The 56,758-nt window shown below is 73.8% G+C and carries 48 protein-coding genes and 1 riboswitch (2 of these 49 only partly in view); of the genes, 31 read left to right on the top strand and 17 right to left on the bottom strand.

The features are described from left to right. A protein-coding gene (locus ACFY3N_RS02925; protein ID WP_390814872.1) for an NlpC/P60 family protein crosses the window boundary here: on the bottom strand, window positions 1-584 show its beginning. It extends 604 nt beyond the left edge of the window; 584 of the gene's 1,188 nt are visible here — the first part of the coding sequence; its start codon is at window positions 582-584; its stop codon lies off the left edge, out of view. Window positions 585-1,037: 453 nt separating this feature from the next. Here ACFY3N_RS02925 and pcrA point away from each other — a divergent pair, with 453 nt between their 5' ends. Next, complete coding sequence (gene pcrA, locus ACFY3N_RS02920) at window positions 1,038-3,506, top strand: DNA helicase PcrA (RefSeq protein WP_390814871.1); 2,469 nt, start codon at window positions 1,038-1,040, stop codon at window positions 3,504-3,506. A 32-nt stretch (window positions 3,507-3,538) separates the two neighbouring features. Here pcrA and ACFY3N_RS02915 read toward each other — a convergent pair whose 3' ends face one another. Continuing rightward, window positions 3,539-5,011, bottom strand: a complete 1,473-nt coding sequence (locus tag ACFY3N_RS02915; protein WP_390815030.1) for a M23 family metallopeptidase — start codon at window positions 5,009-5,011, stop codon at window positions 3,539-3,541. A 353-nt stretch (window positions 5,012-5,364) separates the two neighbouring features. Next, window positions 5,365-6,231 carry an esterase/lipase family protein gene (locus ACFY3N_RS02910; protein ID WP_390814870.1) on the bottom strand — a complete coding sequence of 289 codons (867 nt, stop codon included), beginning with the start codon at window positions 6,229-6,231 and terminating at the stop codon, window positions 5,365-5,367. Between the two features lie 413 nt (window positions 6,232-6,644). Here ACFY3N_RS02910 and ACFY3N_RS02905 point away from each other — a divergent pair, with 413 nt between their 5' ends. Beyond that, complete coding sequence (locus ACFY3N_RS02905) at window positions 6,645-7,061, top strand: cobalamin B12-binding domain-containing protein (protein ID WP_390814869.1); 417 nt, start codon at window positions 6,645-6,647, stop codon at window positions 7,059-7,061. Between the two features lie 344 nt (window positions 7,062-7,405). Here ACFY3N_RS02905 and ACFY3N_RS02900 read toward each other — a convergent pair whose 3' ends face one another. Together ACFY3N_RS02900 and ACFY3N_RS02895 are read right to left on the bottom strand one after the other, a co-directional pair. Further along, entirely contained in the window at window positions 7,406-9,034 is a 1,629-nt protein-coding gene (locus tag ACFY3N_RS02900) for a DUF5691 domain-containing protein (protein WP_390814868.1), read from the bottom strand. A gap of 112 nt (window positions 9,035-9,146) precedes the next feature. Next, entirely contained in the window at window positions 9,147-10,499 is a 1,353-nt protein-coding gene (locus ACFY3N_RS02895) for an SWIM zinc finger family protein (protein ID WP_390814867.1), read from the bottom strand. Between the two features lie 132 nt (window positions 10,500-10,631). Between ACFY3N_RS02895 and ACFY3N_RS02890 the strand changes: the two genes are divergently transcribed. The 6 genes from ACFY3N_RS02890 (at window position 10,632) to sucD (ending at window position 19,286) form a co-directional block, all read left to right on the top strand. Continuing rightward, window positions 10,632-11,789 carry an AAA family ATPase gene (locus ACFY3N_RS02890; RefSeq protein WP_390814866.1) on the top strand — a complete coding sequence of 386 codons (1,158 nt, stop codon included), beginning with the start codon at window positions 10,632-10,634 and terminating at the stop codon, window positions 11,787-11,789. Further along, window positions 11,786-14,110 (top strand): DUF5682 family protein, encoded by a 2,325-nt coding sequence (locus ACFY3N_RS02885; RefSeq protein WP_390814865.1) that lies wholly within the window; start codon window positions 11,786-11,788, stop codon window positions 14,108-14,110. Before ACFY3N_RS02890 ends, ACFY3N_RS02885 begins: the two co-directional genes overlap by 4 nt. Before the next feature lie 149 nt (window positions 14,111-14,259). After that, entirely contained in the window at window positions 14,260-15,423 is a 1,164-nt protein-coding gene (locus tag ACFY3N_RS02880; protein WP_390814864.1) for a VWA domain-containing protein, read from the top strand. A 155-nt stretch (window positions 15,424-15,578) separates the two neighbouring features. Next, a complete protein-coding gene (locus ACFY3N_RS02875; RefSeq protein ID WP_390814863.1) occupies window positions 15,579-16,610 on the top strand; it encodes a hypothetical protein in 1,032 nt (343 codons plus the stop codon). Window positions 16,611-17,201: 591 nt separating this feature from the next. Beyond that, window positions 17,202-18,380, top strand: a complete 1,179-nt coding sequence (gene sucC, locus ACFY3N_RS02870; protein WP_390814862.1) for an ADP-forming succinate--CoA ligase subunit beta — start codon at window positions 17,202-17,204, stop codon at window positions 18,378-18,380. Between the two features lie 21 nt (window positions 18,381-18,401). Beyond that, the gene (gene sucD, locus ACFY3N_RS02865; protein WP_030871259.1) at window positions 18,402-19,286 is read left to right on the top strand and encodes a succinate--CoA ligase subunit alpha; all 885 of its coding nucleotides are present in this window, start codon (window positions 18,402-18,404) and stop codon (window positions 19,284-19,286) included. A gap of 91 nt (window positions 19,287-19,377) precedes the next feature. On the opposite strand, the gene ACFY3N_RS02860 is transcribed toward sucD, so the two are convergent. Next, window positions 19,378-20,538, bottom strand: coding sequence for a helix-turn-helix domain-containing protein (locus tag ACFY3N_RS02860; protein ID WP_390814861.1), 1,161 nt, complete (start codon window positions 20,536-20,538; stop codon window positions 19,378-19,380). A gap of 96 nt (window positions 20,539-20,634) precedes the next feature. On the opposite strand from ACFY3N_RS02860, the gene ACFY3N_RS02855 reads away from it, so the two are divergent. Further along, complete coding sequence (locus ACFY3N_RS02855; RefSeq protein WP_390814860.1) at window positions 20,635-22,179, top strand: DUF6350 family protein; 1,545 nt, start codon at window positions 20,635-20,637, stop codon at window positions 22,177-22,179. Window positions 22,180-22,188: 9 nt separating this feature from the next. On the opposite strand, the gene ACFY3N_RS02850 is transcribed toward ACFY3N_RS02855, so the two are convergent. After that, window positions 22,189-22,980 (bottom strand): hypothetical protein, encoded by a 792-nt coding sequence (locus tag ACFY3N_RS02850; RefSeq protein ID WP_390814859.1) that lies wholly within the window; start codon window positions 22,978-22,980, stop codon window positions 22,189-22,191. Between the two features lie 373 nt (window positions 22,981-23,353). Between ACFY3N_RS02850 and purN the strand changes: the two genes are divergently transcribed. Both purN and purH read left to right on the top strand, forming a co-directional pair. Then, window positions 23,354-23,992 carry a phosphoribosylglycinamide formyltransferase gene (gene purN, locus ACFY3N_RS02845; RefSeq protein ID WP_390814858.1) on the top strand — a complete coding sequence of 213 codons (639 nt, stop codon included), beginning with the start codon at window positions 23,354-23,356 and terminating at the stop codon, window positions 23,990-23,992. Then, window positions 23,989-25,575: a bifunctional phosphoribosylaminoimidazolecarboxamide formyltransferase/IMP cyclohydrolase gene (purH, locus tag ACFY3N_RS02840; protein ID WP_390814857.1), complete on the top strand. Its 1,587-nt coding sequence runs from the start codon at window positions 23,989-23,991 to the stop codon at window positions 25,573-25,575. The genes purN and purH overlap by 4 nt, the downstream gene beginning before the upstream one ends. Window positions 25,576-25,633: 58 nt before the next feature. Here the strand turns inward: purH and ACFY3N_RS02835 are convergent, their stop codons facing one another. Together ACFY3N_RS02835 and ACFY3N_RS02830 are read right to left on the bottom strand one after the other, a co-directional pair. Continuing rightward, window positions 25,634-26,374 (bottom strand): ALF repeat-containing protein, encoded by a 741-nt coding sequence (locus ACFY3N_RS02835; RefSeq protein WP_390814856.1) that lies wholly within the window; start codon window positions 26,372-26,374, stop codon window positions 25,634-25,636. Window positions 26,375-26,631: 257 nt separating this feature from the next. Then, entirely contained in the window at window positions 26,632-27,195 is a 564-nt protein-coding gene (locus tag ACFY3N_RS02830) for a hypothetical protein (RefSeq protein ID WP_390814855.1), read from the bottom strand. A gap of 282 nt (window positions 27,196-27,477) precedes the next feature. On the opposite strand from ACFY3N_RS02830, the gene ACFY3N_RS02825 reads away from it, so the two are divergent. The 7 genes from ACFY3N_RS02825 to ACFY3N_RS02795 all read left to right on the top strand — a co-directional run bounded on the left by ACFY3N_RS02825 (window position 27,478) and on the right by ACFY3N_RS02795 (window position 35,205). After that, window positions 27,478-28,332, top strand: a complete 855-nt coding sequence (locus ACFY3N_RS02825) for a bifunctional methylenetetrahydrofolate dehydrogenase/methenyltetrahydrofolate cyclohydrolase (protein WP_390814854.1) — start codon at window positions 27,478-27,480, stop codon at window positions 28,330-28,332. Then, window positions 28,322-28,813 carry a DUF3017 domain-containing protein gene (locus tag ACFY3N_RS02820; protein ID WP_390814853.1) on the top strand — a complete coding sequence of 164 codons (492 nt, stop codon included), beginning with the start codon at window positions 28,322-28,324 and terminating at the stop codon, window positions 28,811-28,813. The genes ACFY3N_RS02825 and ACFY3N_RS02820 overlap by 11 nt, the downstream gene beginning before the upstream one ends. 516 nt (window positions 28,814-29,329) lie before the next feature. Further along, window positions 29,330-30,493: a DUF2690 domain-containing protein gene (locus ACFY3N_RS02815; protein ID WP_390814852.1), complete on the top strand. Its 1,164-nt coding sequence runs from the start codon at window positions 29,330-29,332 to the stop codon at window positions 30,491-30,493. A gap of 467 nt (window positions 30,494-30,960) precedes the next feature. Further along, a complete protein-coding gene (locus ACFY3N_RS02810) occupies window positions 30,961-31,950 on the top strand; it encodes a malate dehydrogenase (RefSeq protein ID WP_390814851.1) in 990 nt (329 codons plus the stop codon). A gap of 180 nt (window positions 31,951-32,130) precedes the next feature. Beyond that, window positions 32,131-33,852: a hypothetical protein gene (locus tag ACFY3N_RS02805; RefSeq protein WP_390814850.1), complete on the top strand. Its 1,722-nt coding sequence runs from the start codon at window positions 32,131-32,133 to the stop codon at window positions 33,850-33,852. 2 nt (window positions 33,853-33,854) lie between these two features. Continuing rightward, entirely contained in the window at window positions 33,855-34,208 is a 354-nt protein-coding gene (locus tag ACFY3N_RS02800; protein ID WP_390814849.1) for a hypothetical protein, read from the top strand. Between the two features lie 10 nt (window positions 34,209-34,218). Continuing rightward, the gene (locus ACFY3N_RS02795; RefSeq protein WP_390814848.1) at window positions 34,219-35,205 is read left to right on the top strand and encodes a hypothetical protein; all 987 of its coding nucleotides are present in this window, start codon (window positions 34,219-34,221) and stop codon (window positions 35,203-35,205) included. 153 nt (window positions 35,206-35,358) lie between these two features. Here the strand turns inward: ACFY3N_RS02795 and ACFY3N_RS02790 are convergent, their stop codons facing one another. Then, window positions 35,359-35,811, bottom strand: coding sequence for a carboxymuconolactone decarboxylase family protein (locus ACFY3N_RS02790; protein WP_390814847.1), 453 nt, complete (start codon window positions 35,809-35,811; stop codon window positions 35,359-35,361). After that, entirely contained in the window at window positions 35,808-36,308 is a 501-nt protein-coding gene (locus ACFY3N_RS02785; RefSeq protein ID WP_390814846.1) for a carboxymuconolactone decarboxylase family protein, read from the bottom strand. Before ACFY3N_RS02785 ends, ACFY3N_RS02790 begins: the two co-directional genes overlap by 4 nt. Window positions 36,309-36,354: 46 nt before the next feature. Here ACFY3N_RS02785 and ACFY3N_RS02780 point away from each other — a divergent pair, with 46 nt between their 5' ends. The 6 genes from ACFY3N_RS02780 (at window position 36,355) to ACFY3N_RS02755 (ending at window position 43,212) form a co-directional block, all read left to right on the top strand. Continuing rightward, a complete protein-coding gene (locus ACFY3N_RS02780; RefSeq protein ID WP_390814845.1) occupies window positions 36,355-37,740 on the top strand; it encodes a PLP-dependent aminotransferase family protein in 1,386 nt (461 codons plus the stop codon). Window positions 37,741-37,896: 156 nt separating this feature from the next. Further along, complete coding sequence (locus ACFY3N_RS02775) at window positions 37,897-38,244, top strand: hypothetical protein (RefSeq protein ID WP_390814844.1); 348 nt, start codon at window positions 37,897-37,899, stop codon at window positions 38,242-38,244. Between the two features lie 7 nt (window positions 38,245-38,251). Further along, entirely contained in the window at window positions 38,252-39,436 is a 1,185-nt protein-coding gene (locus ACFY3N_RS02770; protein WP_390814843.1) for a glutathionylspermidine synthase family protein, read from the top strand. Window positions 39,437-39,595: 159 nt separating this feature from the next. Next, window positions 39,596-39,697: riboswitch (ZMP/ZTP riboswitch) on the top strand. Between the two features lie 31 nt (window positions 39,698-39,728). Next, window positions 39,729-41,183: a glycine hydroxymethyltransferase gene (locus ACFY3N_RS02765; protein ID WP_390814842.1), complete on the top strand. Its 1,455-nt coding sequence runs from the start codon at window positions 39,729-39,731 to the stop codon at window positions 41,181-41,183. A gap of 247 nt (window positions 41,184-41,430) precedes the next feature. After that, window positions 41,431-42,444, top strand: coding sequence for a tryptophan--tRNA ligase (gene trpS / locus ACFY3N_RS02760; protein WP_390814841.1), 1,014 nt, complete (start codon window positions 41,431-41,433; stop codon window positions 42,442-42,444). Window positions 42,445-42,633: 189 nt separating this feature from the next. After that, window positions 42,634-43,212 (top strand): 2'-5' RNA ligase family protein, encoded by a 579-nt coding sequence (locus ACFY3N_RS02755; protein ID WP_390814840.1) that lies wholly within the window; start codon window positions 42,634-42,636, stop codon window positions 43,210-43,212. A gap of 16 nt (window positions 43,213-43,228) precedes the next feature. On the opposite strand, the gene ACFY3N_RS02750 is transcribed toward ACFY3N_RS02755, so the two are convergent. Together ACFY3N_RS02750 and ACFY3N_RS02745 are read right to left on the bottom strand one after the other, a co-directional pair. After that, a complete protein-coding gene (locus ACFY3N_RS02750; RefSeq protein WP_390814839.1) occupies window positions 43,229-43,984 on the bottom strand; it encodes a decaprenylphospho-beta-D-erythro-pentofuranosid-2-ulose 2-reductase in 756 nt (251 codons plus the stop codon). Between the two features lie 19 nt (window positions 43,985-44,003). Beyond that, a complete protein-coding gene (locus ACFY3N_RS02745) occupies window positions 44,004-45,359 on the bottom strand; it encodes an FAD-binding protein (RefSeq protein WP_390814838.1) in 1,356 nt (451 codons plus the stop codon). A 134-nt stretch (window positions 45,360-45,493) separates the two neighbouring features. On the opposite strand from ACFY3N_RS02745, the gene ACFY3N_RS02740 reads away from it, so the two are divergent. The 3 genes from ACFY3N_RS02740 (at window position 45,494) to ACFY3N_RS02730 (ending at window position 47,964) form a co-directional block, all read left to right on the top strand. Then, entirely contained in the window at window positions 45,494-46,027 is a 534-nt protein-coding gene (locus ACFY3N_RS02740) for a phosphatase PAP2 family protein (RefSeq protein WP_390814837.1), read from the top strand. Further along, the gene (locus ACFY3N_RS02735) at window positions 46,024-46,959 is read left to right on the top strand and encodes a decaprenyl-phosphate phosphoribosyltransferase (protein ID WP_390814836.1); all 936 of its coding nucleotides are present in this window, start codon (window positions 46,024-46,026) and stop codon (window positions 46,957-46,959) included. The genes ACFY3N_RS02740 and ACFY3N_RS02735 overlap by 4 nt, the downstream gene beginning before the upstream one ends. An 87-nt stretch (window positions 46,960-47,046) precedes the next feature. After that, window positions 47,047-47,964: a YihY/virulence factor BrkB family protein gene (locus ACFY3N_RS02730; RefSeq protein WP_390814835.1), complete on the top strand. Its 918-nt coding sequence runs from the start codon at window positions 47,047-47,049 to the stop codon at window positions 47,962-47,964. Here ACFY3N_RS02730 and ACFY3N_RS02725 read toward each other — a convergent pair. Next, a complete protein-coding gene (locus tag ACFY3N_RS02725; protein ID WP_390814834.1) occupies window positions 47,912-49,201 on the bottom strand; it encodes a D-alanyl-D-alanine carboxypeptidase family protein in 1,290 nt (429 codons plus the stop codon). The two genes, ACFY3N_RS02730 and ACFY3N_RS02725, sit on opposite strands and share 53 nt — an antisense overlap. A gap of 172 nt (window positions 49,202-49,373) precedes the next feature. Here ACFY3N_RS02725 and ACFY3N_RS02720 point away from each other — a divergent pair, with 172 nt between their 5' ends. The 3 genes from ACFY3N_RS02720 to ACFY3N_RS02710 all read left to right on the top strand — a co-directional run bounded on the left by ACFY3N_RS02720 (window position 49,374) and on the right by ACFY3N_RS02710 (window position 51,315). Continuing rightward, window positions 49,374-49,622 (top strand): SCO4848 family membrane protein, encoded by a 249-nt coding sequence (locus tag ACFY3N_RS02720; protein WP_184818217.1) that lies wholly within the window; start codon window positions 49,374-49,376, stop codon window positions 49,620-49,622. 24 nt (window positions 49,623-49,646) lie between these two features. Then, window positions 49,647-50,954, top strand: a complete 1,308-nt coding sequence (locus ACFY3N_RS02715; RefSeq protein WP_390814833.1) for a metallophosphoesterase — start codon at window positions 49,647-49,649, stop codon at window positions 50,952-50,954. 154 nt (window positions 50,955-51,108) lie between these two features. Further along, window positions 51,109-51,315, top strand: coding sequence for a hypothetical protein (locus ACFY3N_RS02710; RefSeq protein ID WP_390814832.1), 207 nt, complete (start codon window positions 51,109-51,111; stop codon window positions 51,313-51,315). Window positions 51,316-51,322: 7 nt separating this feature from the next. Here the strand turns inward: ACFY3N_RS02710 and ACFY3N_RS02705 are convergent, their stop codons facing one another. Together ACFY3N_RS02705 and ACFY3N_RS02700 are read right to left on the bottom strand one after the other, a co-directional pair. Next, entirely contained in the window at window positions 51,323-52,849 is a 1,527-nt protein-coding gene (locus ACFY3N_RS02705; protein ID WP_390814831.1) for a sensor histidine kinase, read from the bottom strand. Continuing rightward, on the bottom strand, window positions 52,846-53,535 hold the full coding sequence (locus tag ACFY3N_RS02700; protein WP_390814830.1) for a response regulator transcription factor: 690 nt from the start codon (window positions 53,533-53,535) through the stop codon (window positions 52,846-52,848). The genes ACFY3N_RS02705 and ACFY3N_RS02700 overlap by 4 nt, the downstream gene beginning before the upstream one ends. Window positions 53,536-53,697: 162 nt before the next feature. On the opposite strand from ACFY3N_RS02700, the gene ACFY3N_RS02695 reads away from it, so the two are divergent. After that, entirely contained in the window at window positions 53,698-56,112 is a 2,415-nt protein-coding gene (locus ACFY3N_RS02695) for an MMPL family transporter (RefSeq protein ID WP_390815029.1), read from the top strand. Here ACFY3N_RS02695 and ACFY3N_RS02690 read toward each other — a convergent pair. Further along, window positions 56,105-56,758, bottom strand: partial view of a TetR/AcrR family transcriptional regulator gene (locus tag ACFY3N_RS02690; protein ID WP_390814829.1) — the 3' portion only. Its footprint extends 120 nt past the window's final position; the window shows 654 of its 774 coding nt (coding positions 121-774); its start codon lies beyond the right edge, outside the window; its stop codon occupies window positions 56,105-56,107. The two genes, ACFY3N_RS02695 and ACFY3N_RS02690, sit on opposite strands and share 8 nt — an antisense overlap.

The raw sequence follows: 56,758 nt of genomic DNA, 5'->3' as shown, positions 1-56,758 counted from the left end.
GTGAGCTTCTTCTGGACGGTGGCCTTGGCCGTCTTCAGGTCGCTCTGGGACTCGGTGAGCGTCTGGAGGCTCTCGGTGGCCTCCTGGCGCTTCCTCATCGTCTCGGACTGCTGGGTGACGTAGTCGTCGACCGCTTCCTTCTGGCGGCCGGTCATCCGGTCCATCAGCTGGGACCGGTCGAAGAAGTCCTGCGGGGTGTCCGCGAGCAGGAAGGTCGCGGTGTCGGGGACACCGGCGCCGGTCCGGTACTGGGCGGCGGCGAAGGAGCCCAGCTCCTCCCGCGCGTCGTTGAGCTTCTGGGTGCGCTCGGCCACGTCGTCGAGGAGGGTGTCGACCTGCTTGCGCTGCTTCGCGGTCTTCTCCTTGGCCGCGTTGTACTTCTCGGTCGCCGACTCCGCCTGGCGGTAGAGGTCGTCGACCTTCTTCTCGACCTCCTCCAGGCTCGGCCTGCCGTCGTCGGAGGGGGCGGCGCCCGCCGTCTGGGACAGCAGGGCCACGGAGGTCAGGGCGGCCGTGGCGAGGGCCGGGGTCCGTATGCCTGCCACGCGGGTGCCGGGGGTGCGCGACTTGCGGTGCGACGCCAAGGGAGGCGACTCCTTCCAGTGCTCCGCCTACCGGGTTAGCGGTGGGGGTCCCCCCAGGCCTTTCAGGCTCTGGGGGAGGGTTCGGGCGGGTGGTTCGGAAGGGTTGCCCTACGGCCGCTCCGCGGGGGAGCGGGCCGATTCACCCCAAGATTTCGGTGGGTCCCCGGCTCCGGCTGCCGCGATCGGCAGGGACGGACTCGGCGGAGGCCGCGCGGCCCGGCGGGGTTCGCCGGTGGGGGTCGCACGGCCCGCCCGCACCGTAGCCAACCGGTGTGGCCCCTGTGAAGGTTGATGGGTGATATGCCCGATACATTTTCGTGACCTTGCGTGCGGGGTCACCCAGGGTGAGGTGGCGGTTCTGGAGAGTGGGCGTCCTGTCCCGGCTGCCGGAAACCGGGGATGTTCCCGGGGTGGCCCCGGGTTGTCGGTGGAGCGCCCTAGACTCGGAGAGCGATGAGCAGCCTCTTTGACGACAGCTTCCTGGCAGACCTCCAGGCCCGGCGGGACCCCGCGGACGAGCCCCCGCCGCCGCCCGAGGACGAGTACGCACCGGAGCGGATCCCGGACGACCTGTTCGGCGGGAAGTTCGACCTGCCGCCGGAACGGGACACCCACTACCGCGACGGCGCCCCGCGCCCGGTGATCGACGCCGCCGCGCTCCTCGAGGGGCTGAACGACAACCAGCGCGCCGCCGTCGTGCACTCCGGCTCCCCGCTGCTCATCGTGGCCGGTGCCGGCTCCGGCAAGACCCGCGTGCTCACCCACCGCATCGCCCACCTGCTGGCCGAGCGGAACGTCCATCCGGGCCAGATCCTCGCGATCACCTTCACCAACAAGGCCGCGGGCGAGATGAAGGAGCGCGTCGAGCAGCTCGTCGGCCCCCGCGCGGGCGCCATGTGGGTCATGACGTTCCACAGCGCGTGCGTGCGCATCCTGCGCCGCGAGAGCAAGAAGCTCGGCTTCACGTCGTCGTTCTCGATCTACGACGCCGCCGACTCCAAGCGTCTGATGGCCCTGGTCTGCCGCGACCTGGACCTCGACCCCAAGCGCTTCCCGCCGAAGTCCTTCAGCGCCAAGATCAGCAACCTGAAGAACGAGCTGATCGACGAGGAGGACTTCGCCGCCCGGGCGGCCGACGGCTTCGAGAAGACCCTCGCCCAGGCCTACGCGCTCTACCAGTCCCGGCTGCGCGAGGCGAACGCGCTGGACTTCGACGACCTGATCATGACGACGGTCAACCTGCTCCGTGCCTTCCCGGACGTCGCCGAGCACTACCGCCGCCGCTTCCGGCACGTCATGGTCGACGAGTACCAGGACACCAACCACGCCCAGTACGCCCTGGTGCGTGAGCTCGTCGGCACCGCCGGCGCACCGTCCGGGGCCGAGGTCCCGCCCGCCGAGCTGTGCGTGGTGGGTGACGCCGACCAGTCGATCTACGCCTTCCGCGGCGCGACGATCCGCAACATCCTCCAGTTCGAGGAGGACTACCCGGACGCGACCACGATCCTGCTGGAGCAGAACTACCGCTCCACCCAGACCATCCTGAGCGCGGCCAACGCCGTCATCGAGCGCAACGAGTCCCGCCGCCCCAAGAACCTGTGGACCAAAGCCGGCACGGGCGCGCGGATCACCGGGTACGTCGCGGACACCGAGCACGACGAGGCCCAGTTCGTCGCCGACGAGATAGACCGCCTCACGGACGCGGGCGAGGCCAAGGCGGGCGACGTCGCGGTCTTCTACCGCACCAACGCCCAGTCCCGTGTCTTCGAGGAGATCTTCATCCGCGTCGGCCTGCCCTACAAGGTCGTCGGCGGGGTCCGCTTCTACGAGCGCAAGGAGGTCCGGGACGTCCTGGCCTACCTGCGGGTGCTCGCCAACCCCGAGGACTCGGTGCCGCTGCGCCGCATCCTCAACGTCCCCAAGCGGGGCATCGGCGACCGAGCGGAGGCGATGATCGACGCCCTCGCCCAGCGCGAGAGGATCAGCTTCCCGCAGGCGCTGAGGCGCGTCGACGAGGCGTACGGCATGGCCGCGCGGTCGACGAACGCCGTGAAGCGGTTCAACACGCTCATGGAGGACCTCCGCACGGTCGTCGAGTCCGGCGCGGGCCCGGCCACCGTCCTGGAGGCGATCCTCGAACGCACCGGCTACCTGGCCGAGTTGCAGGCCTCCACCGACCCGCAGGACGAGACCCGGATCGAGAACCTCCAGGAACTCGCCGCCGTCGCGCTGGAGTTCGAGCAGGAGCGCGGCGAGGGCGAGTCGGTCGCGCTCTCCGACTTCCTGGAGCAGGTCGCCCTGGTCGCCGACTCCGACCAGATCCCCGACGAGGACGAGGACGGCTCCGGCGTCATCACGCTGATGACCCTGCACACCGCCAAGGGCCTGGAGTTCCCGGTCGTCTTCCTCACCGGCATGGAGGACGGCGTCTTCCCGCACATGCGCGCCCTCGGCCAGACCAAGGAGCTGGAGGAGGAGCGGCGCCTGGCGTACGTCGGCATCACGCGCGCGCGTGAGCGGCTGTACCTGACCCGCTCGACGCTGCGCAGCGCGTGGGGCCAGCCGTCCTACAATCCGCCCTCGCGCTTCCTGGAGGAGATCCCGGCCGCCCACCTGGAGTGGCGGCGGACGGGGGCGAGCGCGCCCGTGTCGTCCGGTCCGGCGTCGGGAGTGGCGGCCTCGCTGTCGTCGTCCCGTTCCCGTTCGTCGGCGTCGGGCGCCTCCGGCTTCGCCACCCGGCGGACCGCGGAGAAGTCCGTGGTGTCGCTGGCGGTCGGGGACCGGGTCACCCACGACCAGTTCGGCCTCGGCACGGTGGTCGCGGTGAAGGGCACGGGCGCGAACGCGGAGGCGACGGTCGACTTCGGGGACACCAAGCCCAAGCGGCTGCTGCTGCGGTACGCGCCGGTGGAGAAGCTGTAGCCGGGCGTTGAGACCCGTCGGGGGGACGGCCCCTACGACGGGTCGAGGCCGTGGCTGCGGAACCAGGCGAGCGGGTCGATCGCCGAGCCGCCGCCCGGGCGCACCTCGAAGTGCAGGTGCGGACCGGTCGAGTTGCCGGAGTCCCCGGAGAAGGCGATCGGGTCACCGGCCTTCACGGTCGTGCCGGAGGCGACCTGGTAGCTGGAGAGGTGGCAGTACCACGTCTCCGTGCCGTCCTTCGCCGTCACGATCATCATGTTGCCGTAGGCGGAGTTGAACTGGGTGCGCACCGTGCCGTCGGTCGCGGCCATCACCGTCGCGCCGTACAGGACGGGGAAGTCGATGCCGGTGTGGACGGACATCCAGTTGATGCCGGACTGGCCGTAGTAGGCGCTGAGGCCGTGCTGTGCGACCGGGAGCGCGAACTTCGGCCGCAGCCGCTCCTTGCGGGCCGCCTCCTCCGCGGCCGCCCTGCGCTCGGCCGCCTGCTGCGCCTTGAGGTCGATGCGCTCCTGGGTGCGGCTGGCCCGGTCGGCGAAGTCGTCGGCGCCGGCGGCGAGGCTCTCCAACTGGGTGTCCAGCTTGAGGTTGGCGGCGGACGGTTTCACCGGCTGGACGTCCGCCGCGGTCGTCGCCGTCTCCTGGCCGCCGTCGTCGGTCAGATCGCCGACCGAGGCCGCGGCGATGCCGGCGACGCCCATCACGCACGCCGAGGGCACGGCCACCGTCAGCAGCGCGGAGCGCTTGGCGGGCGTACGGCGGCGGGAACGGGACCCGGCGCGCGAGGCCGCGCGCGGCACCGGGGCGGGAACGATCTCCTCCTGGTCCTCGAGCAGGTGCACCGCGGGCAGCTCACCGGTGTCGGCCGGCCCGTCGGCGGCGGGAGCCCCGTGGGGCTCCTGGTCGAACGACTCGGCCTGGTGCTCGTAGGACTCGGCCTGCGGCTCGTGGGTCTCGGAGGCGGGCGCCGGGGCGGTGGTGTCGCCGCCGTCGGAGTTCCACTGCGTGGCGTCGTAGACGCCGCTGTCGAAGGTCTGCGTGCCCCAGTCCCACTGCTGGGTCCGGTCGGCGGGGTTCCCGGACTGATCGGGCTGGAGCCACTCACCGGAGTCCCACGCTCCGCCGGTCTCAGGGGAGGTGGCCTGCGGCGGGATCACCGTGATCGGGTGGTGGCCGGTGGTCCAGGCGGTCGCGTCGTGGCCGCCGGTGTCGTACGCGGACGGGTACGGGGCCGCGTACGTGTCGTACTGCCCGGTGTCGTGACCGTCTGCGGGCCAGTGCCCGGTCTCGTACGCGCCCGTGTCGTGGCCGCTGCCCGGGAGGTCGCCGAAGAGGGGGTCGGTGGCGAAGGCTCCGGTGGTGTGGCCGCCGGTCCCGAAGTGGGTGGCGGCAAAACCTGTGGCGTCGTACTCGCCGTACGTGGTGAAGTCGCCGTACTGGGCTTCCTGGGTGCCGTACGACGCGTAGGGCGCCGAAGCGGCATCGGAAGCCGGAGCCGGGTCCATGGTCCCCGACGGGTGACGGTCGTTCACCAACTTCTCTTTCGCCTCGACAACAGGGGCTGCCAGAGCAGTGCGGCGACTGTACCCGGCGGTACGCGGGCACGACAATCTTCCGCAGGTTTCGTGCGCGCAGGAAACGGGCAATCGGTTGTCTTTTGGCGGACGACGGGCGCGGTCTTGGCTTTTTGTTCGAGGTTTGTTCGAGATGGTGGAGGGATCGGCGGCGTAAGCGGGCCGCCTCGGACCGTTGTTGTTCGGATTGCTGTCGAGGGGGCACGCGGTTCCGGTTGTCCCGTGATGCCGGTGCCGGGCGTGTCGCGCCCCCTCCGCGGCGGCGGCCGGGGCCGGGTCGGCCGTCAGGCCACCGTCAGGCCCTCCGGGCGGCCGGTGGACGGCTCCCCGGGCTGCGCCGTGTCCAGGGCCTGCCGTATGCGGGTCGCCACGGCCGGGTGCACGGGCAGGGCGAGGTGGCCCACGCCGCTCACCCGTACGTTCACCGCGGTCAGGTCGGGGTGCTCGACGCACGCCGACTCCAGCGGGTCCATGATGTGGTCGAGGTCGCTCCAGAAGGCGACGAAGCGCGTACGGCAGCCCGACGCGGGCTGGGCGAGCTCCTCGAGCACCGGCGAGCCGGGGCGCATCTGGCGCACGATGGGATGCGCGTTGGCCAGCGGCGCGACGCGGGTGCCGGAGTGCGGGGTGCCCAGCGTGACGAGCGTCCGCACGCGGCTGTCACCGCCCAGCCGCTGCACGTAGTACCGCGCGATGAGCCCGCCGAGGCTGTGCCCGACCACATCGACCCGGTGGCTGCCCGTACGTTCGCACACCTGCTCTATGTGTCGGCCGAGCAACTCGGCCGCGATGCGGATGTCGCAGGTCAGCGGCGAGTAGTTGAGCGACTCGATCTGCTGCCTGCCGTGCTGGGCGAGGCTGCGGCGCAGCAGGACGAAGACCGACCGGTTGTCGATGAAGCCGTGCAGCAGCACCACCGGGGGCTTGGCCTCCGCCGGCAGCTGCGCGGCACCGGCCAGGCCGGGCAGGGCGGGGCGCGCGTCCCGGCGCTCCTGGACGATGCCCGCGGGATAGAGCAGGAGGTGGCCCGCCAGGATCGCCAGCTCCAGGGCGGTCGCCTTCAGCAGGGTCAGGGAGAGATCCGCCAGCCGGGCCGGCAGAAGACGCCGGCAGAGCGGCAGGAAGGGAAGAGCTGCCTCGGTGACCTTCATGGCCGACCTCCTGTCGGCACGCGGGAGGACGGCCCTGTCCCCCGTGTGCCCTCGTGGGAAATCGCTACGAGAGCGGTCGACGGTGCGCGCGGGTGAGGGGTGGAGGGGGCGCGATGGTACGGCGACCTCGGTACGAATCCCTTGTGCGCATGTTCCCACCGATGCCCGAGTGGTGCACGGGCACGCGGTGCGCGGGGCTCGGCACCCGGGAACGCTGCGCGATGAACGTGTCCCTCCGTGTGATTTGCCCCTCCCCGCGCACCGTGAAACTGCCGGTTGCGGGATGCTGGAGATAACGTTCGTTCACTTCCCCGGCCGGTTCGGGCCGGGGTGCCCGGGCGATGTGCGCGGCATGACGGATGTGTGCGGTACTTGTCGGTACGGATGGATGTAGTCGCTTCATGGAGGCAGTGATGGGTGTGGCAGCCGGTCCGATCCGCGTGGTGGTGGCCAAGCCGGGGCTCGACGGCCACGATCGCGGGGCCAAGGTGATCGCGCGGGCGCTGCGCGACGCCGGTATGGAGGTGATCTACACCGGGCTTCACCAGACCCCCGAGCAGATCGTCGACACCGCGATCCAGGAGGACGCCGACGCGATCGGTCTGTCCATCCTCTCCGGGGCGCACAACACGCTCTTCGCGGCCGTCATCGAGCTGCTCGAACAGCGGGACGCGGCGGACATCCTGGTCTTCGGCGGCGGGATCATCCCCGAGGCGGACATCCCTCCGCTGAAGGAGAAGGGCGTCGCGGAGATCTTCACCCCGGGTGCGACCACGGCGTCCATCGTGGAGTGGGTGCGGGCGAACGTGCGGCAGCCGGCGGAGGCGTAGGCCGCGTCGGTGGCGCCGCGTGCGCTGCGCTCGGACCGGGATCCCGCATCCGAGACCCCCGGGCCGGCGCGGCCCGGCGCCGCACGCCCCGTGCGGGTGCGGACCGGGGGCGGGTTGCGCGGCCCGGCGCTTGCGGGGTGCCTCCCCCGGTCTCGGCTCCTCCCCCACTCCCGACTTCGCTCCAGCAGGGGGACCCTCACCGCCCACCATTCCCCGGTCCCGGCTTCGCTCGAGCGGGGGGATCCCCATGACCGGGGGGACCCCCGTCGCCCCTGGGGGCACCTCCCAGGCCCTTGAGGCACTGGGGGAGGCACGACCGCCCGCGGAGACGTGACCGGGGTCGGTCAGGGGGCGGCCGGCGTCAGTTCGGCCAGCATGGCCGCGCGCAGGCGCAGGGTGGTGACCAGGCGCTGGAAGGCCTCCGACCAGTAGCCGCCGGCTCCGGGCGACGCGTTCTCCGGCTCGTCCGGTACGGCCAGGAGCGCGTCGAGGCGGCCGGCCTCGGACGGGTCGAGACAGCGTTCGGCCAGGCCCATGACTCCGCTGAAACTCCATGGATAACTCCCTGCGTCACGCGCGATGTTGAGCGCGTCGACCACCGCCCGCCCGACCGGCGCCGCCCAGGGCACGGCACATACCCCGAGCAGCTGGAATGCTTCGGACAGACCGTGCGTCTCGATGAACCCGGCCACCCACTCGGCCCGTTCGGCGGCGTCCAGGGTGCCGAGCAGCTTGGCGCGTTCGGCCAGGGACACCGCCCCCGGGCCGCCCGCCTCCGGCGCGGAGGGCTCCGACAGCAGCGCCCGGGACCACGCCGCGTCGCGCTGCCGTACCGCCGCCCGGCACCAGGCCGCGTGCAGTTCGCCCTGCCAGTCGTCCGCCACCGGCAGTGCCACGATCTCCCGCGGCGTACGCCCGCCGAGCCGCCGCGACCAGCCGTCCAGAGGGGCCGCCTCCACCAACTGGCCGAGCCACCAAGACCGTTCGCCCCGGCCCGCCGGGGCCCTGGCCACCACGCCGTCGCGTTCCATGCCCGCGTCGCACTCGTGCGGCGCCTCGACGATGATCGTCGGGGTGTCCCGCGTACGGTCGACGGCCACACACGCCCCGGCCCGGACCGCCATGCGCCGCGCCAGCGCGGAGCCGGGCAGCGCCGACAGCAGCTCCGCCGCCGTCGCCCGTACGTTGCGGCTGCGGTCGGCCAGGGCCTGCTCCAGGAACGGCTCGTCGTCCGGGCCGAGTCCGGTGCGCAGCGAGTCCAGGAACATCAGGCGGTCCTCCGCCCGCTCCGTCGCCCAGCTCGCCGCGAGGAGCTCCCGCGCGGTGGCCGGCTCGCGGGAGCGGAGGGCGGTGAGGAGGGCGATCCGTTCGGCGAAGAGGCCCTCCTGCCAGAGCTGCCGTATGCCCTGCGTGTCCTGGAGGCGGGGCGCGGACGTGCCCCCGCCCGGTGTGGAACGCAGGGCGAACCGCCAGTCCGGGTTGAACCGGGCCAGCCACAGGGCGCGCGGCCCCGCGAACCGCAGCGCCGCCGGACGCAGGTCGGTCCGTCCCCGGGCGGCGTCGAGCAGGGCGGGCAGCGCGGCCGGGGGCGGCGCGAAACCACGGGCGTTCGCCGCCGCCAGCCACTGGGGCAGCAACTCCATGAGGTCCGGGGCCGTGCCCCGGCGGCCACCGCCGGGGGTGCCGGGACGGTCGGCGAGCAGCATGGTGAGCCGGCGCGCGGCGGCGGACGGCAGCGGGGGGCGCGGGTCCTCGGGGGCGGGCCGCGGACGCTCCGCGGCCCGCGCCGGCCGCAGCCCGGCGCGTCGCCGCACGGTCGCCACGGCCGCCGCGTCCAGCAGGGCCGACGGCGCGTCCGGCCCGGACGCGGAGCCCGCCGGTGTGCGCCGGTCCGTGCCCAGCAGGGCCGTGGTCACCAGCTCCTCCCAGGAGTCCGGGAGAGAGGCGCCCACGGCGGTGGTCGTCCTGCTCATGAGCTTCCTTTCCGACGGGCGTCCCGGCACGGTCGAAGACTCACACGCACCGAGTGTCCAGTGATGTCCGAAAGATTCCCGGGAAGGGCGGGAACGGGGCCGAGCGCGCTGCTCAGCACAGCGGAACCGCCTCACCGGGCCCCTCCGGCCATGCCGCCAATGGAGTGAATCCCTGGTGGCCGCACTCGCCGAAGACCCTGACCGGGGCGCCACCCGACAGGGCGACCAGACGCCACAGACCGGGGCGGGACCGCGCGGCCGCGGTGAGCGGCAGGGCCGCGTCCTCGTCGGCGTCGGCCAGCTGCCAGCCGTCATCGGCCGGAGCCGGTATCACCCGGTCCAGCGTCACCGGGACCGAGTCCAGCCAGGGGTCGTCGCGCAGCGCCTCGCCGTAGCGGGCGGCCGCCCGGGCCGTCGTGGTCCCCGGCGGCCGTGCGTCCGTCGGCGCGGGCGACGCGAACCGCTCGACCAGGGCCATCCGCGGCTGCCCCGTACCCGGATGGGCCGACAGCTCCGCGTCGAGGGCCAGCCCGACCGGCAGCGCGAGCTCCGGGGCACGGCCCGCCGCACCGTGGGAGAGGAGCAGCGCCGTGCGCCCCGAGTCCGTGCCGTACAGCCAGATGCGGCGGGTCGTCAGACGACTGTCCGCCGTGTCGTACTGGGCGAGGACCAGCCAGCGGTCCCGTATCGGCGGGCCGTCCGCCGGCGCGGGCAGGCCGATGCGGGAACGGACCGTCGCGGCCAGCCCCTCCGGCAGCCGCTCCCGGCGCAGCCAGCCCCGGCCGAGGAGGTGGAGCAGTGCGCACTCCTCCAGCAGCCGCACCGGCCGGCCCGGCCCGGTGCCCGCGAGCACCTCCAGCTCCCGCACCCGGGCGGCCAGCCCCGGCGCCTGGGCGTCGACCATGCGGGCCGCGGTCTCCTCCCACAGCCCGTCCCCCGACTGCTCGGCCGCCGCCAGGCCGCCGCGGAACAGGTCCGCCAGGCGCTGCTCCAGCTCCACCGCGCCCGCGGTCACCCGCTCGGCCCGGCGCTCCGCCCTGCGCCGCGCCGCCTCCGGGTCGGCGGAACCCGAGGAGTGCGAGGCGCCCGCGGCCCGTCCCTCCTCCGCGCGCGTGCGCCGGCCCGCGATCCACTGCTCGGCCCACTCCGGTGCCTCTCCCCGCGGCACCGCCCCGTCCCCGCCCGACCAGAGCAGCAGCAGACCGAGCGCGTGCTCGCACGGGAACCCACGGCTCGGGCAACTGCACCGGTACGCGGGCCCGGAGGCGTCCGCGACGTCGACGACCGTCCGGTACGGAGTGCTCCCACCGCCCTCGCACAGACCCCACACCGTCCCCTCGTCCGAACTGCCGGTCCCGGACCACGGGCCGGCCGCGCCGAGTTCGCTCCCCGCCGTGCGTGACGCGGGGTCGGGCGCCAGTGCCAGCACCCGGTCCGCGGTCCAGCGCACCCCCTGCTGAGTCATGCCACCGAAACTAGATCCCGGCACTGACAATCGCCCTTGCCGAGATCGTTCGTGCAGGTCAGAGCGATTGTCAGTGGCGTGGTGCACGGTTGGTGCCAGATCCGAACCGGCCGAGCTGGAGGGGACCCAGCCATGACTGTGCCCGTTGGACCGACGCCCGTCGACCCGATGCGGAACAGCTCCGCGCCCGCGAACACGACGGCGGCGCAGACGCGGACGCTGCGACCGCACGCCGAGGACGCCTTCGCCGCCGAACTCGCCGCGCTGGCGGCGCAGGACGACCGTCCCCGCCCCGCCCGCTGGCGGCTGTCGCCGTGGGCCGTCGCCACCTACCTGCTCGGCGGCACGCTGCCGGACGGCACGGTCGTCACGCCGAAGTACATCGGTCCGCGCCGCATCGTCGAGGTCGCGGTGACCACCCTCGCCACCGACCGCGCCCTGCTCCTGCTCGGCGTACCCGGCACCGCGAAGACCTGGGTCTCCGAGCACCTGGCCGCCGCGGTCAGCGGCGACTCCACCCTGCTCGTGCAGGGCACGGCCGGCACCCCGGAAGAGGCCATCCGCTACGGCTGGAACTACGCCCGGCTGCTCGCCCAAGGCCCCAGCCGCGACGCCCTCGTGCCCGGCCCGGTGATGCGGGCCATGGCGGAGGGCATGACGGCCCGCGTCGAGGAGCTGACCCGCATCCCGGCCGACGTCCAGGACACGCTGATCACCATCCTGTCGGAGAAGACGCTGCCGATACCGGAGCTGGGCCAGGAGGTGCAGGCCGTCCGCGGCTTCAACCTGATCGCCACGGCCAACGACCGCGACCGCGGGGTCAACGACCTGTCCAGCGCCCTGCGCCGCCGCTTCAACACCGTGGTGCTGCCGCTGCCCGAGACCCCGGAGGCGGAGGTCGACATCGTCTCGCGCCGGGTCGGCCAGATCGGCCGCTCCCTCGACCTGCCGGCCGTGCCCGACGGCGTCGACGAGATCCGCCGGGTCGTCACCGTCTTCCGCGAGCTGCGCGACGGGATCACCACCGACGGCCGGACGAAGCTCAAGTCGCCCAGCGGCACGCTGTCGACCGCCGAGGCGATCTCCGTCGTCACGGGCGGGCTGGCGCTGGCCGCCCACTTCGGCGACGGCGTGCTGCGGGCCGGGGACGTTGCCGCGGGCATCCTCGGCGCGGTCGTCCGCGACCCGGCGGCGGACCGGGTCGTCTGGCAGGAGTACCTGGAGACCGTGGTCCGCGAGCGCGACGGCTGGAAGGACTTCTACCGGGCCTGCCGGGAGGTCGGTGGATGAACGGCGGGAAGGCGGACACCGCGGGGCCGCTGCTGCTCGGCGTGCGGCATCACGGGCCGGGGTCCGCGCGGGCGGTGCGGGCGGTGCTGGAGGAGGCCCGGCCGGGCGCCGTGCTGATCGAGGGCCCGCCGGAGGCGGACGCGCTGGTCCCGCTCGCCGCCGGGGAGGACATGCGGCCGCCCGTCGCGCTGCTCGCCCACGCGGTGGACGAGCCCGGCCGCTCGGCCTTCTGGCCGCTGGCCGAATTCTCCCCGGAGTGGGTCGCGCTCCGCTGGGCGCTGGAGCACGGGGTCCCGGCCCGTTTCATCGACCTGCCGGCCACGCACACACTGGCCCGGGAGGACGACGAGGACCGCGCGCCCGGCACGGGCGAAGACGTGCGGGCCGATCCCCTGGTAGTGCTCGCCGAGGCCGCCGGGTACGACGACGCCGAGCGGTGGTGGGAGGACGTGGTAGAGCACCGGGGCGTGGGCGAGGGGGACGCGGTCGCGCCGTTCACCGCGCTGGAGGAGGCCATGACCGCGCTGCGGGAGGAGTACGGAAGCGGGGGACACCGGCGGGACCTCGTGCGCGAGGCGCACATGCGGCTGCGGATCCGGGCGGCGCAGCGGGAGTCCGAGGACGGCGTGGCCGTGGTCTGCGGGGCCTGGCACGTGCCGGCGCTGCGGCGGAGGACCACCGTCGCCGCCGACCGCGCCCTGCTGAAGGGGCTGCCCAAGGTGAAGACGGACATGACCTGGGTACCCTGGACCCACCGCAGGCTCTCCCGGACGAGCGGCTACGGCGCGGGCATCGACTCCCCGGGCTGGTACGGGCACCTGTTCAGTGCCCCGGACCGGCCGGTCGAGCGGTGGCTGACCAAGGTGGCCGGGCTGCTGCGGGCCGAGGACCGGACCGTCTCCTCCGCGCACGTCATCGAGGCCGTACGGCTGGCGGAGACCCTCGCCGCGCTGCGCGGACGTCCGCTGCCCGGCCTGAGCGAGACGACCGACGCCGTGCGGGCGGTGATGTGCGAGGGCTCCGACGTGCCGCTGGCACTGGTGCACGACCGGCTGGTCGTCGGCGACGTGCTCGGGGAGGTGCCGGCGACGGCGCCCGCCGTGCCGCTGCAGCGGGACCTCGCGCGGATTCAGCGCCGGCTGCGGCTGAAACCCGAGGCCGGGGAGCGGGAGCTGGAGCTCGACCTGCGCAAGGAGACCGACGCGGAGCGCGGCAGGCTGCTGCACCGGCTGCGGCTGCTCGGCATCGACTGGGGGGAGCCGGCCGCCGCACGCGGCACGGGGACCTTCCGGGAGACATGGCGGCTGCGCTGGGAGCCCGAGCTGTCCGTGCGGGTCGCCGAGGCCGGGGTCTGGGGGACGACCGTGCTCGCCGCCGCGACCGCCAGGGCGGAGGCGGACGCCGTCGCCGCGCGGGGACTCGCCGAGGTCACCGGGCTCGCCGAGCGCTGCCTGCTGGCCGCACTGCCCGGGGCACTGCCCACGGTGATGCGGATCCTCACCGACCGCGCGGCCCTCGACACGGACGTCGGCCATCTCGCCCAGGCGCTGCCCGCCCTGGTCCGCTCGCTGCGCTACGGCGACGTGCGCGGCACCGACACCGCGGCGCTGGCCGAGGTCGCCGCGGGGCTCGCCGAGCGGGTCTTCGTCGGACTGCCCGCGGCCTGCGCCGCCCTGGACGCGGACGCCGCCGACGAGATGCGGCGCCACGTCGACGCGGTGCACGGCGCGGTGGGTCTCCTCGGCGACGCCCCCGCGCCGGGCCACGCGGGGCTGCGCGCCCGCTGGCAGTCGGTGCTGCGGACCCTGTCCGCACGGGACACCGTGCCCGGCGTCCTACGAGGGCGGTCCGTGCGGCTGCTGCTGGACGACGGGGAGCTGGCGCAGGAGGAGGCGGCGCGGCTCATGGGGCTCGTGCTGTCGCCGGGCACGCCGCCGGCGGACGCGGCCGCGTGGATCGAGGGCTTCGTCGGCGGCGGCTCCGGCGGCGGACTGCTCCTGGTCCACGACGAGCGGCTGCTCGGGCTGGTCGACACGTGGCTGACGGGCGTGCCGGCGGAGGCGTTCACGGACGTACTGCCGCTGCTGCGGCGGACGTTCTCGGCGTTCGAGCCGGGGGTGCGCCGCACCCTCGGGGAACTGGTCCGGCGCGGACCGGGGACACGCGGCGGCACGGCGGCCGCGGTCTCCGGCGCCCCCGGCTTCGCCCCCGACCCCGACACCGTCCGCGCGGACGCCGTGCTGCCGGTGCTGCGGCTGCTGCTCGGGCCGGACGGGGAGGACCGGGAAGCGCGCGACGGGCTCGCGGGGGTGACGGGATGACGGCCATGCGGGAGGAGGCGGGCACGCGAGGGGAGGCGGGCACGCGAGGGGAGGCGGGCACGCGAGGGGAGGCGGGCACGCGAGGGGAGGCGGGCACGCGAGGGGAGGCGGGCACGCGGGAGGAGACGGACACGCGGGAGGAGGCGGACATGCCGGCCACGGTGACGGACCCGGCGCAGGAGCGGCTGCGGCGCTGGCGGCTCGTGCTCGGCGGCGACACGGCCGACGGGACGGGGTGCGCGCTGTCCGGGCATGACGCCGCGATGGACGGGGCGCTCGCCGCGCTCTACGGCAAGGGAGACAGGCCGCAGGCGGGCCGGGACCGGTCGGCGGGGCTCGGCGCGTCGGCGCCCTCGGTGGCCCGCTGGCTCGGGGACATCCGGACCTACTTCCCGTCCTCCGTGGTCCAGGTCATGCAGCGCGACGCCATCGACCGGCTCGGCCTCGCCGCGCTCCTGCTGGAACCGGAGGTGCTGGAGGCCGTCGAGGCCGACGTCCACCTCGTCGGCACGCTGCTGTCGCTCGACAAGGCCATGCCGGAGACGACCAAGGAGACGGCGCGGGCGGTCGTGCGCAAGGTCGTCGAGGACCTGGAGAAGCGACTCGCCACCCGCACCCGGGCCACCCTCACCGGGGCCCTCGACCGCAGTGCCCGCGTCAGCCGGCCGCGCCACCACGACATCGACTGGAACCGCACGATCGCGGCCAACCTCAAGCACTACCTCCCGGAGTACCGGACGGTCGTGCCCGAGCGGCTCATCGGCCACGGGCGCGCCTCGCGGTCGGTGCGGAAGGAGGTCGTCCTCTGCGTCGACCAGTCCGGGTCGATGGCGGCGTCCGTCGTGTACGCGTCGGTGTTCGGGGCGGTGCTCGCCTCCATGCGGTCGATCGGCACCCGGCTCGTCGTCTTCGACACGGCGGTCGTCGACCTCACCGACCAGCTCGACGACCCCGTCGACGTGCTCTTCGGCACCCGGCTCGGCGGTGGTACGGACATCAACCGGGCGCTGGCGTACTGCCAGTCGCGGATCACCCGGCCGGCGGAGACGGTGGTCGTGCTGATCAGCGACCTCTACGAAGGGGGGATACGCGACGAGATGCTCAAGCGGGTGGCGGCGATGAAGGCCTCGGGCGTGCAGTTCGTGACGCTGCTCGCGCTGTCCGACGAGGGGGCGCCCGCGTACGACGGGGAGCACGCGGCGGCGCTCGCCGCGCTGGGCGCACCGGCGTTCGCCTGCACACCCGATCTGTTCCCGGAGGTGATGGCGGCGGCGATCGAGAAGCGGCCGTTGCCGATACCGGACGCGGCATGAGGAGCGAACCCGGTCCGGTGAAAACGGACATGAGTACCCATCGGTAACGGAGGGCTTGCGCGACCTCGGGAGTCGCGTGCAAGGATCGGCGCCGTTCGATGAAGGTCCCGTGAAGCGTCTCCAGCCGTTCCGCCGTCCGGGAGGACCCGCCCCTCTTGATCCGGTCAGCAGCCCCGCCCGGTGCCGCTCTGCGCGCGATGCGCACGGCGGCCGGGCTGCGTGCGGTCCGGCTGGCGCTGCTGGTGGGCGCGGTGTTCGTGCTCGGCGTGCTGTGCGGGGAGCGGGCGCAGGCGGCGGACGGCGGGCCGGCCGGGGGGACCTCCTCCGCCGTCGGGCCCTCGGTGCCGGCCGGCTCGGGCACCCCGCCCGGCGCGCACGGTCCCGCGCCGGCCGTCCCGGACCTCACCGTGCCGCGCCCGGACGTGGCCGGTCCGGTCCGCCCGCTGACCGGGACCGTGCTCCGCTCCGTGGACGAGCGGATCGTACGGCCGGTCGAGGACCTGGTCGGTGCGGTGACCGACCGGCTGGACGAGGCGACACCGGGACAGCTTCCCGCGCTCCCCGCGCTGCCCGCGCCGCCAGCCCTGCCAGCCCTGCCCGCGCTCCCCGCCCTGCCCGCGCTCCCCGGCCCGGAGCGGCCCGCGCCGCTGCCGGAGCTCCCGCACCTGCCCGACGCACCGGAGCAGACGCTCCCCGGACCGAGCACGCCCGCCCCGCGGCCGGACACCTCGGCACCGCCGTCCGACGCGGCCGGGCAGGACGCCCCGGACGCCCCGGACGGGCCGGACGGGCCGAAGGGAACGGACGGACCGTCCGGGACCGCGGAGCCGGTCGCGGAGCCGGCCGCGGGACTCGTCCCGGGCCCCGTCGCCCACGGCCCGGAGCCCCTCCGCGCCGGCGGCGCGACCCACGCGGAACGAGGACACCGGCCCGCGCGGGACGCCGTACCCGCCGTGGACGCCGGCCCGGCCCCCGCGCCGCACGCTCCCGGCACCCCCGCCGGTCAGCCGGACGGCGCGACGGGCGGCCGCTCGGCCGCGGACCACGGCACACCGCGACACGGTGACGCGTACGCCGTCACCACGTCCCACCGGCCGCCGCTCCGGCTCGCGCCCGGCGCCGCCGTGCCCGCCGAGGCGGCCGGTACGCGGGACCCGTACCGGGACGTCCCGGTCTCGCCCGCTTAGGGGCGCTCCCTCCCTCGCCGCGGGCACGTGCGCGCGGGGACGGCGTGGCGGCCCTGCCCGTCCGGGCACCCTTCCGTGCCCCGGCGGAGGCCGTCGCGGGCCCTCTCCCGCCGGTCCGGCCGCACACGCCCGCGCCCCCACCCGTACCCGACTCACGGGTGACAAAGAACTCCACGGGGCAGCAGGACCCGGACAGCCGAAAGCCGTCGGACCGTCCGGTCGGAACCTCGTGGAGGGGCGGCCGGCCCCCATTGGGGTGGGGGCCGGCCGCCCCGCATCCCGGGGAACAGGGCGTTCACCGCCCCTCCGGGTTGTTCGCCAGGGCCTCACCGGGCCAACCCCAGCCCGGTGAGGCCCCTCATGCCCGGCACGCCGTGCCAGAGAGGACGGCATCATGTGACAGGTATCACCGCTCACGTGTGACCCGCGATTTAGAGAGGTCCCCCCAGCGGCGATAACCTGCGAGACGGACATGCCGCGCGCTCGGACACCGTGTGCGCCTCCCTTGTGACACAGCGGACGTCACGTTGCCCTTCGCGGCACGCCCACGCATCCAACGAACCGCGAGATCACTGATAGGGACGGAAGCGCGTGGACCTGTTCGAGTACCAGGCGAGGGACCTCTTCGCCAAGCACGATGTACCGGTGCTGGCCGGTGAAGTCATCGACACGCCTGAGGCGGCCCGCGCAGCCACCGAGCGTCTCGGTGGCAAGTCCGTCGTCAAGGCCCAGGTGAAGGTCGGCGGCCGCGGCAAGGCCGGTGGCGTCAAGCTCGCCGCGACCCCGGACGAGGCCGTCGCCCGTGCGACGGACATCCTCGGCATGGACATCAAGGGCCACACGGTCCACAAGGTGATGATCGCCGAGACGGCCCCGGAGATCCTGGAGGAGTACTACGTCTCCTTCCTCCTCGACCGCGCCAACCGCACCTTCCTCTCCATCGCCTCCGTCGAGGGCGGCATGGAGATCGAGGAGGTGGCGGCCACCCGCCCCGAGGCCGTCGCCAAGACCCCGATCGACGCCAACGAGGGTGTGACCCCCGCCAAGGCCCGCGAGATCGTCGAGGCCGCGAACTTCCCGGCCGAGGTCGCCGACAAGGTCGCCGACGTCCTGGTCACCCTGTGGAAGACCTTCGTCGCCGAGGACGCGCTCCTCGTCGAGGTCAACCCGCTGGCCAAGGTCGCCTCCGGTGACGTCATCGCCCTGGACGGCAAGGTCTCCCTGGACGAGAACGCCGAGTTCCGCCAGCCGGAGCACGAGGCCCTCCAGGACAAGGCCTCCGCCAACCCGCTCGAGGCGGCCGCCAAGGAGAAGAACCTCAACTACGTCAAGCTCGACGGCGAGGTCGGCATCATCGGCAACGGCGCGGGTCTCGTCATGAGCACCCTGGACGTCGTCGCCTACGCCGGTGAGGCGCACGGCGGCGTCAAGCCCGCCAACTTCCTCGACATCGGCGGTGGCGCCTCCGCCGCCGTCATGGCGAACGGCCTGGAGATCATCCTCGGCGACCCGGACGTCAAGTCCGTCTTCGTCAACGTCTTCGGCGGCATCACCGCGTGCGACGAGGTCGCCAACGGCATCGTGCAGGCGCTGCAGCTGCTCGCGGACCGGGGCGAGGAAGTCACCAAGCCCCTCGTCGTCCGTCTCGACGGCAACAACGCCGAGCTGGGTCGCAAGATCCTCTCCGACGCCAACCACCCGCTGGTGCAGCGCGTGGACACCATGGACGGCGCGGCCGACAAGGCCGCCGAGCTCGCGGCTGCGAAGTAAGGGACGAGGGACACCACAGCCATGGCTATCTTCCTCAACAAGGACTCCAAGGTCATTGTCCAGGGCATGACCGGTGCCACGGGCATGAAGCACACCAAGCTCATGCTGGCCGACGGCACGAACATCGTCGGTGGCGTGAACCCCCGCAAGGCGGGCACGTCGGTCGACATCGACGGCAACGAGATCCCGGTCTTCGGCACGGTCGCCGAGGCGATGGAGAAGACGGGCGCCAACGTGTCCGTCCTCTTCGTCCCGCCGGCCTTCGCCAAGGCCGCCGTCGTCGAGGCCATCGACGCCGAGATCCCGCTCGCGGTCGTCATCACCGAGGGCATCGCGGTGCACGACTCCGCCGCCTTCTACGCGTACGCCGTGGAGAAGGGCAACAAGACCCGGATCATCGGCCCGAACTGCCCGGGTCTGATCACCCCCGGTCAGTCGAACGCCGGCATCATCCCGGGCGACATCACCAAGCCGGGCCGCATCGGCCTGGTCTCGAAGTCCGGCACGCTGACGTACCAGATGATGTACGAGCTGCGTGACATCGGCTTCTCCTCCGCCGTGGGCATCGGCGGCGACCCGGTCATCGGCACCACGCACATCGACGCGCTCGCCGCGTTCGAGGCCGACCCCGACACCGACCTGATCGTGATGATCGGTGAGATCGGCGGCGACGCCGAGGAGCGGGCCGCGGCCTTCATCAAGGAGAACGTGAAGAAGCCGGTCGTCGGCTACGTCGCGGGCTTCACCGCGCCCGAGGGCAAGACCATGGGCCACGCCGGCGCCATCGTCTCCGGTTCCTCCGGCACGGCCGCCGCGAAGAAGGAGGCCCTCGAGGCCGCCGGCGTCAAGGTCGGCAAGACGCCGACCGAGACGGCGAAGCTGGCGCGCGCCATCCTCGCCGGCTGAGCAGGCGGCACAGGACGGCGCAGGACGGCACCGTACGGGTGGGCCCGTTCCCCGCAGTGGGGGACGGGCCCACCGTCGTCTCCGCCCGCGGCTACTCCACCTGCGGCGCCAGCCGTCCCGGTCCCCGCGCCAGCTCCTCCCGCAGCCGGGCGCGCAGCTCCCGCTCCTCCTCCGACAGGGGTCCGGGCGCCACGCGCGGCGGAACGCCCCGCACCGTCTCGCCCGCCGGCACCGGTGGCTCGTAGCGGGTCGGGGCCGTGCGCAGGGTGAGCGCCGTGGTGCCGATCAGCGCGACCGTGAACGCGACGGCGGCCCGGGTCCAGAACCGTGCCCGGCGCTCGCTGCCGCCGCGCACCACCGGCGGCTCGGCCGCCCGCAGCCGCCCGGTGGAGGCCAGCTCGGCCAGCCGCCGGTGCAGCTCCCGCGGGTCCGACAGACCGGGGAGCCGGGCGGCGACGGCCTCGCGCGCGTGCGTCAGCCGGCCGGCCGTCGCCCACGTGCTGGCCTCCGTCTCCGCCGCCGTCTCGGGCAGGCCGAGGCCGACCCCGTCGTACAGCAGGAGCGTGCGGCGGTACGGCGGCGGGAGGCGCAGCAGCGCCTCCAGGAGCGCCCGGTCGTCCTCGTCCGGGGGCGGCGGTTCGGGCTGCCGGTGACGGCGGCGGTACCGGTGCCACGGGGAGAGCGCCCACTCGTACGCCGCCGCGCGCACCCAGCCGGCCGGGTCCGGGTCCCGGGCCACCTCGGGCCAGCGGTCCCAGGCCAGCTGGAAGGCCCGCTCCACGGACTCGCGGGCGAGCGCGCGGCGGCCGGTGAGCAGATAGGCCTGCCGGACGAGGGCGGGGGCGCAGAAGGAGTACAGGGCGTCGAAGGCCTGGGCGGGCGTCGGGCCCGGGGAGGCCCCGGAGGGGGCGGAGGACGGCGGGGGCGCCTGCGCGAACGCTTCGGGGCGGCCGTCGCCGCCCGGCTTGTCCAGACACACCGTCACCACCGCTGTGGCCTCCTTCTCCTGACGAACGGACACGGGCTCCGGCGTCCCCGCGGCGGCGGTCCCCTCCGCCAGACGGGCCAGCAGCCTCGCGTACGCCTCCCGGTTCCGGCCGCGGGGGGTGCTGCGGCCGGACTCCCACGCGCGCACCGTCCCGGGCCGGACGCCCACGCGCTCCGCGAGCCGATGCCGCGTCAGCGAGGCGGCCTCGCGCAGGCGTCGGCGTTCGCCGGGCGGGGGGAGCGGGGTGGCGGGGCTCCGTGTCACTGGACGCCCCTCCGTCCGAAAAAGTACATAAACGTATATTGAGCGACACAGCGGGGCTTCGCCCGTTGCGACGGGAAAGCGCGTGTCGTTGGGAGCATGGCGGACGTGACCCAGACGACCGCTCGCCGTACGACACCGGCCGCCCTGCTCACCCGCGTGCGCGACCGCTCGCCGGGGCTCGCCTCCGGCCTCCTCGGCGGCGCCCTCGCGGCCGGGCTGGGGCTCGCGGCGTTCGCCGTCCTCGTGATCCTGCTGTGGATCAGCTCGCCCTACCCCGACAGCGGGCCCGGCGGCGCCCTGCACATCGCGGCGGCGCTGTGGCTGCTGGCGCACGGCGCCGAACTGGTCCGCGCCGACACGCTGTCCGGCGTCCCCGCGCCCGTGGGCGTCCCGCCGCTGCTGCTCCTCGCACTGCCGGTGTGGCTGCTGCACCGGGCGGCCCGCGACGCGGCGGAGGGCGGCACGGGCGGCGACGCCCCGCTCGTCCCCGGCCGTACGGCGTGGGCGGGCGTCCTCCTCGGCTACCTCGCCGTCGGCGCCCCCGCCGCGCTCTACTGCGCGGGCGGTGGACTGCGGCCGGCGTGGGGGTGGACCGCGGTGTGCGTGCCGCTGGTCGCCGGACTGGCCGCGGGGGCGGGGGTGCGGACGGCGTACGGCCGTCCGAGCGGACCGCTGGAACGGGTGCTGGGCGCGGTGCTGCCCAGGGGCCTGCGCCATCTGGTCCTCGGACCGGACGGCCGTCCCGGGGTCGTGGCGCGGGCGGCGGCGGCCGGGGCGGCGGTACTGACCGGGGGCGGGGCGCTGCTGCTCGCGGTGTCGCTGGGATGGCACGGCGGGGAGACCCGGCAGGCGTTCCTGCGGCTGACGGAGGGCTGGTCGGGCTGGCTGGCGGTGCTGCTGCTCTGCGTCGCGCTGGCCCCGAACGCCGCGGTCTGGGCGGCGGCGTACGCCCTCGGCCCCGGCTTCCTCCTCGGGACCGGCACCCAGGTGACCCCGCTGTCCTCCCCGCCCGCCCCGCCGCTGCCGCCGTTCCCGCTGCTCGCGGCGGTACCGGACACGGGGGCGGGGACCGTGCCGAACTGGACGGCGGCGGCACTGCCGGTGGCGGCCGGACTGGTGGCGGGGTGGTTCGTGGGACGGGGCGCCGCGAGGAGCGGACCGGCGCCCGCCCCCGCCTGGACCCGCGGCCGGACCGCCGGGGCGGCGGTACTGGCGGCCGTGCTGTGCGCGGCCCCGCTGTCCGTGCTCGCCGCGCTCGCGGGCGGGCCGCTGGGGACGGCCGCGCTCTCCCGGTTCGGCCCGGTGTGGTGGCAGGTGGGGGCCGCGGCACTGGCGTGGCTCACGCTGGTGGCGGTCCCCACGTCACTGGCGGTACGCGCCTGGCGCCGCCGCCCGTCCGCGGGCGGGCCGGGGACCCGGCTCCCGGGCCCCGGAGCACCGCAGGACCGCCACGCCCCGAGGCGCCCGGAACCGGCCCCGCCGCGCCCGGGCGACGACCTCGACGAGCCGTACCTGCTCCACCCCGCCCGGGGGCCCGCGCCCGACCCGTCCGACCTGTGGGACTGGGACATGCCGTTCGGCGTGCGGGAGGCGATCACCGCCCCCGGTGAAGAGGGCCCCGCCCCCGGCGCCCGGGAGTGAGCGCGGAGGTCAGTCGGTCGTGCCCAGGAGGTCGCGCAGCTGCTCCGGCAGGAGGTCGCCGCAGGACTGGCGGGCCTCCTGGGTGAGGGCGTCCTCGGTGCAGGTGTAGTAGTCGCTGTAGACCAGCTGGGCCGTGAAGGACGCGGCGACCAGGGCGAGCGCCAGCGACCCCGTGACCACTCCGCTCACCGCGGCCGTGGTCTGCGGGCGGCTCTTCGGCTCGGGCGCCGGGGCGTCCGGGTCCTGTGCGCGGGGCTTGGCGCGCAGGGCGCCGATGCCCCAGTAGAGGGCGAACGCGCCCAGCAGCAGCGCGACGTACGGCCAGCCGAAGAGGCCGAAGAAGAAGGCCCACATGCCGGACAGCAGGGCGTACCGCGCACGGCGCTGGGCCGGGTCCGTGGGGTCCCAGCGCATGCCGGGCCCCTGGGAGCCGCCGCCCTGCCCCTCGGGGCCGCGCGGGCGCTCGCCGAAACCGCCGGGGGAGCGGCCGGGCTGCCGGTCGCTCCAGTTCCGGCCCCAGGAGGAGCGGCCGCCGTCCTCCCCGCCGGACGGGTGCCTCGGCTGCCAGGGCCGGTCGGGAGTCCCCTCCGGCGGCGGCGCGAACGGGTTGTCGTCCTGCGGCTCCCGGGAGCCCCGCGCCCCCTCGGGGCCCCGGGTCCCGCGGCGCCCGTCGCCGCCGTCCCCGTCCCGGGGCGCGTCGGGCGGCGAGGCGGGGCGCTCCCGCAGCAGCACGGCACCCCGCTCCCCTCCCCGGGCGGACTGCTGGGGGAACGTGAGAAGTCGCAGGCTGCGGTCCGGCATCAAGTGAGCGTCTTCCCCTTAATGAAGCACGGCGTGGTCCGGCGAGGCCGCCTCGCACGACGTATCGACTACGACTGGGCTGGTGAACCGGTGCGTTCCCGTCGGCTCTCCGCGGCCCGGGTCCGTCGTCCTGTGAACGCCCGGTGCACGGTTCGCGTTCCCACGCGCCCCGGCGTTCCAGGACCGGCTCCTCCCAGACGCTACCTTCCGGCCACGCCCCCGTCCCGTGGGGGCCGCCCGGTGTGCCGGTATCGTTGCTGACGGTCGGCCGCTTCGTAGGCTTCCCCGTATCCGGGGGCGCGAAGCATTCGTAGGAATGTACAAAGCGCTGTGCCGCCGACCGTGCAGACGCTCCCCGAGAAAGGGCCCCACCGTGGCCGCCAAGCCCGTGGCCGAGCGCGCCAGGCGTCTCGTCGTGCTGGTCTCCGGATCCGGCACCAACCTCCAGGCGCTCCTCGACGAGATCGCCGCGACCGGCGCCGAGGCGTACGGGGCCGAGGTCGTGGCCGTCGGCGCCGACCGCGAGGGCGTCGAGGGGCTGGCCCGCGCCGAGCGCGCCGGGCTGCCGACCTTCGTGTGCCGGGTCAAGGACCACCCGACCCGCGAGGCGTGGGACGCGGCGCTCGCCGAGGCCGTCGCCGCCCACGAGCCCGACCTCGTGGTGTCCGCCGGGTTCATGAAGATCGTGGGGAAGGAGTTCCTCGCGCGCTTCGGCGGGCGGTTCGTCAACACCCACCCCGCCCTGCTGCCCAGTTTCCCCGGGGCCCACGGCGTACGGGACGCGCTCGCGTACGGCGCCAAGGTCACCGGCTGCACCGTCCACTTCGTCGACGACGGCGTCGACACCGGGCCGATCATCGCGCAGGGCGTGGTGGAGGTCCGGGACGAGGACGACGAGAGCGCTCTGCACGAGCGCATCAAGGAAGTCGAGCGAAGGCTGCTCGTCGAGGTCGTGGGGCGGCTCGCCCGCAACGGCTATCGCATTGAGGGACGAAAGGTAGTTATCCAGTGACCGCCGAGAGCAACAAGCGGGCCATCCGACGGGCGCTCGTCTCCGTCTACGACAAGACCGGCCTCGAGGACCTCGCGCGCGGCCTGCACGAGGCCGGCGTGGAGCTCGTCTCCACCGGGTCCACCGCCGCGAGGATCGCCGCCGCGGGCGTCCCCGTCACCAAGGTCGAGGAGCTCACCGGCTTCCCCGAGTGCCTGGACGGCCGCGTCAAGACCCTGCACCCGAAGGTCCACGCCGGCATCCTCGCCGACCTGCGGCTGGAGGACCACCGGCGGCAGCTCACCGAGCTGGGCGTGGAGCCGTTCGACCTCGTCGTCGTCAACCTCTACCCGTTCCGCGAGACCGTCGCCTCCGGCGCCACGCCCGACGAGTGCGTGGAGCAGATCGACATCGGCGGTCCGTCCATGGTGCGCGCCGCCGCCAAGAACCACCCGTCGGTCGCCGTCGTCACCAGCCCGGCGCGGTACGCGGACGTCCTCACCGCGGTCGAGGACGGCGGCTTCGACCTCGCCGCCCGCAAGCGGCTGGCCGCGGAGGCCTTCCAGCACACGGCCGCGTACGACGTGGCGGTCGCCTCCTGGTTCGCCTCCGAGTACGCCCCGGTCGACGCTGCGGCCGACAGCGGCTCCGCCGCGAGGCAGTTCCCCGACTTCCTCGGCGCCACCTGGGAGCGCAAGAACATCCTCCGCTACGGCGAGAACCCGCACCAGCCCGCCGCCCTGTACGTCTCGGGCACGGGCGGCCTCGCCGAGGCCGAGCAGCTGCACGGCAAGGAGATGTCGTACAACAACTACACGGACACGGACGCCGCCCTCCGTGCCGCGTACGACCACGACGCCCCGGCCGTCGCGATCATCAAGCACGCCAACCCGTGCGGCATCGCGACCGGTGCGGACGTCGCCGAGGCGCACCGCAAGGCGCACGCCTGCGACCCGCTGTCGGCGTTCGGCGGTGTGATCGCGGTCAACCGCCCGGTGTCCAAGGAGATGGCCGAGCAGGTCGCGGAGATCTTCACCGAGGTCATCGTCGCGCCGGACTACGAGGAGGGCGCCCTCGACGCCCTCACCAGGAAGAAGAACATCCGGGTCCTGCGCGCCCCCGAGGCCCCGTCCGCCCCGGTCGAGGTCAAGCCGATCGACGGCGGCGCGCTCCTCCAGGTCACCGACCGCCTCCAGGCCGAGGGCGACGACCCGGCCACCTGGACGCTGGCCACCGGCGAGGCCCTCTCCGAGGCGGAGCTGGCCGAGCTCGCCTTCGCCTGGAAGGCGTGCCGCGCGGTGAAGTCCAACGCGATCCTGCTCGCCAAGGACGGCGCCTCCGTCGGCGTCGGCATGGGCCAGGTCAACCGCGTCGACTCCGCGAGGCTGGCGGTGGAGCGGGCGGGCGCCGAGCGCGCGGCCGGTTCCTACGCCGCCTCGGACGCGTTCTTCCCGTTCCCCGACGGCCTGGAGATCCTCACCGGGGCCGGGGTGAAGGCCGTGGTCCAGCCCGGCGGTTCGGTCCGCGACGAGCTGGTCGTCGAGGCCGCGAAGAAGGCGGGCGTGACCATGTACTTCACGGGCACGCGCCACTTCTTCCACTGACGGTTCGCTCCGCCCGGCCGCCGATGCGGGCGGCCGGGCGGAGGGGTGGACGGAGGTTTTACCCGTCCACCTCGTACCGGCCGGTCTCCAGGAAGTACCGCAGCTCCTCGGGCGTTCCGTCGATGACCTCCTCGGCCGCCGCGCGCAGCGCGTCGCTGATGCCGGGGTCGGCCAGCATGCGCGCGACGGCGACGCGGTCGTCCTCGGCCTGGGCGAGGCGGTGGCCGGTTTCGAGGAAGGCGCGGGCGGCTTCCGGGGTGCCCGCTTCGAGGGCTTCGGTGGCTTCGCGCTTGACGCCCTTGCCGGAGTCGGGGTCGGCGAGGATGCGGAAGATGGCGACGCGGTCGTCTTCGAACTGGGCGAGGCGGTGGCCGGTTTCGAGGAAGGCGCGGGCGGCTTCCGGGGTGCCTGCTTCGAGGGCTTCGGTGGCTTCGCGGATGACGCCCTTGCCGGAGTCGGGGTCGGCGAGGATGCGGAAGATGGCGACGCGGTCGTCCTCGAACTGGGCGAGGCGGTAGCCGGTCTTCAGGAACTCACGCATGTCCTCCACGGTGCCGTCGAGGGCTTCGCTCGCCTCCCGCTCGACACCCCTGCCGGAGTCCGGGTCGTCCAGGATGCGGGCGATGGCGAAGCGGAGCTCCTCCTCCGACATCTCGTCCACCGGCGTGCCGGGGGCATCCGCCGCCGTCACGGCGACGGACGCCGGCGCCGCGTCCGAGGCGAAGGCCGGAGCGGTGAGGAGGAGGGCCGGCGTGAGCGCCGCAGCGGCCACCAGCAGAACACCGCGGGTCATTCTCATACATGAACCTGCCTTGTGGGTAAGGGACTTCACGGAAGGCGGCGATCGCCGCCCCGCGCACCCTCTCATCACTCCGGCCGGAGGATCACTGCCGGGGACAAGCAGTCCTGACGTCCCGTCATTGCCGGGTGGCGATGCCGGCGGACACGTCACCGCGCCGCGTGACGCGGCACCCGCCGCCCCGGACGCACCAGGGCCGTGCCTCCCCGGACGGGGGAGGCACGGCCCTGGTGGCGGTGTGCCGGGGGCGTTCGCCCTCAGTAGCGCGGGCGGTTGAACCAGGCGCTGCCCGCGGCGTTGCCGACGAACACGGCGATCAGGATCGCCAGCACCGTGTGGATCAGGCCCACGAGGATGAAGGGGTAGATGCCGAGGATGGCGGTGATGATGCCGAAGATCAGCGCGGTGATGCGGACGCCGTTGCCGCCCTTGCCGAACTTGAGGGCCAGCACGAGCGCGAACACGCCCCACGCCAGCGCGAACACGGTCAGACCCCAGAGCAGGCCGGACGAGTAGTCGGCGAGCTGCTCGAACGCGGGCTCCTCGCTCAGCGTCGGGTCGTTCTTCGCGGCCTCCACGCCCGCGGCACTGATCGCGAACAGCGCCACGCCGATGAGCTGCAGGCCCACGATGACCCACAGCAGCACGCGCGCGGTGCTCACCGTTCCCGGCATGGACGTCGGCACCGGGGCGCCGGGGTAGGCGCCCACCGGCGGCGCCGCCGGATAGCCGTACCCCTGCTGGGGCTGCTGGGGATAGCCGTAGCCGGGCGGCTGACCCTGCGGGGCACCATAGGGGTTGTTCGGGTCGCCGAAACTCATGGCGGTTCTTCCTCCGTTGCGCTTCAGGTGCGGGGACGACGCGAGGCTCGGCGCGGAGGAAGTTCTACAGATGCGGTCCGTCCCCCCGGTTCTGCCCGCGGCACTGTGTCCTCATCGTTCTTGACCCTTCCTTTTCTTGTCCAGGCGTAAGCCGTAGGTGTTGTGCAAGTGCAACCTCACGATCTTGGCCGGAAACGGGCGATACGTGATACGGGGGCGCCGCGGTCGCCCGGAATGCGGGCGGATTGGAACCAGGGCCCGGTCATCCGCGAGGATGGGGTCATGACCGCCCAGATTCTCGATGGCAAGGCCACCGCAGCAGAGATCAAGTCCGATCTGACCGCCCGCGTGGCGGCGCTGAAGGAGAAGGGCGTCACGCCCGGCCTCGGCACGATCCTCGTCGGGGAGGACCCCGGCAGCCAGAAGTACGTCGCCGGGAAGCACCGCGACTGCGCCCAGGTGGGCATCGCCTCCATCCAGCGCGAACTGCCGGGCACGGCCACGCAGGAGGAGATCGAGGCGGTCGTCCGCGAGCTGAACGAGGACCCCGCCTGCACCGGTTACATCGTCCAGCTGCCGCTGCCCAAGGGCATCGACGAGAACCGCATCCTCGAACTGATGGACCCGGACAAGGACGCCGACGGCCTCCACCCGATGAACCTCGGCCGTCTCGTCCTCAACGAGCCGGCCCCCCTGCCCTGCACCCCCAACGGCATCATCACCCTGCTGCGCCGCCACGGCGTGGAGATCAAGGGCGCCGAGGTCGTGGTCGTCGGCCGCGGCGTGACCATCGGGCGCCCGATGCCCCTGCTGCTGACCCGGCGCAGCGAGAACGCCACGGTGACCCAGTGCCACACCGGCACCCGTGATCTGGCGGCCCACCTCCGGCGCGCGGACATCATCGTGGCCGCCGCGGGCAGCGCCCACCTGATCCGTCCCGAGGACGTCAAGCCGGGCGCGGCCGTCCTCGACGTCGGCGTCTCCCGCAACGCCGAGGGCAAGATCGTGGGCGACGTCCACCCGGGCGTGGCCGAGGTGGCCGGCTGGGTCGCCCCGAACCCCGGCGGCGTCGGCCCGATGACCCGGGCCCAGCTGCTGGTCAACGTGGTCGAGGCGGCGGAGCGCAGTGTCGGCTGAGCGCAGCGCCCCGGACGCCGCCGAGGAGCGGGCCGAGGAGATCACGGTCCGCGATCCCGTCAGCGCGCCCGACGCCGAGGGCAGGCCGCGCCGCACCACCCGGCGGTTCCCCCTGTTCACCAGGGACACCGCGCGCCCCGAGGGCGGGGGCAGGGCGGCTCCCGGCGACGCCCCGGCGCCGGCCCGCCAGTGGCCGATCCTCTGCGTGCTGCTCACGGTCGGACTGGGGCTGCTGCTGACCGCGCTGGACCAGTTCCGGCTGGGCACGCTGCTGGTCGGCGTGGCCCTGCTGGCCGGGTCCGCGCTGCGCTGGCTGGTGCCGGACGTCGGCATGCTCGCGGTGCGCTCCCGCTTCACGGACATCGTCACGTACGGCGGGCTGGGCCTGGTGATCGTGCTGCTGGCGCTGATGGTGCAGCCGAATCCGCTGCTGGAGATCCCGTTCCTGAAGGACACGCTGCACTTCACGGTCGACAGCTAGCCGACGGCACTCCCGTGAACGGCGGCCCGTCCACACCCCCGTGAGAGGACGGGCCGCCGTCGTGCACCACACTCCTGCACCGTGGAGGGCCTGTTCAACGGCTGTCCGGCCGCTGTGGCACGGAAGTGACCATTCCGCTACGTCCCCCGGAATCCCCGTACGGGCCTGCGATGAGTCCGCATGTGACCGACCGGTGTCGATGTGTTGACAAACCGGCGGTGTACGGCGAAGTGGTGGGACAGTGGACCCGCGTGGGCAAACGGGACGGTCCGGACGTCCCGCGCGCAGGTGCCCGGTTCCGTTCGGTCGAGGGGGCGACCGGTGGGAGACTGGACCGCGAGTGAGCGGGCGTGCGACGGTGCCCGCCCGCGGCCCTGACGCTCCCGTGCGCCCCCGCCCCGGGAACTGAGATCCTGTCTGGCGGCATCCTCGTGGGTAGCCACAGCGAGGACTCGGCAAGGGGCACCATGCACAAGGGAACAACCAGCACCAACCGGGGGGAAGAGGGGGGAAGCGATGCCTCGTTGGAAGGCCTTGCCGGATGAGCTCGATCCGCAGATCAGGGAGTTCACCAGCCAGCTCAGGAGGGTCGTGGACCGCAGCGGCCTGAGCGTCGCGTCGGTCTCCGACCGCACGGGCTACAGCAAGACGTCCTGGGAGCGTTACCTGAACGGCCGGCTGCTCGCGCCCAAGGGCGCGATCGTGGCCCTGGCCGAGGTCACCGGGACCAACCCGATGCACCTCACCACCATGTGGGAGCTCGCCGAGCGTGCCTGGAGCCGCTCGGAGATGCGCCACGACATGACGATGGAGGCGATCCGGATCTCGCAGGCGCGCGCCGCGCTCAGCGAGTTCGCCGGTCCGTCCTCCGGCCCGGGCGGCGGACCCGCCCGCAAGGGCGGAGCCGCGGTCCGTCCGGGCGTCGCGGGGCCGGCCGGGGTCGTGCCGAGCGTGCCTCCGCAGCCGACCGCCTCGGACGTGCGCGACGCCACCGGCGGCGCGCGGGACGGTTCGTCCGGGACGAACTCCTGGGGGGTCGCCGCCCCCGCCGGGTCGCCGCAGCCGGGCCGGCGCGGTCCCGGAGCCGGGGCCGCGCCGCCCCCCGCGGGCGAGCGCACGCCGGGCGCGTACGGCGCACCGCCCCCGGGCGCCTCCGGCCACGGCGGCCCGGGCGGCTCCGGCGGCAAGCGGCGGACGTCGACGTTCATCGCGGGAGCGGTGGGGGCGCTGGTGCTGGTCGCCGCCGCGTTCTACGTCACCGGCACCGAGAACGACAAGAAGGAGGACGAGGCCCGCACCTCTCCCTCGCCCACCGCCACCGCCAGTGTCGATCTGCCCCCCGGCGTGAAGTGCAGCGGTGACGGCTGCGCGGGCAAGGACGCCGAGGCCATGGGGTGCAGCGGCGACCTGGTGACCACGACGGGGACCGCGGTCGTCGGCGCCACCACGGTGGAGGTCCGCTACAGCGAGACCTGCGCGGCGGCCTGGGGGCGCATCACGCAGGGCACGCAGGGGGACAGGGTCGAGATCGGCGCGGGCACGGCGAAGAAGCAGAGCGACAGCATCACCGCCGCCGGCGACACGGTCGCGTACACCCCGATGGTGCCGGTGGAGGACGCGGCGGACGCGAAGGCCTGCGCGGTCCTGGCCGCCACCGGCGAGAAGGGCTGCACCGAGTAGCGTCCCCGCGCCCGGTCCGGTACGCCACATATATGGGTCCATCCGAGCCCATATATGTGGGGGAACCATGGGGACGCGCATGATGCGGCGAAAGACGGGCACGCGAGAAGTAACCCCCACGGGAATCCGGCACGGTCGGTCCCCGACGGCGGCCGCCCCGTCCCCACCTCTCCCGGACGGAGCGGCCGCCCTTCACGCGGCCGCCCGGCCGTCCGCGTGTCCAGCCGCCCGCGTGTCCGCCGTCCGCGTGCCCGGACCGTCACTCTGTGGGGCGGGCCACAGGGAGCCCGACCCTCCGCTCCCGTGGATGCGCGATAGCCTGACCGCTGGATCTCTCTTGACGCCAAGAGATCGATCATTCGAATCGATGATCGATCATCGTGGTGGACGCCGGTCACGAGCCGGAGCGGGATCCCGCACCCCGGGGCAGGGACCGCCCCACCGCCAGCTGTCATACGGAGAACGCCATGACCCGCACTCCCGTGAACGTCACCGTCACCGGCGCGGCCGGCCAGATCGGTTACGCCCTGCTCTTCCGCATCGCCTCCGGCCAGCTGCTCGGCGCGGACGTGCCGGTCAAGCTGCGCCTGCTGGAGATCACCCCGGCGCTCAAGGCCGCCGAGGGCACCGCCATGGAGCTGGACGACTGCGCGTTCCCGCTCCTGCAGGGCATCGACATCACCGACGACCCGAACGTGGCCTTCGACGGCGCCAACGTCGGCCTCCTCGTGGGCGCCCGTCCGCGCACCAAGGGCATGGAGCGCGGTGACCTCCTCGAGGCCAACGGCGGCATCTTCAAGCCGCAGGGCCAGGCCATCAACGCCCACGCCGCGGACGACATCAAGGTCCTGGTCGTCGGCAACCCGGCCAACACCAACGCCCTGATCGCCCAGGCCGCCGCCCCGGACGTCCCCGCCGAGCGGTTCACCGCCATGACCCGCCTGGACCACAACCGCGCGCTGACCCAGCTGTCGAAGAAGACCGGCGTCCCGGTCTCGGAGATCAAGAAGCTGACGATCTGGGGCAACCACTCCGCCACCCAGTACCCCGACATCTTCCACGCCACGGTCGCCGGCAAGAACGCCGCCGAGACCGTGAACGACGAGAAGTGGCTGGCCGAGGAGTTCATCCCGACCGTCGCCAAGCGCGGTGCCGCGATCATCGAGGCCCGTGGCGCCTCGTCGGCCGCCTCCGCCGCCAACGCCGCCATCGACCACGTGTACACCTGGGTCAACGGCACCGCCGACGGCGACTGGGCCTCCATGGGCATCCCGTCGGACGGCTCCTACGGCGTCCCGGAGGGCCTGATCTCCTCCTTCCCGGTCACCGTGAAGGACGGGAAGTACGAGATCGTCCAGGGTCTGGAGATCAACGAGTTCTCCCGCGCCCGCATCGACGCCTCCGTCAAGGAGCTCGAGGAGGAGCGCGAGGCGGTCCGCGGCCTCGGCCTCATCTGATCCGACCCCATGCCTTCGCGGGGCCCCGTGCCGGTTCGTCCGGCGCGGGGCCCCGCGCGTGCCTGGGCCCGTACGCGACCGCTCCCGACAATCCGGTTCGCCGCGACGCCCGCTTCCCCTATGCTGATCCCCCGTCACTCTGAGTCTCGGTGACGTCGATCCGCGTATCGGGGGATTCGCGTGAGCACCGCACACGTGCCGCAGCAACCACAGCACACCGGCCCGGCGTCGCCGTCCGACCCGCCGCCCACACCACCGCACGCCAGCGAGGCGTCCCGCCTGCTGTGCGCGGGCGTCTACCTGGACTCCGACTACCGCGACCAGGTCATCGAGCAGCTGTACCTCAACGAGCAGCGCGTCGTCGCGCCCTCGCTCGGCTTCGACGCCGCCCGCGTCCTCGCGCACGCGCTGCGCGCCCGGCGCCGGGAACTGCTCTGGGCGACGGCCGTCCTCGGGCTGTGGGTGGTGGGCGTACCGCTCAGCGGCGGCCTGCTCGCCCTCTTCCTGTGGTCCAGCCTGCTGCTGGCCGTCGCGCCCCTGCTGCGCGGGCGGGCCGCGCAGCCGCCCTGGTACCGCCGGCTCGCCGCGTTCCTGGCGCGCTGGAGCGGCCGTGTCCTCACCGGGTTCGCCCTACTGACGCTGGGCACGGTCGCCTTCGGCGGCGGCGCGGACGACGGCTCCGGGTACGACTCCCCGTACGACTCCGGCGAAGGCGACGCGCTGGAGTCGCTCACCGACTCCTTCGCGACCCTGGCCGAACCGTGGCAGGCCTGGTTCGGGCTCGGCGTGCTCGTCTGCGTCGGCCTGTGCACGGCGGCCCGGCGCGACCAGTTCGCCCGCGTCCTCGCCGCCGAACTCTCCCCGCGGCGCTTCCCGGACGCCGCCGGCGACCCCGCCGAGCAGGCCGAGGGGCAGCGGTTCCGGCGGCTGACGCACCGCATCCGGCTGGAACAGCACACGCCGCTGGTCATGTACCACGAGGCGCGCCCGTTCTGCGGGGCGGGCGCGGCGTACGACACCTGGGTGCTCGCCGTGGAACTGCGGCCGGACGAGGAGCGCGAGCAGCAGCCGCTCGGCAACCGCGCGATCCTCGACCGGATCCGGCCGCTGCTGGAGCAGCTGCGCGTGCCCGCCGAGTACGCGGGCCCCGGCGTACGGGACCGGCTGCGCCGTCTGGAGATCGACGAGTGCGTGTTCCTGCCCGTCGAAGGGCTCCTCACCCGCGACCAGGCGCCCTACGGCCCGGCGGAGTTCGAGCAGCACCGGGGGCGGGCCGTCGAGGAGGGCGGCGAGAAGCGCCGGCACTTCCTGCGCATCCGCGTCGGCGGCTGGGAGGAGGAACTGGTCGTCACGGTCTTCGTGCGCGTCCACACGCAGGGCCGGATGCTCATGCTGGAGATCGCCCCGCACGTGCTGACGCCGGTCCGCGCGGACTTCAAGGACGCCGACCGCACCTCGCACCGGTTGCGCCACGACAACGCGCTGGGCCGGATCGCCGGCGCCGCCGTCCTGGTGCCCGGCTCCGCGGGCCGCTCACTGGTGACGCTCGGCCGGGGCGCGGTGTACGCGTGGCGGCTGCTGACCGGCGGACACGCGCACGCGCTGCCCGACGGGCCGGCCCTCTCGGTGCGGGAGCTGGCCGCGGCGCCCGCCGGGTCCACCTTCCAGGAGATGGACGTCGCCCGCTACCTCAGGAGCGTCCAGGACCGCATCGGACGCGGGGTGCGGCTGGCGCTGGCCGAAGCCGGCTACGAGACCGGCGAGTTCGTGCAGAAGATCGTCAACATCAGCAACGGCGCGGTGCACATCGGCCGCGCCGACAACTCCTCGTTCGCCTTCGGTGACCACGCCCGCGCCGAGACCACGACCGGCGGCGCCCAGCCGCAGAAGGGATCCGACTAGCGATGGCACCCGACGAGCCCAACGTCAGCATCGGCCGCGCCGACAACTCCTCCTTCGCCTTCGGCGACCACGCCCGCGCCGAGACCCGCAACACCGCCCCCGCGCCGCGCGACGAGTCCGCCGAGCGGCTGCTGGCGGCCGTGCGGGAACTCCGCGGCGACCTGGCCCGGCTGCGGGAGAACGAACAGGCCGCGCGGCTGGACGAGACCCTCGCCGAGACCGAGGAGGAGATCGCCCGGACCGGAACGGCCGGTGAGGGCCGCCTCCGGCGGCTGCGGGAGGTGCTCACGGACGCCCAGAACATCCTGACGCTGTTCGCGTCGGCGGGGGCCGTCGCCGGACTGCTGGGAATGTGAGAGGAACGCGATGAACGGGGGACGGCGGTACTGGAACGAGGACGCCCAGCGCTGGGAGGACGGCGGCGACGGCGCCGCACCGGTCACGCCGCCGCCCCCGCCGCGCCCGGAGTTCCTGCCCTCCGCGCCGGACGCGCCGACGGGCGCGGCGCCTGCGCCGGACGACGTGCCGACGGGCCGCATACCGGCGCCCGCCGCGGCGCCCGGCGCCCGGTCCGGCCCCGAGCTGCCGCCCGGCGCCGTCCGGCCCGCCGGCCGGGGTCCCGGCCGGCGGCTCCTGTGGGGCGTGCTGGGCGGGGCCGCCGCGGCCGGGGCCGCCGTGGCGCTGGTGCTGACGCAGGTCGTCGACGACGGCGCGGCGGACGGCGGGCCCGGCTCCCGCGACGACCACGCGGCCACCTCCGGCCCGGCGTCGGCCGGCGACGTGACCCCCGGCCCCCCGGACGCGGGCACGGCCGCCGCCGGACCCACCGGCGGTGTCACCGGCTCCCCGTCCGGCCGGGCGTCCGGGCTCCCCGCCGACTACGAGCTCCACACCGACGCCGAGGGCTTCACCGTCGCCCGCCCGCCGGGCTGGACGCGCGAGGCGGTGGCCTCCCGGCACGGCATGGACGTCGTCAGCTACCGCAGCGCCGACGGCCTCCGCCGCCTCCAGGTGTACGAGGTCGCGGAGTCCTCCCCCGAGGAGTCCTTCGACCTGTTCCTGTCCGACAGCACGCCGAAGGCCGAGGGCTTTGAGAAGGTCGCCCTGGAGCGGGTCGAGGAGGGCGGCGCCCTCGGGCTGCGGCTGGAGTACCGGGCCGACTCCCTGCGGGGCGAGCCGGAGGTCGGCAGCTGGCACGTCCAGGACGTGCGCTTCCGCGCGCCGGGCGACGGCAAGGTGTACGCGATCGCCGCGTACGGCCCGCCCACCGACGGCATCGACCCCGAACTGCACCTGGCGCTGACGGCCGTCGCCCACTTCTGCCCCCCGGACACCACCTGTGAGCGGGGCTGACCCGAGCTCCCCGGACGAATCCGAGCCCTCTCCCCTGTCCCGCCCCCGTGTTCCGTGACCCGGAGCGCTCCGGAGGAACCTCGACGCGTACGCCGCGCGGACCACCCGGATCCAGCGGTTCGCCCGGGGGAGGAGCCCTTCCCGCTCCCTGGTTCACCACTCCGTGCTGCCCGGGGGGATCCGGCGGCCGACCATCAGCCGGTTCCAGCTGTTGACGGCGGTGATCAGCGCGACGAGGTGGGCGAGCCGGACGGGGTCGAAGTGCCCGGCCGCCCGCTCGTACACCTCGTCGGGCACGAATCCCCCGGTCAGCACCGTGACCGCCTCGGTCAGCTCCAGCGCGGCCCGCTCCCGCGCGTCGAAGACGTCGTCCCCGGCCTCCTCCCAGGCGTCCAGGAGATCGAGCTGCGCCGCGCGCACCGCCCCGCCCCCGCGGGCGAGGCCCAGGTGCAGGTCGAGGCAGAACGCGCAGTGGTTGAGCTGCGAGGCACGGACCTGGACCAGCTCGGCCAGCCCGGGATCGCCGAGCCCCTTCCCGGCGGCGGCGCTCAGGGCCCGCAGCGCGCCGCGGACACCGGCGTCGAGGCGGGTCGTACGAGCCGTCACGCGTGCTGTCCCGGCGTGTAGTGGCCCGGAGTCATGCGGCACGTCACACCGAACCGGTTCCACGCGTTGATCACCGTGATCGCGGCGATGAGCTGTGCCAGCTCCGCCTCCTCGAAGTGCTTGGCGGCCGTCTCGTACACCTCGTCGGGCACGAACCCTTCCGTCAGCACCGTGACGGCCTCCGTCAGCTCCAGCGCCGCGAGCTCCTTCTCCGTGTAGAAGTGCCGCGACTCCTCCCAGGCGCTGAGCTGGACGATCCGCTCGACGCTCTCGCCCGCCGCGAGCGCGTCCTTGGTGTGCATGTCCAGGCAGAAGGCACAGTGGTTGAGCTGCGAGGCGCGGATCTTCACCAGCTCGCCCAGCCTGGGGTCGAGACCCCTGCGGGCGGCGGCGTCCAGCCGGATCATCGCCTTGTAGACCTCGGGCGCGTGCTCGGCCCACTCCAGCCGCACGGGCGGTTCGGCGGCGTACGTCGGGTTCGTTCCGGTGTCGGTCATGCCTCGACCCTAGGAGCCGGGCATCCCAGGAGTATGGTCCATTTCCATGGCGGACCGCTGGGCCACTTTCGGCATCGACCTCCACCTCGAACCGACCGGCCCCGGGCTGCGCCGAGGCCTGACCGACGCCCTGCGCGAGGCCGTCCGCACCGGCCGGCTCACTCCCGGCACCCGGCTGCCCTCCTCCCGCTCCCTCGCCGCCGACCTGGGCATCGCCCGCAACACCGTCGCCGACGCCTACGCCGACCTGGCCGCCGAGGGCTGGCTCACCGCACGGCAGGGCTCCGGGACCCGGGTCGCCGACCGCGGGCCGGCCCGCCCGCCGGCCACCTCGCCGGCCCCGCGCCGGGCACCCGGCCGGCTCGCCCACGACCTCGTCCCCGGCACCCCCGACCTCGCCTCCTTCCCCCGCGCCGAATGGCTCAGGGCCACCCGCCGCGCCCTCGCCGCCGCCCCCCACGACGCCCTCGGCTACGGCGACCCGCGCGGCCGCCCCGAACTGCGCACGGCGCTCGCGGACTACGTGGCGCGGGCCCGGGGGGTGCGCGCCGACCCGGACCACCTCGTCGTCTGCTCGGGCTTCGCCCACGGCCTCCGGCTCCTCTGCGAGGTCCTGCGCGCCCGCGGCGCCCGCACCCTCGCCGTGGAGTCCTACGGCCTGGACGTCCACTGGGACCTGGCCGCCCGCGCCGGCCTGACCACCGTCCCGCTCCCCTTCGACTCCCTCGGCACCCGCGCGCAGGACCCGGGCGACGCCGACGCGGTACTGCTCAGCCCGGCGCACCAGTTCCCGCTGGGCGGCGCCCTGCGGCCGGAGCGCCGCTCCGCCGTCGTCGACTGGGCGCGCCGCACCGGCGGACTGATCCTGGAGGACGACTACGACGGCGAGTTCCGCTACGACCGGCAGTCCGTCGGGGCGCTCCAGAACCTCGACCCCGACCACGTGGCCTACCTCGGCACGGCCAGCAAGTCCCTCGCCCCCGGCCTGCGCCTCGGCTGGATGGTCCTGCCCCCGTCCCTGGTCCCGGCCGCCGTCGCCCACGGCGGCGGCCACTCCGTGAGCGTCCTCGAACAGCTCACCCTCGCCGAGTTCCTCACCTCCGGCGCCTACGACCGCCACGTCCGCGCCGCCCGCCTGCGCTACCGCCGCCGCCGCGACTCCCTGGTCGAGTCCCTCGCCACCCGGGCCCCCGACGTCCGGATCACCGGCATCGCGGCCGGTCTGCACGCGGTCCTCCGGCTCCCGGCCGGCACCGAGCGCTCCGTGGTCCAGGCCGCCACCTGGCAGAACCTCGCCGTCCACGGCCTCTCCCGCTTCCGCCACCCCGCCGCCGGCACCGCGGCGGGCGACGCCCTGGTGGTCGGCTACGCCACCCCGCCGGACCACGCCTGGGCGAGCACCCTGGAGGCCCTGTGCAGGGCGCTGCCCTGACGCGCCAAGCCGACATACGGCGTCAAGGGGCACAAACGGACGGCCGGGGAGTGCTGTCGGCAGGGGGCTCCCGCGCGCGGCGCGCGGACGGTCTCTAGGCTGTCCGCCGCGAGCTGGGAGAGGTGACCCGGGGGAGTGCGAGGGGGAGTGAAGGACATGGCGGAGACACGGCGGCGGCTGCGGTCCAGCACGGTGGTGCTCGGAGGGATGGGGGTGCTCGCCGCGGCGCTGTCGGCGTGCGGGTCGGACCCGGACCGGCGGTGCGTGGACCGGGACAGCTACGACCACCTCAACGGCTACAAGATCGTCGCCGACAAGAACTGCGACTCCTCCAAGGCGGCCTCCGGCTCCCTCCGCAAGGGCGGCACGTCCCGTGTGGACGCCGACTGGTACTACGACGCCGACGTCAGCAACGGCTACGCCGACTACGGCACCTTCAGCCGCAGCGAGGCCGTCGACCGGGGCGGCTTCGGCTGCTCGGGTTCCGGCAGCGGCGGCGGCTGAGCGGATCATGGAACGGCGTACGACCGAGCCCCGCCCCGGCTGGCAGGAGACCGTCGAGGAACAGGGACTCATCTATCCGCTCACCCGCCACCCGGACGGCTCCCTGCGCCCCTACTGGGACGAGAGCGCCTACTACGTCTTCGGCCTGGACGAGGTCGAGGCGCTGGAGGAGGTCGTCGAGGAACTGCACCGCATGTGCCTCGCGGCGGCCGAGCACATCGTCACCGCCGACCGCTTCGCCGACCTCGGCATCACCGACCCGCGCATCGCCCGCCTGGTCGCCGAGGCCTGGCGGCGGCGCGCGGAACTCCCCTCCGTCTACGGCCGCTTCGACCTCCGCTACGACGGCACCGGCCCGGCGAAGCTCCTGGAGTACAACGCCGACACCCCGACCTCCCTGGTGGAGGCCGCCTCCCCCCAGTGGTTCTGGATGGAGGAGCGCTTCCCCGGCGCCGACCAGTGGAACTCCCTCCACGAACGCCTCGTCGAGGCATGGAGGAGACAGGCCGCCCTCCTCCCGCCGGGCAGCCCCCTGTACTTCGCCCACTCCTCCGCCGACGAGTACGGCGAGGACCTCATGACCGTCGCCTACCTCAAGGAGACCGCCGAACAGGCGGGCCTCGACACCGACTGGATCTCCATGGAGGAGATCGGCTGGGACCGCCTCTCCGGCCGCTTCGTCGACAACGGCCTCCGGTTCATCCGCAGCATCTTCAAGCTGTACCCCTGGGAGTGGCTCACCACCGACCGCTTCGCCGGTCATGTCCTCGCCACCCTCGACAACGGCGGCGGCACCGGCTCCACCCTGTGGATCGAACCCGCCTGGAAGATGCTGCTGAGCAACAAGGCCCTCCTGGCGATCCTGTGGGAGCTCCACCCCGGTCACCCCAACCTGCTGCCCGCCTACCTGGACGGCCCCCGCGAGCTGGCCCGCACCACGGGCTACGTCGCCAAGCCCCTGCTCGGCCGCGAGGGCGCCGGCGTGACGATCCACGAGCCGGGCGCCGGCCCCGTGCTCCGCGACGAGCCCTGCTGCTACCAGCAGCTCGCCCCGCTGCCCACCTTCGACGGCAACCACGTCGTCCTAGGCACCTGGGTGGTCGAGAACGAGTCCGCCGGCCTGGGCATCCGCGAGTCGTCGGGCCTGGTCACGGACGAATACGCCCGCTTCCTGCCCCATGTGATCCTGTAGCGCCCCGAAGGGGCGCGGGGCTGTGGCACATGCGGCTCCGCCGCGGGGGCGCGACCGGCCCCCGCGCGTCCGCGGTGCGCCACCGGCGTCGACGGGGCGGACGCCGTCGCCCGCATGGTGGACGCCTCCCCGTGGCACTCCGTGCCGCCCGGTAATGTGACCGTGGGCCGTGACTGGCGCGCTGGGATGGGAGCAACCATCGGGAAGCGGCCCCGGACCCTTCGGGTCCGGACACATGTGCCGTGCGCCTGGGCCGTACCGTGAACGCAGAACGCCACGTCCGGAGGTCCCCATGTCAGCCGCCGAGCAGCCGCTCACCCCCGCGTCCACCGCCTTCCGCTCCGCCCTCGACGTGATCCGCGCCGTCGAGCCGCGCGTCGCCGACGCCATCGGTCAGGAGGTCGCCGACCAGCGCGAGATGCTCAAGCTGATCGCCTCCGAGAACTACGCCTCCCCGGCCACCCTCCTCGCGATGGGCAACTGGTTCAGCGACAAGTACGCCGAAGGCACCGTCGGCCGCCGTTTCTACGCCGGCTGCCGCAACGTCGACACCGTCGAGTCGCTCGCCGCCGAGCACGCCAAGGAGCTCTTCGGCGCCCGTCACGCCTACGTCCAGCCGCACTCCGGCATCGACGCCAACCTCGTCGCCTTCTGGTCCGTCCTCGCCGACCGCGTCGAGGCCCCCTTCCTGGAGAAGGCCGGCGCCCGCCAGGTCAACGACCTCTCCGAGGCCGACTGGGCCGAGCTCCGCCAGGCCTTCGGCAACCAGCGCATGCTCGGCATGTCCCTGGACGCCGGCGGCCACCTCACCCACGGCTTCCGCCCGAACATCTCCGGCAAGATGTTCGACCAGCGCTCCTACGGCACCGACCCGGCCACCGGCCTGATCGACTACGAGGCCCTGCGCACCTCCGCCCGCGAGTTCAAGCCGCTGATCATCGTCGCCGGCTACTCCGCCTACCCCCGCCTGGTGAACTTCCGGATCATGCGGGAGATCGCCGACGAGGTCGGCGCCACGCTCATGGTCGACATGGCGCACTTCGCCGGTCTGGTCGCCGGAAAGGTCCTCACCGGCGACTTCGACCCGGTCCCGCACGCCCAGATCGTCACCACCACCACCCACAAGTCGCTGCGCGGCCCGCGCGGCGGCATGGTGCTGTGCGACGACTCCCTCAAGGACCAGGTCGACCGCGGCTGCCCGATGGTCCTCGGCGGCCCGCTCCCGCACGTCATGGCCGCCAAGGCCGTCGCCCTCGCCGAGGCCAGGCAGCCCGCCTTCCAGGACTACGCCCGGCGCATCGTCGACAACTCCCGCGCCCTCGCCGAGGGCCTGATGCGCCGCGGCGCCACCCTGGTCACCGGCGGCACCGACAACCACCTCAACCTGATCGACGTCGCCACCTCCTACGGCCTCACCGGCCGCCAGGCCGAGGCCGCCCTGCTCGACTCGGGCATCGTCACCAACCGCAACGCCATCCCCGCCGACCCCAACGGCGCCTGGTACACCTCCGGCATCCGCATCGGCACCCCCGCGCTGACCACGCGCGGCCTGGGCACCGCCGAGATGGAGGAGGTCGCGGGTCTCATCGACCGCGTCCTGACCACCACGGAGCCGGGCACCACCAAGTCCGGCGCCCCCTCCAAGGCGGCCCACGTCCTCGACGCGAAGGTCGCCGACGAGATCTCCCGCCGCGCCACCGACCTCGTCGCCGGTTTCCCGCTCTACCCGGAGATCGACCTGGGCTGAGGCGGCCCCGCCCCGCTCGACGCGCCCCGCGGCGGTCCGGTCGCGCACCGGGCCGCCGCGCGCCCGTCACCGGGCGTCCGGCGGCTCCCGCCGCGGCCCCGGGCCGTCCCTCCGCCGTGCGCCGGGGCCCCCTCCCCTTCGGGGAGCGGGGCATCCGGCCCTTCGCGACACGGCCGGGGACGGATCGGTCCCCACCCGTTCCCGGTCCGTTCCGGACCGCCCCGCGGGACCTGAGAGAATGGTGGGCATGGCGACTGACCGACCTCGTGTGCTCTCCGGAATCCAGCCCACCGCAGGCTCGTTCCACCTCGGAAACTACCTCGGCGCCGTCCGCCAGTGGGTGGCCCTGCAGGAGACCCACGACGCGTTCTACATGGTCGTCGACCTGCACGCGATCACGGTCCCGCAGGACCCCGCGGAGCTGCGCGCCAACACCCGCCTGGCCGCCGCCCAGTTGCTGGCCGCCGGTCTCGACCCGGACCGCTGCACGCTCTTCGTGCAGAGCCACGTGCCCGAGCACGCCCAGCTCGCCTGGGTCATGAACTGCCTCACCGGCTTCGGCGAGGCCTCCCGCATGACCCAGTTCAAGGACAAGTCCGCCAAGCAGGGCGCCGACCGCGCCTCGGTCGGCCTGTTCACCTACCCGGTCCTCCAGGTCGCGGACATCCTGCTCTACCAGGCCCACGAGGTGCCGGTGGGCGAGGACCAGCGCCAGCACATCGAGCTCACCCGCGACCTCGCCGAGCGTTTCAACGGCCGGTTCGGCGCGACGTTCACCGTCCCGAAGCCGTACATCCTCAAGGAGACGGCGAAGATCTACGACCTCCAGGACCCGACGGTCAAGATGAGCAAGTCGGCGTCCACGCCGAAGGGCCTCATCAACCTCCTGGACGAGCCGAAGGCCACCGCCAAGAAGGTGAGGAGCGCGGTCACCGACACCGGCACGGTGGTCGCCTACGACGTCGTGGAGAAGCCCGGCGTGAGCAATCTCCTCACGATCTACTCGACCCTCACCGGAGTCGACATCCCCCGACTGGAGGAGAGGTACGCCGGCAAGGGCTACGGTGCGCTCAAGACGGACCTCGCCGAGGTCATGGTCGAGTTCGTGACCCCGTTCAAGGAGCGCACCCAGCAGTACCTGGACGACCCCGAGACGCTCGACTCGCTCCTGGCCAAGGGCGCGGAGAAGGCGCGTGCCGTCGCCGCGGAGACCCTCGCCCGGGCGTACGACCGGGTCGGCTTCCTGCCCGCCAAGCACTGAACCGCCGGGCACCGGACCGGCGCTGAACCGGCCCGCGAGGGCGATCCGTACCACCGCACAGCGCTGCACATCACTCCGGTTGCGCCTGCCCGCAGCCGGGTCGTGGTCGTACAGTCGATAACCGGGTGACCGTTCCCGCGGCCACCCGGGGCTCACCGGAGCTTCACCACCACAACGACAGGAGACGACGTGGGGACCGTAACGATCGGTGTGTCGATCGCGGTCCCGGAGCCTCACGGCAGCCGGCTTCAGCAGCTGCGCGCGGGCTTCGGCGACGCCGCGGCTCACGGTATCCCCACGCACGTCACCCTGCTGCCGCCGACCGAGATAGACGACGCCGACCTGCCGGCCGTCGAGGCGCACCTCGGCGAGGTCGCCGCGGCCGGCCGGCCGTTCCCGATGCGACTGTCCGGCACCGGCACCTTCCGGCCGCTGTCGCCGGTGGTGTACGTCCGGGTCGCCGACGGCGGCGAGGCCTGCACCTGGCTGCAGAAGCAGGTCCGGGACGCCTCCGGCCCCGTCGCCCGCGAGCTCCAGTTCCCGTACCACCCGCACGTCACCGTGGCGCACGGCATCGAGGAGGCGGCCATGGACCGCGCCTTCGAGGAGCTCGCCGGCTACGAGGCTGCGTGGCCCTGCACCGGCTTCGCGCTCTACGAACAGGGCGCCGACGGGGTGTGGCGCAAGCTGCGGGAGTTCCCCTTCGGCTCCGTGGTGGTGCCCCCGCAGGCCGGGAGCGTGGACCAGGGCTTCTTCTCCGCCCACTGAGCACCCCGGCCGGCCCTCAGACCGGCAGCCGGCGGAACACCCCGCGCGGCAGGTGCCGCAGCGCCGACATCACCACCCGCAGCGCGCCCGGCACCCACACCGTCTCCGCGCGGCGCCGCAGCCCCAGCTCGACGGCGGCCGCGACCGCCTCCGGCGTGGTGGCGAGCGGCGCCTCGGGAAGCCCGGCGGTCATCCGCGTACGGACGAATCCGGGGCGTACGACCATGACGTGCACCCCCGTGCCGTACAGCGCGTCGCCGAGGCCCTGGGCGAAGGCGTCCAGGCCGGCCTTGCTGGACCCGTAGATGAAGTTCGCGCGGCGGGCCCGCTCGCCCGCCACGGAGGACAGCACCACCAGCGAGCCGTGGCCCTGCGCCTGGAGCGCGCCCGCGCACACCAGGCCCGCCGAGACCGCGCCGGTGTAGTTGGTCTGCGCGACCCGTACCGCGGCCCGCGGGTCCCGCTCGTCGTGCGCCTGGTCGCCCAGGGTGCCGAAGGCGAGCAGCACCATGTCGACGTCGCCCTCGGCGAAGACCTTGCCGAGCGCGTCCTCGTGGGCGGCGGGGTCGAGCGCGTCGAAGTCGACCGTGCGCACCTCGGCGCCGAGGCCGCGCAGCTGCCCGGCGGCCTCGTCCAGGCCGGGGGAGGGGCGGCCGGCCAGCCACACCGTACGGGTGCGGCGGGCGATCAGCCGCCGCGCGGTGGCCAGCGCGATCCCGGACGTGCCGCCGAGGACGAGCAGGGACTGGGGGAGGCCGAAGGCGTCCTGCATGACAGCTCCTAGAGGGTGCCTAGAGGTGGAGGCGGCGGGCCAGGTCGGAGACGAACACCCCGCGCGGGTCCAGTTCGGCGCGCAGCGCGCGGAAGTCGTCCAGACGGGGGTACATGGCCGCGAGCAGCTCCGGGCGCAGCCGGGAGTCCTTGGCGAGGTAGACGCGCCCGCCGGCGCCGGCGACCTCCTCGTCGAGTTCGTCGAGGAAGCCGCCGAGGCCGGGCAGCGACGCCGGGATGTCCAGGGCCAGGGTCCACCCCGGCACCGGGAAGGACAGCCAGCCCGGGTCGGCCTCCCCGAAGCGCTTGAGGACGGCGAGGAAGGACGGGCAGCGGCGCTCGGAGATCCGGCGCACGATCCGGCGCAGGGCGTCCTCCCGGCCGTGCCCGACGGCGAACTGGTACTGCACGAAGCCGCCCCGGCCGTAGACGCGGTTCCAGTGCGGCACGCCGTCCAGGGGGTGGAAGAACGCGGGGATGCGCTGGAGCCGGCCCCTGTGCGCCTTGGGGGCCTTGCGGTACCAGAACGCGTTGAACAGCCCCACGGTGGTGCGGCTGAGCAGGCCCTCGGGGACGAAGGAGGGGGCGGCCGGGAGCCGGGAGGTGCGGAAGGAAAGGGGCTCCCCGCGCGCGCGGCCGCCCCGGGGCAGCGCGTCCAGGGGGGCGTGGTCGCCGCGCGTGAGCACCGCGCGGCCGGTGGCCCGGCCGCGGGCCAGCAGGTCGATCCAGGCGACCGAGTAGCGGTAGCGGTGGTCGGTGTCGGCGAGGCGGGCCATCAGGTCGTCGAGGTCGTCCGCGCGTTCGGTGTCGACCGACATCAGGGAGGTCTCGACCGGCTGGAGCCGGATCGTCGCGGTGAGGATCACCCCGGTCAGGCCCATGCCGCCCGCGGTCGCCTCGAACAGCGGCGTGCCCGGCACCACCGTACGGACCCGCCCGTCGGCGGTGAGCAGCTCCAGGGAGAGCACATGGCGGGAGAACGAGCCGGAGACGTGGTGGTTCTTGCCGTGGATGTCGGCGCCGATCGCCCCGCCGACCGTCACGTAGCGCGTGCCCGGCGTCACCGGCACGAACCAGCCGAGCGGCAGCAGCACCTCCATCAGCCGGTGCAGGGAGACGCCCGCGTCGCACAGCACGGTCCCGCCGTCGGCGTCGACCGCGTGCACGCGGTCCAGACCCGTCATGTCGAGCACGGCACCGCCCGCGTTCTGCGCCGCGTCCCCGTACGCCCGTCCCAGCCCCCGCGCGATGCCCCCGCGGGCCCCGCACTCCCGGACGGCCCGCGCGGCCTCCTCGTACGTCCGGGGCCGGATCAGCCGGGCGGCGGAGGGAGCGGTGCGGCCCCACCCCGTGACGGGAACGGTGTCGGCAGACATGACGATGACCGTATCGTCCCTGTGTGACCGGCTGTTTTTGAAACGTCACCACCATCCCTGAAACGGGTGATTAATGGGATGTCGTTCCCCGGTGACGGGAATTCCGGCCCGCCGGGCGTGAACAGTGGGTCCCCATGGACGACCTCCACGACCTCCCCCGCACCCTCGGTCTCCACGGCCTGGACCACCGGATCGTCTCGGCCCTCAGGGCGTGCGGCGCGGATCCGCGCGTCGCCGGGGCCGCGCGGGCCCTGTCCCGGGCGGGGGAGCACGGGGCGGTGTGGCTCGCGGCCGGGCTCGCCGGAGCCGTCGTGGACCGCCCCCGGCGCGGCGCCTGGCTGCGCGGCACCGCACTCACCGCGGGCGCCCACGCCGCCGGCTCGGCCGTGAAACAGGTCGTGCGCCGCCCGCGCCCCGCACATGTCGAACCCCTGGTCGGCACGGTCGGCCGGCACTCCTTCCCCAGTGCGCACGCCACCTCGGCGGCGGCCGCCGCCGTCGCCTTCGGCGCGCTGGGCGCCCGCGCGGTGCCCCCGCTCGCCGCCGCCGTCTGCGTGTCCCGCCTGGTGGCCGGCGTCCACTACCCGTCGGACGTGGTGGCCGGCGCCGCCCTCGGCGCGCTCACGGCCCGCCTCGGCGCCCGTTGGATGACGGGAGGCCCCGCGTGACCCTGCTGCGCGAGCGCGCCGACCGGCGGCAGACCGCACCGTCCGACGGGGGCGGCCTCCTCACGGGCCTGCTGCTGACCGCGCGGCCCAAGCAGTGGGTCAAGAACGTCCTGGTGATCGCCGCCCCGGCCGCCGCCGGCGAACTGTTCTCCGTCCACGCCCTGACCCGGCTGGCCCTGGTCTTCGTCCTGTTCACCGCCTGCGCCGCCGCCGTCTACCTGGTCAACGACGCGCGCGACGCCGACGCCGACCGCGCCCACCCCGTCAAGTGCCGCCGCCCGGTCGCCGCCGGCCGGGTGCCCGTGCCGGTCGCCTACGCCGCCGGAACCGCCCTCGGCGTCCTCGCGCCCGCCGTCGCGGCCCGGCTGTGCCCCCCGGAGGCCGCCGCGCTGCTGACCGCCTACCTCGCCATGCAACTGGCGTACTGCGTCAGCCTCAAGCACGTCCTCGTCGTCGACCTCGTCGTGGTCACCGCCGGCTTCGTGATGCGCGCGGTGATCGGCGGTCTCGCCCTCGGCATCCCCCTGTCCCGGTGGTTCCTCATCACCACCGGGTTCGGCGCCCTGTTCATGGTCGCCGCCAAGCGCTACTCCGAAGCCGTGCAGATGACCGGGAAAGCGGGTGCCACGCGGGCGCTGCTCACCGAGTACACCACCGGCTACCTCCGCTTCGTCTGGCAGCTCGCCGCCGGCGTCGCCGTCCTCGGCTACTGCCTGTGGGCCCTGGAGGAGGGCGGCGTGCCGCACACCAGCGTGCTGCCCTGGCGGCAGCTGTCCGTGGTCGCCTTCGTCCTCGCCGTCCTCAGGTACGCCGTCTTCGCCGACCGGGGGACCGCCGGCGAACCCGAGGACGTGGTGCTGGGCGACCGCGCGCTCGCCGTCATCGGCCTGGTCTGGGCGGCGATGTACGCCCTGGCGGTGGCCGACTGGTGAGAGGCCGTCCGCTCCGCCACCGGCCGCGGGGGACCCGGTTCCGGGGGCGTCGGACATGGGGCTCTTGCGAGGGGGCAGAGTCGGGTCATGGACTGGCTGAAAAGGCTTCCGGTCGTCGGGCCGTGGACGGCCCGGCTGATGCTCACGCACGCCTGGCGGTCGTACGAGCGTCTGGACCGGGTGCACTGGACGCGGCTGGCCGCCGCGATGACGTTCACCAGCTTCGTCGCGCTGTTCCCGCTGCTCACCGTGGGCGCCTCGATCGGCGCCGCCACGCTGAGCCAGGACCAGCAGGACACCCTCCAGGACCGGATCACCGACCAGGTGCCCGGCATCTCCGACCAGCTGAACATCGGGGACCTGGTGGAGAACGCCGGCACCGTCGGGCTCATCGCCGGCGCCGTGCTGCTGTTCACCGGCATCAGCTGGGCCGGCTCCACGCGCGAATGCCTGCGCGCGGTGTGGGAGCTGCCCGACGAGGAGGAGAACCCCTTCCTGCGCAAGGGCAAGGACCTGGGCATCCTCGTCGGGCTCGGCGGCGCGGTCCTGACCACCCTGGTCGCCTCCACCGTCGCCTCCGCCCTGGTCGGCCGGATCAGTGACGCCATCGGGCTCGAGAAGGGCGGCTGGGGCGGGATCGTCCTGCACGTCGCGGCGTTCGCCGTCGCCGTCGGCGCCGACTTCCTGCTCCTGCTGTACGTCCTCACCCTGCTGCCCGGCGTCGAACCCACCCGGCACCGCCTGACCGTCGCCGCACTCACCGGCGCGGTCGGCTTCGAACTGCTGAAGCTGCTGCTCAGCGGCTATCTGCAGGGCGTGGCCACGAAGAGCATGTACGGCGCCTTCGGCGTCCCGGTGGCCCTGCTGCTGTGGATCAACCTCACCTCGAAACTGGTCCTGTTCTGCGCCGCCTGGACGGCGACGCGGAGCAAGCGGGACGAGGCCGCGGACGTCACGGACGCGAGCGGCGGCGCACCAGGTCCGGCAGCGGCCAGCGCCGGTTGACCAGGAACGCGCCGCCCGCGAGCAGCACGACCGCGCCGCCGGCGATGCCCAGCGCGACCCCGATGCCGTCGGCGCCGCCGCCCGCCGCGGCACTCGCCACCGGCTTCGCACCGGCCGCGACGGCACCGTCCCCGGTGCCCCCGGCCCCACCGGGCGAGGCGGACGGGCCCGGCCGGGCGTCCGCCTCCGTCGCGCTCTTCGGCCGCACCAGCTCACCCACCGGCTCGACCTTGCCGGCCGCCTTGAAACCCCAGTCGAGGAGCTTCGCGGTCTCCTTGTAGACCTCGTTGCTCACGTTCTTCGACGGGTTCATCACGGTGACCAGCAGCACCTTGCCGTTCCGCTCGGCGACACCGGTGAAGGTGGCGCCCGCGTTGGTGGTGTTGCCGTTCTTCACGCCGGCTATGCCCTGGTAGACCGGCACGTCGGTGTCTCCGGACAGCAGCCGGTTGGTGTTCTGGATCTCGAAGGACCCGCGGACCTTCTTGCCCTTCTTGTTCTTCTTCGTCTCACCCGGGAACTGCGTCCTGACCGTCGAGCTGTACTCCCGGAAGTCCTTCTTCTGCAGCCCGGAACGGGCGATCAGCGTCAGGTCGTACGCGGACGACACCTGCCCCTCGGCGTCGTACCCGTCGGGGCTGACCACGTGGGTGTCGAGCGCCTGGAGCTCCTCGGCGTGCGCGTTCATCTCCTCGACGGTGTTCTCGACGCCGCCGTTCATCGCCGACAGCACGTGCACCGCGTCGTTGCCGGAGCGGAGGAAGACACCCAGCCACAGGTCGTGGACGGTGTACGTCTCGTCCTCCTTGACGCCGACCATGCTGGAACCGGCGCCGATCCCGGCCAGGTCGGACGGCTCGACCCGGTGCTCCGTCGTCTTCGGCCACTTCGGCAGCAGCGTGTCGGCGAACAGCATCTTCAGGGTGCTCGCGGGGGCCAGCCGCCAGTGCGCGTTGTGGGCGGCGAGCACCTCGCCGGACTCGGCGTCGGCGACGATCCAGGAGCGGGCCGACAGCTCCTTCGGCAGCACCGGCACCCCGCTCGCGAGGTTGACCTGCGTCCCCGGCTGTCCGAGCCGGGCGCCGCCCACCGTCGACATCGTCGCCGGGGGCGTGGCCGACGGACTCGCCGACGGCTTCGGGGCCGCGAGGGCGACGGGTGCGGTCAGCGCGGTGGACAACAGCACGGCGCAGGCGACCGACAGCGGTCGCCGGACGGTGTTCTTGGGTGCGGGCACGAGCGGAAACGTACATGCCATACCCGACGAAGTCCCGGGCAGGTCCCCACCCCGGGCAAGGATCCGGACACCGCCCGGCGATACTGGACCGGTGCCGTGCTCCTCCGGGGCACGACCCCCGGACCCCCGGCCGACCGAGGGTGCCCGGCGCTGTGAGGAAAGGTCTGTATCGGTGAAGCTCAGCCGCCCCGTCTCCTGGTTCCTGCTCGCCTTCGGGGTGTGGAGCTGGGTCATCTGGATCACTTTCGTCAAGAACCTGGTCAAGGACAGCAGCGGACTCGCGTTCGAGGACGGGCACCCGACGGCGTACTTCTTCGTTCACCTGACGCTCGCCGTCGTCTCCTTCGTACTGGGGACGGTCATCGGGGGCATCGGGTTGCGCGGACTGCGCGCACTGAGCCGGACGTCACGGACGTCCTGACCGGAAACAGGGGAACTCCGCCTCGTGGCCATCGTCTTCGTACTCATCGCACTGCTGGTCGTGGCCGTCCTGGTGACGGGCAACTGGTATGTGTGGCGGCGTCTGTTCCGGGACACCACGAAGGGCCCGGGCGCGGTGCGCCGCGCGGGCGCCGTGGTGATCGCCGGCGGCTGGGCGCTGACCGTCGGCGCCTTCGTCGCCGAGCGCGGCGGGGCCCCCTTCCGGCTCCAGCAGGTCCTGGCCTGGCCCGGCTTCCTGTGGCTGGCCCTGGCCCTGTACCTGCTGCTGGCGGTGCTCGCGGGCGAGCTGGTGCGCCCGGTGCTGCGGCGGATCCTGGAACGGCGGGCGAGGACGGCGGAGGCGGCGGCGCCCGTACCGGCCCGGCCGGAGCCGATACCGGCCGGTCAGAACGCCGGGCGCGGCCCGAACGGCGCGCCGGGTGCCCTGGCGGCCGGGGACGGCCCGGCGTCCGGCGGCGACGCGCCCGGCCCGCAGGGAGCGTCCGCCCCCTCCCGGCGGCTGTTCGTCTCCCGCGTCGTCGGCGGGGCCGCCGCCGCGGCGGCCGTGGGGACCGTCGGTTACGGGACGTACGGCGTGCTGCGCGGGCCGCGGGTGAAGCGGGTCACCGTGCCGCTCGCCAAGCTTCCCCGCGCGGCGCACGGCTACCGCATCGCGGTGGTCAGCGACATCCACCTCGGGCCGGTGCTCGGGCGGGGCTTCGCCCAGAAGGTCGTGGACACGATCAACTCGACCCAGCCGGACCTGATCGCGGTCGTCGGTGACCTGGTGGACGGGAGCGTGAAGGACCTCGGCCCGGCCGCGGCTCCGCTGGCGCAGCTGAGGGCTCGTCACGGTTCGTTCTTCGTCACCGGCAACCACGAGTACTTCTCCGGTGCCGAGCAGTGGGTCGAGGAGGTGCGGCGGCTCGGGCTGAACCCGCTGGAGAACACCCGCACGGAGCTGCCGCACTTCGACCTGGCGGGGGTCAACGACGTGGCGGGTGAGGACGAGGGCCAGGGCCCGGACTACGCGAAGGCGCTCGGTGACCGGGACCGGGCGCGGGCGTGCGTCCTCCTCGCCCACCAGCCGGTGCAGATCCACGACGCCGTCGACCACGGCGTCGACCTCCAGCTCTCCGGTCACACCCACGGTGGCCAGCTCTTCCCCGGCAACCTCGTCGCCGGCCTGGCCAATCCCACCCTGGCGGGGCTCGACCGGTACGGCGACACCCAGCTGTACGTCAGCCGGGGCGCCGGGGCGTGGGGCCCGCCTACGCGGGTGGGTGCGCCGTCGGACATCACGGTGATCGAGCTGGCCTCCAGGCAAGCCTGACGGTCTGTTGGTGTGGGCCGGGGGCGGGTTCCACTCCCGGCTTCGCTCGAGCGGGGGGACCCCCACCGCCCACCCGTGCCGCCCTGGGGGCACCTCCCGGGCCCTTGAGGCGCTGGGGGAGGCACGACTGCCCGCAGCCGGGGAGGGGGAGTCGGTGAGTCATGCCCGTACGGTGCTTGTCCTGATCGATCCGGAGCGGTGGATCGGCGACACGCCCTGGGAGCCGGTCGGCGGGGATGTCGTCGTCGAGGACGCCACCGCGAGCCCCGACGAGGTGCGGCACCGCGCGGCCCTCGACCGGCCGACCGCGCCCGGCGCGCGCACCGCCCGGGTCGCCGACCTCACGGCCGCCGGGGAGTGACCCGGCCTCATGCCGTGCGGCTCGGCGGGGCGGGTGCCGGCGCCGGCTCCGGGACGGTCGTCGTCGTCCCGTCGTCCGTCGGGCACGCTCCCGACCGGGCCGGCAGCGTCACGGTCACCTCCAGCCCCTCGCCCGGCGCCGTCCGCACCGCCACCTCACCCCTGTGCGCCCGCACCACGCCCTGCACGATCGCCATGCCGAGACCGCTCCCCGCACCCCCGCCGGCGCGGAAGAAGCGGTCGAAGACGCGCGCCGCGTCCTCCGCCGCGAGGCCCGGCCCGTCGTCCGCCACGGACAGCCGCACCAGCCCGTCCGCGCGGACCACCCCGAGCCGTACCGCGACGTCCGCCGGAGTGTGCGTACGCACATTGCCCAGCAGGTTCCCCAGGACCTGCCGCAGCCCCGCCTCGTCCGCGTGCACCAGCACCGAGCCGTCCGCGTCCACGGTCACCGCCCGCTCCGGCTGCTGCACCCGCAGGTCCTCCGCCGCGTCCCGCACCAGCCGGCACACGTCCACGTTCCGCAGCCGCAGTTCGGGACGCTGGTCCAGGCGGGCCAGCATCAGCAGCTCGTCGACCAGTCGCCCCATGCGGTCGGACTCCGTCATCATCCGGTCCCAGGCCCGCTTGCGTTCCGTCGGCTCGCGCAGCATCCCCCGGTCGTACAGCTGGAGGTAGCCGCGTATCGCGGCCAGGGGCGTCCGCAGTTCGTGCGAGGCGTCGGCGACGAACCGCCGCAGCTGGGCCGCGCTGTGCTCACGCGTGCGGTACGCCGACTCCACCTGCTGGAGCATCGAGTTGAGGGCGAGCCGCAGTTGCTCCACCTCGAGGATCGTTTCCCGGCTGGAGGGCACCCGCCGGGTCAGGTCGCCCTCCGCGATCGCCGACGAGGTCTCCACCATGTCCTCCAGCGGCCGCATCCGCCGCCGCACGCTGACCATGGTCAGGCAGGCCAGCAGCAGCAACAGCAGCGTCCCGATGGTCAGGTCGAACTTGACCGCCTTGGCGATGGCGTGGTGCACCGCCTCGGTGGAGCCGGCGATCAGGATGTACGTGCCGTCCGCGAGCCGGGTGGCGGTGACGCGGTAGGCGGCGCCGCGCACGGTGACGTCGTGCGGTTCCGGGTCCTGGAGGAGGGTGCGCGCGTCGCCCACCGCGTCGGCCAGGGCACGCTGGGCGTCGGTCGGTGCGAAGCCGAGGACGCCGACGGGCTCGCCCCGGGTGTTCACGGCGGCGAAGATCGAGTCCGGGTCGTCCTCCCGGTTCCAGTCCGGATCCACCCGGTCGCGGAAGAAGCTCAGCACGCTCAGCGAGTCGATCTGCCGCAGCGTCAGTTCCGTGCCGCCCAGCGAGTCCCGGGTCCGGGTCAGCTCCGTGTCGATCTGGTCCAGCAGGTAGTAGCGCATGCCCATCACGCTCACCACGGTGGCCGCCACGATGCCGAGGGCCAGCAGCACCACGTTCGCCAGGGTCAGCGCCCCGCGCAGCGAGTGGACGCCCCGCCCGCGGCCCGGCTTCCGGATCGGGAGCCTCACGTCAGGCCGTACCCGACCCCGCGCCGGGTGGTGATCACCGGCGGGCCCAGGGTGTCGAGTTTGCGCCGCAGATAGCTGATGTAGGTCTCGACGACGGTCGATTCGGCCGGGGCGTGCTCGTACTGCCAGACGTGGCGCAGCAGTTGTTCCTTCGGCACGATCCGTCCGCCGTTGCGCACCAGGAAGCGCAGCAGCGCGTACTCGGTGGGGGTGAGCTCGACCGAGCGGCCCGCGCGGCGCACCGAGTACGTGGTCTCGTCCAGCTCCAGGTCGCCGTGGCGCAGCGGCGCCCGCTGCGGGAGGACGTCGGCGGGGCGGGTGCGGCGCAGTACGGCGGTGATCCGGGCGACGACCTCGTCGATGTTGAACGGCTTGGTGATGTAGTCGTCGCCGAAGCCGAGCGCGCCGACGACCTCGGCGGGCGCGTCCCGCGCGGTGAGGAACACCAGCGCCAGCTCCGGCCGCCGGGACCGCAGTTCACGGCCGAGGGCGCGGCCGTCGCCGTCCGGCAGCATCACGTCGAGGAGGGCGGCGTCGGGGCGGGTGTGCTCGGTCAGCGCGAGCGCCTCGCGGACCGTGCCCGCGGTCATGACCTCGAAGCGGTGGTAGCGCAGGGCGATGGCGAGGACGTCCGCGATGCTCTCCTCGTCCTCCACGACCAGCACGGTGCCGGGAGCTGTCGTCATGCCCCCAGTATCGGCGCGACTCCCTGCGGTCGTACGGGTCTTCGCTTTGGAGTTCCTTGAGAGTCCCGCGCCGGCCATGTCCCCGCGCGGGCGTCGCCGTCGATTCTGCTGCCCAGGACCTGGGGGACCGACCGAGCGACAAAGGAGCTTGAAGTGGCGGTATTGGCACGCTGGTGCTATCGGCATCGGCTGGTGGTCCTGTTGCTGTGGGTGGGGGCGCTGCTCGGACTGGGGGCTTCGGCGAGCAGCGCGGGAACGAACTACGCGGAGGTCTTCTCGCTGCCGGACACGGACTCCAAGCGGGCGTACGACCTGATGGAGAAGGCGTTCCCGGAACGCGCCGGCGACACCGACACCGTGGTGTGGAAGGTCGACGAGGGCTCCGTGCGCGACGACTCCGTACGGTCCCGGATCGAGCCAGCGCTGACGGAGATCGGGCGCATGGAGGGCGTCGGCGCCGTCACGAACCCCTACGGCGGGCAGGGCGCGGCACAGATCAGCGAGGACGGGCGGATCGCCTACGCGCAGGTCACGTTCGCCGAGCAGGCGGACGCCGTGCCGAAGGAGCTGGTCCAGGACGTCGTCGACACGGCGCAGGACGCCGCGCGCGACGGGCTCCAGGTGGAGCTGGGCGGCCAGGCCATCACGCGCGTCCAGGAGCCGCCGACGGGCACGGCCGAGCTGGTCGGCATCCTGGCCGCCGCGGTCGTGCTGTTCGTGGCCTTCGGCTCGGTCTTCGCGATGCTGCTGCCGATCGTGGTCGCCGTCTTCGGCGTCGGCACCGGCATGTTCGGCACGCAGCTGCTCAGCCATGTCACGAACGTCCCCGAACTCGCCACGCTGCTGTCCACGCTGATCGGTCTCGGCGTCGGCATCGACTACGCCCTGTTCATCGTCACCCGGCACCGGCGCGGCATCCTGCGCGGCGCCGACCCGGAGGAGGCGGCGGTCACCGCCCTCAACACCTCGGGCCGGGCGGTGCTGTTCGCGGGCGGCACGGTGTGCATCGCCCTCGCCGGGATGCTGGTGACGAACCTGCGGTTCCTGGACGGCGTGGTCATCGGCACCACGCTCACCGTCGTGCTGAGCGTGCTCGCCGCCGTCACCCTGCTGCCCGCGCTGCTCGGCCTGCTCGGCCACCGGGTGCTCAGCCGCCGCCAGCGCCGCAGGCTCGCGGAGCAGGGCCCGCAGACTGAGGCGGTGAGCGGTCTCGCCGCGCGCTGGTCCGCCGGCGTCCAGCGCCGCCCGCGGTCCGTGGCCGTCCTGGCCGTCGTCCTGATGGCGGCGCTCGCCGTCCCGCTGCTGTCGCTGCGCCTGGGCACCGTGGACCAGGGCAACGACGATGCCTCCATGACCACCAGGCAGGCCTACGACCTGCTCGCCGAGGGCTTCGGGCCCGGCTTCAACGGCCCGCTCCAGGTGGTCGTGGACGGTGAGGCGCCCGACAACCTGGTGACCGTCCTGGCGGAGACCGAGGGCGTCGCCCAGGTCGCCGCCGTACCGCCCGCGAACGGCGTCACGGTCATCCAGGTCGTCCCCACCACCTCCCCGCAGGCCGAGGAGACGGACCGGCTCATCGACACCCTGCGCGACGACGTCCTCCCGGAGGCGGGCGTCGAGGCCCACGTCGGCGGGGTGACCGCGGTGTCCAAGGACTTCGCGACGGTGACCGGCGAGCGGCTGCCGCTGTTCATCGGCACGATCATCGGCCTCGGCTTCCTGCTCCTGCTGCTCGCGTTCCGCTCCCTGGTGGTGCCGCTGACGGCCGCCGTGATGAACCTGCTCGCGGCGGCGGCCTCCTTCGGCGTCCTGGTGGCGGTCTTCCAGTGGGGTTACGGCCTGGACCTGCTCGGCCTCGGCACGGAGGGCCCCATCGCGTCCTTCCTGCCGATCATCATGCTGTCGCTGCTGTTCGGGCTCTCCATGGACTACCAGGTGTTCCTGGTGAGCCGGATGCACGAGGAGTGGGTGCACACCCGGGACAACGCCCGCGCGGTCCGCGTCGGCCTCGCGGAGACCAGCCGCGTCATCAACTCCGCGGCCCTGATCATGGTCTGCGTCTTCCTCGCCTTCGTGCTCAGCGGCGACTACGGCGCCGCCATGGCGGGCGTGGGACTGGCCGCCGCGGTCGCCCTGGACGCGTTCATCCTGCGTACGGCACTGGTGCCGGCCGTGATGCACCTGCTCGGGAAGTCCAACTGGTGGCTGCCGGCCGGGCTGGAGAAGCGGCTGCCGCATCTGGCGGTCGAACCGAAGGAGGAGGCCCTGCCCGGGTCCGCCGAGGTCCGGGACCCGCAGGGTTCCTCCTCGGTGGTCCACGGCTTCGTCCGCACGGCCGACGGCGAACCCGTCGAGGGCGCCGCCGTCACCCTGCTGACCTCGGGCGGCCGCCGGCTGGACCGTGTGGTCTCCCTCGCCGACGGCTCGTACATCGTCTCCGTACCGGCCCCGGGCGCCTATCTGCTCGCGGCCACGGCGACCCCGCTCGGCTCCCGCGCGGCCCACGTGACCGTGACGGACGGTCCACTGGTGCACGACGTGGAACTCGTACCCGGTGAGGTGGACGCCGTCAACTGACGGTGCCGGGGCGCCCGTCGTCGGCGGGCGCCCCGTTCCCCTTCTTCGCCGGGTCGGGGAGCGCCTTCGTCATCCCGGGCAGGAACTCCGTGAACAGTTCGTGCACCTCGCGCACCAGCGGCCGCAGCACCCGGAAACGGGCCAGGGCGATGCCCCGCGCGGTGAGCCGGGCGCCGCGCTCGGCGAGCCGGTAGCTGCGCTCGCGGCCCTCGGTGCGGTCGAAGATCCAGTACAGGACGAGCCCCATCTGGGACAGCCACATCAGCTCGGGCAGGGCGTCCCGCAGCTCCTCGGGCACCTTGGTCCTCGTCCCGGCGAGCACCGCGCGGTGGACGCTGATCGCCTCCACGCGCGCGTGCTCGGACTCGGGGGAGAAGGGGCTGAGCGGACTGTCCGGGTCGGCGGCGTTCTTGAAGAACTGCACCGCGAACTCGTGGTACGGGGTGGCGATGTCCAGCCACGCCTTCAGCACGCCCGCTATCCGGGCCTCCAGGTCGGTCTCCCGGGCCAGGACCTCCCGGACGGCCGCCTGGTGCTCGGCGGCGATCCGGTCGTAGAAGCCCTGGATCAGGTGTTCCTTGCCCTCGAAGTAGTAGTACGCGTTGCCGACGGAGACCCCCGCCTCCTTGGCGATGGCCCGCATGGT

This window comes from Streptomyces sp. NPDC000348, assembly GCF_042898795.1.
GTDB lineage: Bacteria > Actinomycetota > Actinomycetes > Streptomycetales > Streptomycetaceae > Streptomyces.
This window is presented reverse-complemented; position numbering and strand designations above follow the sequence as displayed.

What these genes read in the sequence shown, in the direction of transcription:
- pcrA (WP_390814871.1), top strand. Translation starts at nt 1,038, where the DNA reads ATGAGCAGCCTCTTTGACGACAGCTTCCTGGCAGACCTCCAGGCCCGG.
- ACFY3N_RS02915 (WP_390815030.1), bottom strand. Translation starts at nt 5,011, where the DNA reads ATGGACCCGGCTCCGGCTTCCGATGCCGCTTCGGCGCCCTACGCGTCG.
- ACFY3N_RS02910 (WP_390814870.1), bottom strand. Translation starts at nt 6,231, where the DNA reads ATGAAGGTCACCGAGGCAGCTCTTCCCTTCCTGCCGCTCTGCCGGCGT.
- ACFY3N_RS02905 (WP_390814869.1), top strand. Translation starts at nt 6,645, where the DNA reads ATGGGTGTGGCAGCCGGTCCGATCCGCGTGGTGGTGGCCAAGCCGGGG.
- ACFY3N_RS02900 (WP_390814868.1), bottom strand. Translation starts at nt 9,034, where the DNA reads ATGAGCAGGACGACCACCGCCGTGGGCGCCTCTCTCCCGGACTCCTGG.
- ACFY3N_RS02895 (WP_390814867.1), bottom strand. Translation starts at nt 10,499, where the DNA reads ATGACTCAGCAGGGGGTGCGCTGGACCGCGGACCGGGTGCTGGCACTG.
- ACFY3N_RS02890 (WP_390814866.1), top strand. Translation starts at nt 10,632, where the DNA reads ATGACTGTGCCCGTTGGACCGACGCCCGTCGACCCGATGCGGAACAGC.
- ACFY3N_RS02885 (WP_390814865.1), top strand. Translation starts at nt 11,786, where the DNA reads ATGAACGGCGGGAAGGCGGACACCGCGGGGCCGCTGCTGCTCGGCGTG.
- ACFY3N_RS02880 (WP_390814864.1), top strand. Translation starts at nt 14,260, where the DNA reads ATGCCGGCCACGGTGACGGACCCGGCGCAGGAGCGGCTGCGGCGCTGG.
- sucD (WP_030871259.1), top strand. Translation starts at nt 18,402, where the DNA reads ATGGCTATCTTCCTCAACAAGGACTCCAAGGTCATTGTCCAGGGCATG.
- ACFY3N_RS02855 (WP_390814860.1), top strand. Translation starts at nt 20,635, where the DNA reads ATGGCGGACGTGACCCAGACGACCGCTCGCCGTACGACACCGGCCGCC.
- ACFY3N_RS02850 (WP_390814859.1), bottom strand. Translation starts at nt 22,980, where the DNA reads ATGCCGGACCGCAGCCTGCGACTTCTCACGTTCCCCCAGCAGTCCGCC.
- ACFY3N_RS02835 (WP_390814856.1), bottom strand. Translation starts at nt 26,374, where the DNA reads ATGAGAATGACCCGCGGTGTTCTGCTGGTGGCCGCTGCGGCGCTCACG.
- ACFY3N_RS02830 (WP_390814855.1), bottom strand. Translation starts at nt 27,195, where the DNA reads ATGAGTTTCGGCGACCCGAACAACCCCTATGGTGCCCCGCAGGGTCAG.
- ACFY3N_RS02825 (WP_390814854.1), top strand. Translation starts at nt 27,478, where the DNA reads ATGACCGCCCAGATTCTCGATGGCAAGGCCACCGCAGCAGAGATCAAG.
- ACFY3N_RS02815 (WP_390814852.1), top strand. Translation starts at nt 29,330, where the DNA reads ATGCCTCGTTGGAAGGCCTTGCCGGATGAGCTCGATCCGCAGATCAGG.
- ACFY3N_RS02810 (WP_390814851.1), top strand. Translation starts at nt 30,961, where the DNA reads ATGACCCGCACTCCCGTGAACGTCACCGTCACCGGCGCGGCCGGCCAG.
- ACFY3N_RS02800 (WP_390814849.1), top strand. Translation starts at nt 33,855, where the DNA reads ATGGCACCCGACGAGCCCAACGTCAGCATCGGCCGCGCCGACAACTCC.
- ACFY3N_RS02795 (WP_390814848.1), top strand. Translation starts at nt 34,219, where the DNA reads ATGAACGGGGGACGGCGGTACTGGAACGAGGACGCCCAGCGCTGGGAG.
- ACFY3N_RS02785 (WP_390814846.1), bottom strand. Translation starts at nt 36,308, where the DNA reads ATGACCGACACCGGAACGAACCCGACGTACGCCGCCGAACCGCCCGTG.
- ACFY3N_RS02780 (WP_390814845.1), top strand. Translation starts at nt 36,355, where the DNA reads ATGGCGGACCGCTGGGCCACTTTCGGCATCGACCTCCACCTCGAACCG.
- ACFY3N_RS02775 (WP_390814844.1), top strand. Translation starts at nt 37,897, where the DNA reads ATGGCGGAGACACGGCGGCGGCTGCGGTCCAGCACGGTGGTGCTCGGA.
- ACFY3N_RS02770 (WP_390814843.1), top strand. Translation starts at nt 38,252, where the DNA reads ATGGAACGGCGTACGACCGAGCCCCGCCCCGGCTGGCAGGAGACCGTC.
- ACFY3N_RS02765 (WP_390814842.1), top strand. Translation starts at nt 39,729, where the DNA reads ATGTCAGCCGCCGAGCAGCCGCTCACCCCCGCGTCCACCGCCTTCCGC.
- trpS (WP_390814841.1), top strand. Translation starts at nt 41,431, where the DNA reads ATGGCGACTGACCGACCTCGTGTGCTCTCCGGAATCCAGCCCACCGCA.
- ACFY3N_RS02750 (WP_390814839.1), bottom strand. Translation starts at nt 43,984, where the DNA reads ATGCAGGACGCCTTCGGCCTCCCCCAGTCCCTGCTCGTCCTCGGCGGC.
- ACFY3N_RS02745 (WP_390814838.1), bottom strand. Translation starts at nt 45,359, where the DNA reads ATGTCTGCCGACACCGTTCCCGTCACGGGGTGGGGCCGCACCGCTCCC.
- ACFY3N_RS02740 (WP_390814837.1), top strand. Translation starts at nt 45,494, where the DNA reads ATGGACGACCTCCACGACCTCCCCCGCACCCTCGGTCTCCACGGCCTG.
- ACFY3N_RS02730 (WP_390814835.1), top strand. Translation starts at nt 47,047, where the DNA reads ATGGACTGGCTGAAAAGGCTTCCGGTCGTCGGGCCGTGGACGGCCCGG.
- ACFY3N_RS02700 (WP_390814830.1), bottom strand. Translation starts at nt 53,535, where the DNA reads ATGACGACAGCTCCCGGCACCGTGCTGGTCGTGGAGGACGAGGAGAGC.